The sequence below is a fragment of the Arenibacter certesii DSM 19833 genome (assembly GCF_000429545.1).
Taxonomy (GTDB): Bacteria; Bacteroidota; Bacteroidia; order Flavobacteriales; family Flavobacteriaceae; genus Arenibacter; species Arenibacter certesii.
Window position 1 is genome coordinate 1 of sequence record NZ_AUCB01000032.1, and the last position, 57671, is coordinate 57671.

General features: G+C 37.9%; 57 protein-coding genes, 4 tRNA genes and 1 pseudogene (1 of these 62 running past the window's edge). 34 read left to right on the forward strand and 28 right to left on the reverse strand.

The features are described 5' to 3' along the window. From G466_RS24615 to G466_RS0114405, 7 genes and pseudogenes are all read left to right on the forward strand, one after another. Window positions 1-665: pseudogene (locus G466_RS24615) on the forward strand (collagen-like protein); the annotation flags it as partial. A gap of 34 nt (window positions 666-699) precedes the next feature. Then, window positions 700-2109 carry a T9SS C-terminal target domain-containing protein gene (locus G466_RS0114380; RefSeq protein ID WP_026814294.1) on the forward strand — a complete coding sequence of 470 codons (1410 nt, stop codon included), beginning with the start codon at window positions 700-702 and terminating at the stop codon, window positions 2107-2109. Window positions 2110-2113: 4 nt separating this feature from the next. Beyond that, a complete protein-coding gene (locus tag G466_RS0114385; protein ID WP_051315689.1) occupies window positions 2114-3079 on the forward strand; it encodes a PorP/SprF family type IX secretion system membrane protein in 966 nt (321 codons plus the stop codon). Window positions 3080-3176: 97 nt separating this feature from the next. Next, window positions 3177-3710 carry an isopentenyl-diphosphate Delta-isomerase gene (gene idi, locus G466_RS0114390; RefSeq protein WP_026814296.1) on the forward strand — a complete coding sequence of 178 codons (534 nt, stop codon included), beginning with the start codon at window positions 3177-3179 and terminating at the stop codon, window positions 3708-3710. Beyond that, window positions 3707-4114 carry a 6-pyruvoyl trahydropterin synthase family protein gene (locus tag G466_RS0114395; protein WP_026814297.1) on the forward strand — a complete coding sequence of 136 codons (408 nt, stop codon included), beginning with the start codon at window positions 3707-3709 and terminating at the stop codon, window positions 4112-4114. Before idi ends, G466_RS0114395 begins: the two co-directional genes overlap by 4 nt. Window positions 4115-4216: 102 nt before the next feature. Next, entirely contained in the window at window positions 4217-5185 is a 969-nt protein-coding gene (locus G466_RS0114400; protein WP_026814298.1) for a type I phosphomannose isomerase catalytic subunit, read from the forward strand. Window positions 5186-5217: 32 nt separating this feature from the next. After that, window positions 5218-5487 (forward strand): hypothetical protein, encoded by a 270-nt coding sequence (locus tag G466_RS0114405; protein ID WP_026814299.1) that lies wholly within the window; start codon window positions 5218-5220, stop codon window positions 5485-5487. Window positions 5488-5619: 132 nt separating this feature from the next. Here the strand turns inward: G466_RS0114405 and G466_RS0114410 are convergent, their stop codons facing one another. The 6 genes from G466_RS0114410 to G466_RS0114435 form a co-directional block, all read right to left on the reverse strand. Beyond that, entirely contained in the window at window positions 5620-6333 is a 714-nt protein-coding gene (locus tag G466_RS0114410) for a DUF4369 domain-containing protein (RefSeq protein WP_026814300.1), read from the reverse strand. Window positions 6334-6487: 154 nt separating this feature from the next. Further along, on the reverse strand, window positions 6488-7747 hold the full coding sequence (locus G466_RS0114415; protein WP_026814301.1) for a DUF819 family protein: 1260 nt from the start codon (window positions 7745-7747) through the stop codon (window positions 6488-6490). 32 nt (window positions 7748-7779) lie between these two features. After that, a complete protein-coding gene (locus tag G466_RS0114420; protein ID WP_026814302.1) occupies window positions 7780-8583 on the reverse strand; it encodes a Cof-type HAD-IIB family hydrolase in 804 nt (267 codons plus the stop codon). Between the two features lie 125 nt (window positions 8584-8708). Next, a complete protein-coding gene (locus G466_RS23540; RefSeq protein WP_084418859.1) occupies window positions 8709-8873 on the reverse strand; it encodes an Arc family DNA-binding protein in 165 nt (54 codons plus the stop codon). Window positions 8874-9010: 137 nt separating this feature from the next. Continuing rightward, window positions 9011-9871: an SPFH domain-containing protein gene (locus G466_RS0114430; protein ID WP_026814303.1), complete on the reverse strand. Its 861-nt coding sequence runs from the start codon at window positions 9869-9871 to the stop codon at window positions 9011-9013. 181 nt (window positions 9872-10052) lie between these two features. Next, on the reverse strand, window positions 10053-12299 hold the full coding sequence (locus tag G466_RS0114435) for a transglycosylase domain-containing protein (protein ID WP_026814304.1): 2247 nt from the start codon (window positions 12297-12299) through the stop codon (window positions 10053-10055). Window positions 12300-12619: 320 nt separating this feature from the next. Here G466_RS0114435 and G466_RS0114440 point away from each other — a divergent pair, with 320 nt between their 5' ends. Continuing rightward, window positions 12620-13390: a S1/P1 nuclease gene (locus G466_RS0114440; RefSeq protein ID WP_026814305.1), complete on the forward strand. Its 771-nt coding sequence runs from the start codon at window positions 12620-12622 to the stop codon at window positions 13388-13390. A gap of 277 nt (window positions 13391-13667) precedes the next feature. Here G466_RS0114440 and G466_RS0114445 read toward each other — a convergent pair whose 3' ends face one another. From G466_RS0114445 to htpG, 4 genes are all read right to left on the reverse strand, one after another. Then, window positions 13668-14270 (reverse strand): alpha-ketoglutarate-dependent dioxygenase AlkB family protein, encoded by a 603-nt coding sequence (locus tag G466_RS0114445; RefSeq protein WP_034235780.1) that lies wholly within the window; start codon window positions 14268-14270, stop codon window positions 13668-13670. Window positions 14271-14584: 314 nt separating this feature from the next. Beyond that, entirely contained in the window at window positions 14585-15217 is a 633-nt protein-coding gene (locus G466_RS0114450) for an MOSC domain-containing protein (protein ID WP_026814307.1), read from the reverse strand. 46 nt (window positions 15218-15263) lie between these two features. Continuing rightward, window positions 15264-15626: a DoxX family protein gene (locus G466_RS0114455; protein ID WP_026814308.1), complete on the reverse strand. Its 363-nt coding sequence runs from the start codon at window positions 15624-15626 to the stop codon at window positions 15264-15266. Window positions 15627-15767: 141 nt separating this feature from the next. Further along, a complete protein-coding gene (gene htpG / locus G466_RS0114460; RefSeq protein ID WP_026814309.1) occupies window positions 15768-17654 on the reverse strand; it encodes a molecular chaperone HtpG in 1887 nt (628 codons plus the stop codon). 265 nt (window positions 17655-17919) lie between these two features. Between htpG and G466_RS0114465 the strand changes: the two genes are divergently transcribed. Then, complete coding sequence (locus G466_RS0114465; protein ID WP_026814310.1) at window positions 17920-18930, forward strand: 3-oxoacyl-ACP synthase III family protein; 1011 nt, start codon at window positions 17920-17922, stop codon at window positions 18928-18930. A 391-nt stretch (window positions 18931-19321) separates the two neighbouring features. Here the strand turns inward: G466_RS0114465 and G466_RS0114470 are convergent, their stop codons facing one another. Beyond that, window positions 19322-20797 carry a sodium:solute symporter gene (locus G466_RS0114470; RefSeq protein ID WP_026814311.1) on the reverse strand — a complete coding sequence of 492 codons (1476 nt, stop codon included), beginning with the start codon at window positions 20795-20797 and terminating at the stop codon, window positions 19322-19324. 151 nt (window positions 20798-20948) lie between these two features. Between G466_RS0114470 and recR the strand changes: the two genes are divergently transcribed. From recR to rimO, 11 genes are all read left to right on the forward strand, one after another. After that, window positions 20949-21566 carry a recombination mediator RecR gene (gene recR, locus G466_RS0114475; protein ID WP_026814312.1) on the forward strand — a complete coding sequence of 206 codons (618 nt, stop codon included), beginning with the start codon at window positions 20949-20951 and terminating at the stop codon, window positions 21564-21566. 97 nt (window positions 21567-21663) lie between these two features. Then, the gene (locus tag G466_RS0114480) at window positions 21664-23013 is read left to right on the forward strand and encodes a dihydrolipoamide acetyltransferase family protein (protein WP_026814313.1); all 1350 of its coding nucleotides are present in this window, start codon (window positions 21664-21666) and stop codon (window positions 23011-23013) included. A 203-nt stretch (window positions 23014-23216) separates the two neighbouring features. Then, complete coding sequence (locus tag G466_RS0114485; RefSeq protein WP_026814314.1) at window positions 23217-23993, forward strand: 3'-5' exonuclease; 777 nt, start codon at window positions 23217-23219, stop codon at window positions 23991-23993. Window positions 23994-24167: 174 nt separating this feature from the next. Next, the gene (locus G466_RS0114490) at window positions 24168-24779 is read left to right on the forward strand and encodes a fumarylacetoacetate hydrolase family protein (RefSeq protein ID WP_026814315.1); all 612 of its coding nucleotides are present in this window, start codon (window positions 24168-24170) and stop codon (window positions 24777-24779) included. After that, complete coding sequence (locus G466_RS0114495; RefSeq protein WP_026814316.1) at window positions 24780-25118, forward strand: Hpt domain-containing protein; 339 nt, start codon at window positions 24780-24782, stop codon at window positions 25116-25118. Further along, window positions 25118-26365, forward strand: coding sequence for a competence/damage-inducible protein A (locus G466_RS0114500; RefSeq protein ID WP_026814317.1), 1248 nt, complete (start codon window positions 25118-25120; stop codon window positions 26363-26365). Before G466_RS0114495 ends, G466_RS0114500 begins: the two co-directional genes overlap by 1 nt. Window positions 26366-26438: 73 nt before the next feature. Beyond that, window positions 26439-26675, forward strand: a complete 237-nt coding sequence (rpmB, locus tag G466_RS0114505; RefSeq protein ID WP_026810198.1) for a 50S ribosomal protein L28 — start codon at window positions 26439-26441, stop codon at window positions 26673-26675. Window positions 26676-26695: 20 nt separating this feature from the next. Continuing rightward, on the forward strand, window positions 26696-26878 hold the full coding sequence (gene rpmG, locus G466_RS0114510) for a 50S ribosomal protein L33 (RefSeq protein ID WP_026814318.1): 183 nt from the start codon (window positions 26696-26698) through the stop codon (window positions 26876-26878). A gap of 6 nt (window positions 26879-26884) precedes the next feature. Then, window positions 26885-27037 (forward strand): DUF4295 domain-containing protein, encoded by a 153-nt coding sequence (locus tag G466_RS23545; protein ID WP_084148768.1) that lies wholly within the window; start codon window positions 26885-26887, stop codon window positions 27035-27037. A gap of 91 nt (window positions 27038-27128) precedes the next feature. Continuing rightward, complete coding sequence (gene ftsY, locus G466_RS0114520) at window positions 27129-28091, forward strand: signal recognition particle-docking protein FtsY (RefSeq protein WP_026814319.1); 963 nt, start codon at window positions 27129-27131, stop codon at window positions 28089-28091. Between the two features lie 288 nt (window positions 28092-28379). Next, complete coding sequence (gene rimO, locus G466_RS0114525) at window positions 28380-29681, forward strand: 30S ribosomal protein S12 methylthiotransferase RimO (protein WP_026814320.1); 1302 nt, start codon at window positions 28380-28382, stop codon at window positions 29679-29681. 657 nt (window positions 29682-30338) lie between these two features. On the opposite strand, the gene G466_RS0114530 is transcribed toward rimO, so the two are convergent. Next, window positions 30339-31478 (reverse strand): serine hydrolase, encoded by a 1140-nt coding sequence (locus G466_RS0114530; RefSeq protein WP_026814321.1) that lies wholly within the window; start codon window positions 31476-31478, stop codon window positions 30339-30341. Window positions 31479-31500: 22 nt separating this feature from the next. Continuing rightward, window positions 31501-31749, reverse strand: coding sequence for a hypothetical protein (locus tag G466_RS0114535; protein ID WP_026814322.1), 249 nt, complete (start codon window positions 31747-31749; stop codon window positions 31501-31503). A 193-nt stretch (window positions 31750-31942) separates the two neighbouring features. On the opposite strand from G466_RS0114535, the gene G466_RS0114540 reads away from it, so the two are divergent. The 6 genes from G466_RS0114540 (at window position 31943) to G466_RS0114565 (ending at window position 38886) form a co-directional block, all read left to right on the forward strand. Continuing rightward, a complete protein-coding gene (locus tag G466_RS0114540) occupies window positions 31943-32827 on the forward strand; it encodes a hypothetical protein (RefSeq protein WP_026814323.1) in 885 nt (294 codons plus the stop codon). Beyond that, window positions 32820-34271, forward strand: a complete 1452-nt coding sequence (locus G466_RS0114545) for a peptidylprolyl isomerase (protein ID WP_026814324.1) — start codon at window positions 32820-32822, stop codon at window positions 34269-34271. Before G466_RS0114540 ends, G466_RS0114545 begins: the two co-directional genes overlap by 8 nt. Window positions 34272-34275: 4 nt before the next feature. Next, window positions 34276-35229 carry an AAA family ATPase gene (locus G466_RS0114550; protein ID WP_026814325.1) on the forward strand — a complete coding sequence of 318 codons (954 nt, stop codon included), beginning with the start codon at window positions 34276-34278 and terminating at the stop codon, window positions 35227-35229. Between the two features lie 185 nt (window positions 35230-35414). Continuing rightward, window positions 35415-37682 (forward strand): aconitate hydratase, encoded by a 2268-nt coding sequence (locus G466_RS0114555; RefSeq protein WP_026814326.1) that lies wholly within the window; start codon window positions 35415-35417, stop codon window positions 37680-37682. Between the two features lie 83 nt (window positions 37683-37765). After that, on the forward strand, window positions 37766-38320 hold the full coding sequence (locus G466_RS0114560; protein WP_034235796.1) for a TlpA family protein disulfide reductase: 555 nt from the start codon (window positions 37766-37768) through the stop codon (window positions 38318-38320). Continuing rightward, entirely contained in the window at window positions 38317-38886 is a 570-nt protein-coding gene (locus G466_RS0114565) for a TlpA family protein disulfide reductase (protein WP_229797227.1), read from the forward strand. Before G466_RS0114560 ends, G466_RS0114565 begins: the two co-directional genes overlap by 4 nt. A gap of 49 nt (window positions 38887-38935) precedes the next feature. Here G466_RS0114565 and G466_RS0114570 read toward each other — a convergent pair whose 3' ends face one another. The 8 genes from G466_RS0114570 to G466_RS0114605 form a co-directional block, all read right to left on the reverse strand. Then, window positions 38936-39388 (reverse strand): sterol desaturase family protein, encoded by a 453-nt coding sequence (locus G466_RS0114570; RefSeq protein WP_026814329.1) that lies wholly within the window; start codon window positions 39386-39388, stop codon window positions 38936-38938. A 1-nt stretch (window position 39389) separates the two neighbouring features. Further along, window positions 39390-40229 carry a phytoene/squalene synthase family protein gene (locus G466_RS0114575; protein WP_026814330.1) on the reverse strand — a complete coding sequence of 280 codons (840 nt, stop codon included), beginning with the start codon at window positions 40227-40229 and terminating at the stop codon, window positions 39390-39392. Next, complete coding sequence (locus G466_RS0114580) at window positions 40226-41698, reverse strand: phytoene desaturase family protein (protein ID WP_026814331.1); 1473 nt, start codon at window positions 41696-41698, stop codon at window positions 40226-40228. Before G466_RS0114580 ends, G466_RS0114575 begins: the two co-directional genes overlap by 4 nt. Window positions 41699-41709: 11 nt before the next feature. Then, a complete protein-coding gene (locus tag G466_RS0114585; RefSeq protein WP_308427546.1) occupies window positions 41710-42636 on the reverse strand; it encodes a MerR family transcriptional regulator in 927 nt (308 codons plus the stop codon). Between the two features lie 145 nt (window positions 42637-42781). After that, window positions 42782-42865: transfer RNA gene (locus tag G466_RS0114590), tRNA-Leu, on the reverse strand. 109 nt (window positions 42866-42974) lie between these two features. After that, window positions 42975-43047, reverse strand: a tRNA-Lys gene (locus tag G466_RS0114595). Between the two features lie 170 nt (window positions 43048-43217). Continuing rightward, window positions 43218-43304: transfer RNA gene (locus G466_RS0114600), tRNA-Leu, on the reverse strand. A 94-nt stretch (window positions 43305-43398) separates the two neighbouring features. After that, a tRNA-Lys gene (locus tag G466_RS0114605) sits at window positions 43399-43471 on the reverse strand. A 137-nt stretch (window positions 43472-43608) separates the two neighbouring features. On the opposite strand from G466_RS0114605, the gene G466_RS0114610 reads away from it, so the two are divergent. Continuing rightward, on the forward strand, window positions 43609-44124 hold the full coding sequence (locus G466_RS0114610) for a shikimate kinase (protein ID WP_026814333.1): 516 nt from the start codon (window positions 43609-43611) through the stop codon (window positions 44122-44124). Here the strand turns inward: G466_RS0114610 and G466_RS0114615 are convergent. From G466_RS0114615 to G466_RS0114625, 3 genes are read right to left on the reverse strand one after another with little or no spacing between them, the layout of a single operon-like run. After that, window positions 44113-44613 (reverse strand): phosphoribosyltransferase family protein, encoded by a 501-nt coding sequence (locus G466_RS0114615; RefSeq protein WP_026814334.1) that lies wholly within the window; start codon window positions 44611-44613, stop codon window positions 44113-44115. The genes G466_RS0114610 and G466_RS0114615 overlap by 12 nt on opposite strands. An 8-nt stretch (window positions 44614-44621) precedes the next feature. Continuing rightward, window positions 44622-45209 (reverse strand): methyltransferase domain-containing protein, encoded by a 588-nt coding sequence (locus G466_RS0114620; RefSeq protein WP_026814335.1) that lies wholly within the window; start codon window positions 45207-45209, stop codon window positions 44622-44624. Next, on the reverse strand, window positions 45193-45603 hold the full coding sequence (locus G466_RS0114625) for an RNA-binding S4 domain-containing protein (protein ID WP_026814336.1): 411 nt from the start codon (window positions 45601-45603) through the stop codon (window positions 45193-45195). Before G466_RS0114625 ends, G466_RS0114620 begins: the two co-directional genes overlap by 17 nt. A 79-nt stretch (window positions 45604-45682) precedes the next feature. Here G466_RS0114625 and G466_RS22160 point away from each other — a divergent pair, with 79 nt between their 5' ends. After that, on the forward strand, window positions 45683-46429 hold the full coding sequence (locus G466_RS22160; RefSeq protein ID WP_169720755.1) for an FKBP-type peptidyl-prolyl cis-trans isomerase: 747 nt from the start codon (window positions 45683-45685) through the stop codon (window positions 46427-46429). Window positions 46430-47473: 1044 nt separating this feature from the next. Here G466_RS22160 and G466_RS0114640 read toward each other — a convergent pair. The 3 genes from G466_RS0114640 to G466_RS0114650 form a co-directional block, all read right to left on the reverse strand. Further along, window positions 47474-48052, reverse strand: coding sequence for an outer membrane beta-barrel protein (locus G466_RS0114640; protein ID WP_026814338.1), 579 nt, complete (start codon window positions 48050-48052; stop codon window positions 47474-47476). 214 nt (window positions 48053-48266) lie between these two features. Further along, window positions 48267-49220: a transketolase family protein gene (locus G466_RS0114645; RefSeq protein WP_026814339.1), complete on the reverse strand. Its 954-nt coding sequence runs from the start codon at window positions 49218-49220 to the stop codon at window positions 48267-48269. A gap of 37 nt (window positions 49221-49257) precedes the next feature. Next, entirely contained in the window at window positions 49258-50103 is an 846-nt protein-coding gene (locus tag G466_RS0114650) for a transketolase (RefSeq protein WP_026814340.1), read from the reverse strand. Window positions 50104-50271: 168 nt separating this feature from the next. Between G466_RS0114650 and tgt the strand changes: the two genes are divergently transcribed. The 6 genes from tgt to G466_RS0114680 all read left to right on the forward strand — a co-directional run bounded on the left by tgt (window position 50272) and on the right by G466_RS0114680 (window position 57455). Next, the gene (gene tgt / locus G466_RS0114655; protein ID WP_026814341.1) at window positions 50272-51402 is read left to right on the forward strand and encodes a tRNA guanosine(34) transglycosylase Tgt; all 1131 of its coding nucleotides are present in this window, start codon (window positions 50272-50274) and stop codon (window positions 51400-51402) included. Continuing rightward, window positions 51403-52485 carry an LptF/LptG family permease gene (locus G466_RS0114660; protein WP_026814342.1) on the forward strand — a complete coding sequence of 361 codons (1083 nt, stop codon included), beginning with the start codon at window positions 51403-51405 and terminating at the stop codon, window positions 52483-52485. Continuing rightward, entirely contained in the window at window positions 52472-53362 is an 891-nt protein-coding gene (locus G466_RS0114665; RefSeq protein ID WP_026814343.1) for a DMT family transporter, read from the forward strand. The genes G466_RS0114660 and G466_RS0114665 overlap by 14 nt, the downstream gene beginning before the upstream one ends. A 68-nt stretch (window positions 53363-53430) precedes the next feature. Beyond that, window positions 53431-54384 carry an acetyl-CoA carboxylase carboxyltransferase subunit alpha gene (locus tag G466_RS0114670; RefSeq protein ID WP_026814344.1) on the forward strand — a complete coding sequence of 318 codons (954 nt, stop codon included), beginning with the start codon at window positions 53431-53433 and terminating at the stop codon, window positions 54382-54384. A gap of 155 nt (window positions 54385-54539) precedes the next feature. Beyond that, a complete protein-coding gene (gene dnaB, locus G466_RS0114675; protein ID WP_026814345.1) occupies window positions 54540-56087 on the forward strand; it encodes a replicative DNA helicase in 1548 nt (515 codons plus the stop codon). Window positions 56088-56267: 180 nt separating this feature from the next. Further along, on the forward strand, window positions 56268-57455 hold the full coding sequence (locus G466_RS0114680) for an asparagine synthetase B (protein ID WP_229797228.1): 1188 nt from the start codon (window positions 56268-56270) through the stop codon (window positions 57453-57455). A 162-nt stretch (window positions 57456-57617) separates the two neighbouring features. On the opposite strand, the gene G466_RS0114685 is transcribed toward G466_RS0114680, so the two are convergent. Next, window positions 57618-57671, reverse strand: partial view of a DUF1801 domain-containing protein gene (locus tag G466_RS0114685; RefSeq protein ID WP_026814347.1) — the 3' portion only. The gene runs 375 nt beyond the window's last position; 54 of the gene's 429 nt are visible here — the last part of the coding sequence; its start codon lies beyond the right edge, outside the window — the gene reads right to left on this strand; it ends in the stop codon at window positions 57618-57620.

A 57671-nucleotide genomic window follows, 5' to 3' on the forward strand; every position in this document is an offset into this window, starting at 1 on the left:
CTCAAGGCCCAGCAGGTCCCAAGGGAGATACTGGGGATACAGGAGCAACTGGTCCACAAGGTATTCAAGGAGAAATAGGTCCCCAAGGCCCAGTAGGTGCAACAGGCCCACGAGGTCCGCAAGGCACAACGGGTGCAGTAGGTCCACAAGGTGCAACAGGTCCAGCAGGTGATCCGGCAACAGATGATCAAACGCTGAGCATATCGGGTGACCAACTAACCATTACAGGAGGTAATTCAGTTACTATCCCAATCGCAGACGGTACAGAGACTAAAGTAACGGCAGGGACTGAAATCGGTGTAACAGGAACAGGTACTGCTGGTGATCCTTACGTGATAAGTAATACGCGTCCAAATATATTCTACCCCCCATCTATTGCGGTGGATGCATCAACAACTGGTACAGGTAGAACTTTAAACTTATATACTGAATATACAAACCAGTATACAACACCTATGGTAAAAAGTGATGATGGAGGAGCAAATGCAGCTCCTGCCGCCATCCCTACCTATGGCAATACAGAACTGTATTACTATGTTACTTATTATGATAATACTGTATTTGCCAATGTTACTATAAATGAATTAGGGGTTATGACCTATGATGTTATAGCAACCCCCGCAGATTACAACTCTTTTTTCAACGTAGTTTTTGTGGTAAAATAAATTGAAAGCCCAATAACCAATTACAACCAACAATTTGAGACCGAACAATCCATATAGATCCTTATTTCTCACGCTGGTAATTGCATTGCTAAATATTTCCATAGTAAGTGCGCAATTCTTGTTGCAGGCACCTAACAGTAGTGATGAGCATAACTATAAATGGTATGAGGCATCGGATAGAAATACCGTACTAGGAACCGATTTTTTTTATGAGGTATCTCAACCGGGAATCTATTTCGCCACCTATGATGGAACCCTATGTGGATCCAATGCCAGTGGTTACTTTATTGTAACCGATTGTTCTAGTCCAGATAATGAGGTCACTTTGGATGTTTCCAATAGGGTAAGTCCTACAGCAGATTTACACTGGTCACCACCAATTAGCGGGGACCAGTTCATGGCAACAGTGACCGGTACACAAAATGTTACAAAATATACCGCTACGGTAACCAAAGTAGGAAACAACTTTGACCTGCCCAATTTTACCGTAGTTTGTATTCAACAGGCTGCTATCGTTGAGGATGATTATATTACCCTTGATGAAGATACGTCAGTTATAGTACCAATATATGATAATGATAGTAATATCCCTACAGAAGGGTTATTAACCGCTCCAAATCCATTTAATGGTACTGTTTTTATTGACGATAACGGTACGCCAAATGACCCATCGGACGATCTAATGACGTTTACTCCAAATCCTAATTTTAACGGAAATACTTCTTTTACCTATACGGTCTGTAACGTCAAAGGAGATTGTAGTACCGCCACCATATATGTGGAGGTATTACCAATAGTAGACGCCTTTGATGATACCATAGAAATAGTGCAAAATGAAGTGGTAGAAATAGATGTTTTGGCCAATGATAATGATATCCCAGTCATAGGCACTTTACAGACTACTAGTCCGGCTAATGGTACTGTGGTGATTAATAATAATGGAACGTCCAATGACCTAACCGATGACACAATAACGTATACTCCCAATCCGAATTATGAGGGTACGGATAATTTTACTTATACCATTTGTGATGACCTCGGAAATTGTAGCACTGCAAGCGTAACAGTTTTGGTGAATACCGATGAAACAACAGATCCTGATCCAGATACGGATGAAGAACCAGATGATTGGGGCAAGGAAGTGGAAGTCTTCAATGTAATTACTCCAAATAATGATGGAATCCATGATGTGTTGACAATTAAGGATATAGATAGTTACCCTAATAACACCATCAAAATTTACAACCGTTGGGGGGTACTGGTATACGCTACCAGAAGCTATAACAATAACACCAATAATTTTGACGGAACGTCTAAGGGAAGGGTTACTGTCGCAGAAGATAATAAGCTTCCAACTGGGACTTATTTCTATATGTTAAACTTCACTAGTGTTGATCAAAATAAGAGTAAGACCCTAACGGGATATATTTATATAAATCGATAAAAGAATGTCGTATCCATTAAAAATATTTTTATCTAAGCAACAACCTATTCTGTTCCTGTTTTTCCTAATATCCATGGGGTCGGAAGTTATTGCGCAACAAGATGCCCAATATACCCAGTATATGTATAATACAGTTAGTGTTAACCCTGCTTATACCGGATCTAGAGGGCACTTAAGTATTGCGGCACTTCATAGGTCACAGTGGGTGGGTTTGGACGGTGCTCCTACTACTCAGACCTTAAATATACATTCCCCGATCGGCTATAGGGGAGTAGGCTTAGGTTTCTCCGTAGTAAATGATAAGATTGGACCTACTTCAGAAACTTATTTTGATGCTGATTTTTCATATACTGTCCATACCTCAAGAGAAGGTAGGTTAAGCTTTGGTCTTAAAGCTAGTGCACATCTACTTAACATTCGTTTTTCGGAATTAAATCAAGATTATACTAATTCTAATGGACCCGACCCTACCTTACAACACGATATAGACAATAAATTCTCCCCTAATATTGGGGCTGGAGTGTATTATCGAACCAATAAATTTTATGCAGGGCTCTCCGTTCCTCGATTTTTAGAAACTACTCATTTTGATGGGGCAGTACTTTCAACTGCGCAAGAAAGGATGAACTTTTACTTGATAACAGGTTACGTTTTTGATATGAATGCTTACGTAAAGTTTAAGCCCACTCTCTTAACGAAAATGGTAATGGGAGCCCCGCTACAGGTGGATGTTTCTGCCAATTTCATGTTGAACGAGAAATTTATATTGGGTGCGGGTTACCGTTGGGATGCGGCAGTGAGCGCTATGGCCGGATTCCAAGTATCTAGTGAGCTTTTAATAGGTATCGCATACGATAGGGAAACTACCGAATTGGGGCAGGCCATATTTAATGATGGTTCCTTTGAGATTATCCTGAGATACGATTTCATTAGTCGCATTAACAATTTAAAATCCCCTAGATTTTTCTAATAACTACGGACCATTACCCTACTCATCTTCCTTTGAGAATGTAGCTTTTTAAGAAAGCCTTAACCCTTATAATAGGGGAAAACCTTATTTTTACGTTATGGAAGAAGAAAAGGTAATTTTAGTAAATGAGTTGGATGAGCAAATTGGGACCATGCCCAAATTAGAGGCTCACGAGAAAGCTTTGTTGCACAGGGCTTTTTCGGTTTTTATCATGAATGATAAAGGCGAGACGATGATCCAACAAAGAGCAGCACATAAATATCACTCTCCTTTAATCTGGGCAAATACGTGCTGCAGTCACCAAAGGGTGGGAGAGTCCAATACGGAAGCAGGAAAAAGAAGGCTGATGGAAGAAATGGGGTTTGAGGTCCCTTTAAAGGAACTATTTTCCTTTATCTACAAAGCTCCTTTTGATAACGGACTTACAGAACACGAGTTAGATCATGTGATGATTGGTAAGTATAATGGGGAGCCCAATATAAATCCCGAGGAAGTAGCCGATTGGAAATGGATGAAACCAGAAGCTATTAAAAATGATATCGCGGCAGATCCCGATAAATACTCAGCTTGGTTTAAAATTATTTTCGAAAAATTTTATGACCATATTACAAAAGATATTAAAGTCGTATGAGAGTTAAAGTAAGCAGAAAGGCGCACTTTAATGCGGCGCATAGACTTTATAGACCGGATTGGGATAATGAAAAAAATGACAAGGTCTTTGGATTATGCAATAACCCAAATTTCCACGGTCATAATTATGAGTTGGTAGTTAGTGTAACCGGGGAAATAGACCAAGAAACAGGCTTCGTTATGGATATGAAAGTGCTCAAAGACCTTATTAAAGATAAGGTGGAAGATGTACTAGATCATAAAAACCTAAATGTGGAAGTAGATTGGTTTAAGACTAAAAATCCTACCGCTGAGAATATTGCCATTTTTATATGGAACAAACTAAGGCCATTTATAAAAACAGATCTCGAACTAGAAGTTACCCTATTTGAAACCCCTAGGAACTTTGTAACTTTTTCTGGATAAATTATAGAATTATGGAACTTGGTAAGCTCCAATACCTCCATGAAAAAAGATTGGTTAAATAAATTAACGTTCATTCCTCTAACCTTAAAAATATAATGGAATATGAGCCTATACCCATTAAAATTTGATCCAATTCTTAAAGAAAGACTCTGGGGAGGAACAAAACTTAAACAAGTGCTGGGAAAGGAAATAACCAGCGATATTACTGGTGAAAGTTGGGAGTTGTCTGGAGTAGCTGGTGATGTATCGATAGTGGCTAATGGCAAATTAAAGGGTTGCTCTTTGCAAGAGCTTATCACTAAGTACCCTGAAGAGGTATTAGGGAAAAGCGTTTTAGAGAGATTCGGAAGTGAATTTCCGGTCCTCATTAAGTTTATTGATGCTAAACAAGACCTGTCTATTCAATTACATCCTAATGATAAATTGGCCAAAAAGCGACATAATTCGTTTGGAAAGACAGAAATGTGGTACGTAATGGATGCTGATAAGGATGCAGAGCTTATCGTAGGATTTAACAAGACTGTCACCAAAGATGAATACGCTAAAAGTATTGAAGAAAATAGCTTGTTAGCTTTGTTAAACTATGAAAAAGTACAAGAAGGGGATACCTTTTTTATAAATACTGGTAAAATTCACGCTATTGGGTCGGGAGTACTTTTGGCAGAAATTCAACAGACCTCCGATGTGACTTACCGCGTTTTCGATTTTAACAGGAAGGATAAAGACGGGAATTATAGAGAGCTCCATACCGAATTGGCATTGGATGCCATAGACTATGAAAAAAAGGACGACTTTAAGGTTTCCTATAATCAAAATAAGGATGAGGTGAATTCAATGGTCGCTTGCCCTTATTTTACTACTAATTATTTAGATCTTACACAACCGATGGAATTGAATGTTGCCGACCGAAATTCCTTTACCATTTACATTTGCGTAGCGGGAAATGCTAGTATCGCAAACGACTTTGGACAGATTGATTTACAAAAAGGACAGACGATATTAATTCCCGCAGTATCCAAAACAATACATATTAATACAACGAAAGCAAAACTTTTAGAGGTTACTATCTGAAATTGATTACTTTTGCAGAAAATATATTACCAATGGCAAGTATAAGAGATTTAAAAAAAGACATCAATTACGTTTTAGGAGATATTATTGAAGCGGTATATTTAGTTGACGCTTCAGAAAATGGACAGAATTCTAAAGAAGGAAATGCGGTTATAGATGGCGCAATTGCTACTTTTGATGACCTAATTGAGAAGGTGAACCAAAAAGATGTTGAGAACAGATCAGCACACCTTAAAGGAGTGCGTCAGGAATTGGAGACAAAAGCTGCGGCTTTAATAGATGAGCTTAATAAACTAGGCTAATATCCAGAAGAAACTTCATTAAGTAAAAAAGCATCCAATAAAGGATGCTTTTTTATTTTATATGATACCGTAAATCCAAAAATCTCACAACTCCCTTTGGGTTTATTAATATGAGGAATTTTTTAGATTTTTTTATTTTTCTTGGCTAGACTTTTGATTCGTGATGAATTGATTTAATTCCTTTCCATATTTAGAATTTGCTACCTCAGGGCTAAGTGCGTTGTTGATAGAATCCAAATACTTAATATTAGCATCCGATACTTCTTTTAGAGCAATATAGGGAGCTATATAAGAATCTGTGTTGTTCATAGCAAAATTTAGTGCAAACAAATAGCCTCGTTTAACATTCCTATCGCTAAGGGCTTGAAGGGAATCCATCATTTCTTGATTGTTTTGAGCCTTAGGATTTAAACTAGACTTTATGTATTCTAAGTTTTGAGTATTAAATCTGGACATCACTTTCTGGTACTCACTTAGCTTGTCTTGACTCTTGGAACCCTCTATGCTGGCATTCAGATCAAAAGTATTCCAAGCAGTATTTATAGTTATCTCCCCAGGCTCACCAAAAAACATAATTCGATCGTTGATATCATTATTGTCTTTTTTGTTTAAGTAGAGATAAAAGATTTCAGGACTTTCAATTTCAGTACTAAAAGAAAAAGTGCCATCCCCTTTTACTACTAGCGAGTCAATGTTGATTAAACTAGTATCCACTATATGCTGAAGGTAAAGCGTTCCTTTTTTTAATCCTTTTACCTTTCCCGCAACCGTCATGGTGTTTTCGGTAGTTCCCGCACAAGAGGCGATAAAAGCAGCAATTAGCGCTGTGATAAATATTTTTCTCATAAGTAAATAATTGTTTTTTTTGTCGGTCAAATTTAAACTTGTCTAACGGCAGTCAGGTTAGCAATTCCTTATTCGTGATTAGGACCAATTTAGGGCCATGATCATTTCATCGTTTTTTTCTTGGTGCGCAAATATCACTAAAGTTTGTGGAATTTTAAACTTTTGATGCAATTTCCATTAGAATAGTACAGAGAATAGCGCCGCCTGTTCCCACTACATACCCAAAAACTGCCAATAGTACCCCTACTGAGGTGAGGGAAGGATGAAATTCGGCAGCAACGACGGGTGCTGATGCGGCGCCACCAACATTTGCCTGACTTCCTACAGCGAGAAAGAAATAAGGAGCTTTTATCAGTTTGGCAACAAGAATAAGAAGTCCAGCATGAATGCTGATCCATACAAAACCTATCACTATTAGTCCTGGATTTTCTAACACCTTAGTAAGGTCCATTTTCATTCCTATAGTGGCTACCAAGATATAAATGAATACACTGCCTATTTTACTAGCTCCCGCGCCTTCATAATTCTTTGCCTTGGTAAAGGATAGGATAATTCCCATAATCGTCGCAATTACGACCATCCAGAAGAAATTGGAACCTAAGAAGGAAAGGAAGCTTCCTTTATCGCTTACGCTTTCAAAGGAACGGAGATAATCACTTAGGTAGTCCCCAAAGAAATGGGATAGCCCAACAGCAGTAAATGCAAAAAAGAGCATCATCATATAGTCGGTTAACGTAGGGACCCTAGTAATTCGATCCGAAAATTCGGAAACGGTAATCTTTAATTTTTCAATCGCTGAGGTGTCGGCCTTAAGCCATTTATCTATTCGTTTGGTCTTCCCAACGCCTAGGAGAATTATAGCCATCCATACATTGGCAACTACTATATCTACCAGGACCATGCCGCCATATTTTTCAGGGTTATATTGGTATATCTCTAACATTGCCGCCTGGTTTGCTCCGCCGCCTATCCAACTGCCCGCGATAGTAGATAAGCCTCTCCAGATGGCATCAAAATCGTTCCCGCCTACTGTTTCCGGCGAAAAAATGGAAACAATTAAAATTGCCAAGGGCCCACCAATTATGATACCTATAGACCCCGTTAAAAACATAATTAAAGCTTTGGAGCCTAGGTTGGCTATCGCTTTCATATCAATGCTCAAGGTCATTAAGACCAAAGCTGCGGGCAAGAGATACCTACTTGCCATATAATAAAGATTTGAGGATTCATCCGAAACTAATCCGCTACTTGCCAAAATAGAAGGAAGTAGATAACACATTAAAACAGCAGGAACAATATTGTAGAATTTGCTCCAAAATCCAGTTTTTATAGAGGAGGTATAAAATATAAACCCGAGACATAGGGTGAGAAGTCCAAAAACAACAGTATCGTTGGTGATAAAAGGTTCGGTCATAATTATGTTAGTTCAGTTTGCGATAAATATAATTAAATATATAAGTGTTGTTTTATATAATGGGCAACTCCGTCCTCGGTATTCTTTAGCGTAATTGCTTGGGAGATTTCCTTTACTTCTTCTCTGGCATTAGCCACTGCAACCCCATGGCCGGCATGTTGCAGCATTTCCATATCATTGTAATTGTCACCAAAGGCAATTACATTTTCTAAACCTTCCCCAGACTGCAATAATAAAGAGATGGCCGTTAGCTTGGACACTGCTTTAGGCGCTACCTCAATTAATGTATCGTTAGAACGATATATATTTAAAGTGCTGGAAAAGGTGTTGGATAGGATGGGAAAGATAGTATCCATATTTTCTTTTTTGCCCATCATCATAATTTTGTGTCCACCTATTTCTCTAGTTTGCCAATCCAGTAGGGTTTCTTGGATGGCGCGATATGTGGGGGTAGCCTTGGTATATCTTATTTCCTTTTGGACCCTTTCTGAATCCGATTCTACATACCATTCATCTCCAGAATAAAGACCTAGCTTAATGTCTAGTCGGTTAGCTTCTTCATAAATGCCTTCAATTTGGTCTAATTCAATATAAGTAGAGCTCAATTGTTTTGCCCCATCAAGAACCAAGGCACCATTATAGCAAATAATGGGCTGATTTTCAATTCCAAGATTTTTCTGGATATAGATCATGGATTTAGGCATTCTTGCAGAAACCAGAATAACCCTCATATGGTTCCTTATCCTTTTTATTTCATTGATGGTATATTCGGATACGTTGTCCTTATAGGTCAAAAGAGTGCCATCCAAATCGGAGCATAAAATCTTATAGGTCATTAAAGCGAATTCTATTGGATTGGTATCCAAGGATTAATTGGTGCCAAATATAAACTTATGCTGAAATATATGGAACTGATTTCTGTGTAGTTCAGTAATTTCGTAGCAATGTTTAAAATAAGACGCTATTCGGCTTTGCGTTTTGGGTCCCTTTTCGCTTCCTTAAGTCCTTTCATTAATATCCATTCTATCTGACCATTCACACTCCGAAATTCGTCTGAAGCCCATTTTTCGATTGCCTTCAGCATCTCTTCGTTTAGTCTCAGGGCAAAAGCTTTCTTTTTACTCATTTTAAGTTTATATCTATTTTATCCCAATTCAAGAACTACTTGCTAAATAGTTTACAGACTATATTTAAGGCTTAAATGTTATTATTTCCTATCAATATCTTCTTTGATCTGTTATAACTCTGAATATTATCTTCAGCCTAGTGATTTAAGGTTCCCGAGTTTACTACTGGAGAAACGTCTTTATCAGAACATAGTACAACCATAAGGTTGCTAACCATTGCCGCTCTTCTTTCATCGTCCAGGTCAACAATATTTTTTTTACTAAGATGATCTAAAGCCATTTCCACCATACTTACCGCACCTTCAACAATCTTATGTCTAGCCGCCACAATTGCTGTTGCTTGTTGCCTTTTTAGCATGGCATTGGCTATTTCTTGGGCGTAAGCCAAATACCCGATCCTCGCTTCCAAAACTTCTATTCCAGCCATAGATAAACGTTCCTGTACTTCTTTTTCCAAGGCATCGCTTACCTCGTTAACACTAGAACGCAACGTAATATCTTCATCTACACCCTCATCAGCAAAATTATCGTACGGATACATGCTGGCCAGCTTACGTACCGCGGCATCGGTCTGTACGCGGACAAAATTTATATATTCGTCTACCTCAAAAGCAGCTTTGTAGGTATTGGTAACTCTCCATACTAGAATGGTGCTGATCATAATCGGATTTCCAAGCTTGTCGTTTACCTTTAATCGTTCACTATCAAAATTACTTGCCCTCAATGAAATTTTCTTTTTGGAATAAAACGGATTTACCCAAAATAGGCCATTGGTCTTAATTGTACCTATGTATTTTCCAAATAATAGTAGCACCCTAGAGCCATTGGGGTTTACCAATACAAAGCCAGGAAGAGTTAGTAGAATTATTATTCCTAGAGGAAAGGCGTAGCGAATCATTCCATTAATGATCAAAATAATGGCACCCACTATCATTAAGATTTGCAATCCTAGTATTAGATAACCGCTGGCAGGCGTAATGTTTTTTTCTTGTGTCATGGCTTAGTTATTTATTATGATATTAAAATGATATCATAAATATATTAAAATATCTATAAAGCCATGCGTTTTTGGTGAAAAAAAACTAAGCGTTTGTCTCACATATACTTAGCCTAATAAAGACGTGCTACAAATTATCAATTACAATGGTTGATACCCATAATTTACAGCTTCCAAGAGGCTAATTTTTCGCCTTGAAATCTTTGGTTTTTTTCTTATTTGGATTTTTAAACAGACGTTTAAAGAAACCGTCTCTTTTTACGGGGTCGCAATCCAATTTCGCCAGCACGGAGGAACTTGGAGCTTTAAACCTAGCCTTAGTAATATAATCAAAGGACTTATCCGCATTTAATTTCTGCGTCCATAGCGCAAAAATGGGTAATGCAGCGTTAGCACCCTGACCTAAACTGGTGCTTTTAAAACCAATTTCATGATTGTCTAAACCAACCCAAGTAATATTAAGCAATTTAGGTGTTAATGCTACAAACCATGCATCTTTATTGTTTTGTGTAGTGCCAGTTTTCCCTGCAATTTCATTTTTTAGTCCGTAGGTAGAACGGAGTCGTGCAGCCGTACCACTATTGACTGTGGCTTTCATCATTTGTATCATGATCTGACTATTTTCATCGGAAAAAGCAGGTTCTTCAGATATCTCCGGTTTAAACGTAATTAAGGTAGAATCTCTTTCGTTGTTTATATGCTGAATGAGAAAAGGGGTTACTGGCTTTCCATTGTTGAGGTAACTAGAGAAGGCTCCAGCTAGTTCGTTTATTTTTATCTCTGCAGTACCCAAAGCCAAGGAAGGCGTTTGAGGTAAATTGCTAGTTATACCCATTTTTTTTGCTTGTGACAATACGTTGGGAATGCCAGTTTGCTCTAGGACCTTAACCGCTACGGTATTAACGGAATTACTCAATGCCTCTTCCATGGAATAGTTGAGGTATGCCTCGTCTTTATTTCCCGAATTGCTGGGGGACCAACCTTCCATATTTTCGTATTCCACTTCTTGTGCAGAGAAGTAGTTGCAGGGGTCTATTCCACTTTCCAGAGCGGCCGTATAAACAATGGGTTTAAATGCAGATCCAACTTGCCTTTTACTTTGTGAAATATGATCGTATTTAAAATTTTTAAAATTAATTCCCCCTATCCAAGTTTTTACTGCTCCATTAGATGGATCCAAGGATAGTGATCCCGTATTCAAAAATTTGGCGTAATGTAATATACTGTCTATGGAACTGGCCAGTAGGGTAGTGTCTCCTTTCCAATTTGTTAGTGTCATTTGTTTTCTAACTCCCAAGGAATCCATAATTTGAGATTCGTTGAGTCCGGCAGTTTTTAACTTTCGATAGGCATCCGAACGTTGTATAATTTTAGCGATCAACTTTTTATTAGCTTTCCAGGGTGCATTTTGCCCATAACTTTTTTCAAAGCTATTTTGAAGGTTTTGCATATGCTCTTGCATGGCTTCTTCAGCCAAAAGCTGCATTTTATAGTCTAAAGTGGTATATATTTTTAATCCTGATGTATAAATATTGTATTCCTGTCCTTTCCCTTTTTGTTCCTCTGTCCAATTTAAAAGTTGCTTCCTTACTTCTTCTCTAAAATAGGGAGCAATCCCATCATTATGATCATAATCACGATAGTCTAGTTTTAGGGGGGTTAGAACAAGGCTGTCTGCCACCTTTGTTTCTAAATACTCATTTTTTTCCATAGCGCGGATTACTAAATTCCGTCTTTTAACACTGTTTTCCGGAAACACACGAGGATTATACCCGTAGGTAGCCTTTAACATTCCTACTAGCACAGCACTTTCCTCTAATTTTAAATCTTTTGCCCCTTTATTAAAAAACTTTAGCGCTGCGCTTTCTATTCCGAAAGTATTATCGCCAAAGGAAACGGTGTTTAGGTACAACATAATAATCTCCTCTTTGGAATAGAGCTTTTCTAACCTTTTCGCTATGATCATTTCCTTAAATTTAGTAGCCACTAGGTGTAAGGTTCCTGATTTTTCACGTGGATAAAGATTCTTAGCTAACTGCTGTGTAATAGTACTGCCACCTCCAGAAGATTTATCTTGCATTAAGATGGTCTTGACTCCAACTCTTCCAAGACTGGCGTAATCTATTCCCGAATGCTCGTAAAATCTTTCGTCCTCAATGGCTATCAAGGCAGAAATTAATTGCGGAGATAAATCTTCGTAAGTTATAGGTTGTCGGTCATATAAATAGTATTTTCCGATTAATACGCTATCGGCAGAGTACACTTCAGATGCTCTATCATAGTGGAAATTGGAGAGTGATTTCTTAGATGGGAGTTTGCCCCATGCACCTAAATATAAACTTAAGAGAAATAGAAGAAACAAGCACACTAATAACGATACTGCAACTATGGCGAATCTAAGGATCGGACTTTTTATCTTTTTCAACATTAGGTTGGTTTTAATGGGTGCAATATCAAATTTATTTACTTATCAGAGGTGTTCCTTAACATTACCTTTTAACTCAAACTGAAAATTTCTTAAACCTAAGATTTTGGATTGCCTTGAAAATGCCCTTTATAAGGAGCTGGCATACCTTATATTTAAGAAAGTTGAAAGGAGTTATAATAAAAATTTTCAAAATTTATTTTATTGATACATTTTTGAACTATTAGGCCTATTTTTGATTTTTATAAGGGGTTTACAGGCCTCTATAAGCTGTTAACCTGCACAAAAATAAGGTCTAAGCCTCCAACTAATCTGAATTTGAAATGAAAAAAATTATTCTCTCTTGTTTAATCATGGCGCAAATGACTTTTGCCAATGATATGGAATGGTCCAAAACTGGTCATAGAACTATTGGAGAAGTAGCACAACATCATTTGACCGGTAAAACAAAAAGAACCTTAAAAAAACTATTAAACGGAGAAAGTTTGGCTTTGGTCTCTAACCATGCGGATGAAATAAAAGCAGACCGTAGCTATTCAAAATTTGGTCCTTGGCACTATGTAAATTATCCCATGGATAAGAAGTATACCGAGGTAGAGCCTAGTAACGCGGGCGATATAGTGATGGGGATAGAAAAGAGCATTGAGATTATAAAGGATAAAAATAGTACAAAGGAAGACAAGGTATTTTACCTAAAAATGTTAGTGCATTTAATAGGAGACCTCCATCAGCCAATGCATGTGGGTAGATTGGAAGATAAAGGAGGAAATGATATTCAACTTCAATGGTTTGGTAGGGGAACTAATTTGCATAGGGTGTGGGATTCTAATATGATTGATGATTATGGCATGAGTTATTCGGAACTAGCTAATAATTTGCCAGAACTTTCCAAAAATCAAATTAAGGTTATACAAAAGGGAGATGTATATGATTGGGTTGAAGAATCCCACGAGTTATCTGCTGTTTTATATGATTCAGTTGAACCTGGTGAAAAATTGGGGTATGCCTATAGCTATAAATATTGGGTTACCGTGGAACAACAGTTGCAAAAAGGCGGACTCCGTTTGGCGAAGGTCCTAAACCAATTATTCTAGAGGTTGAAAAGTTAGGTTAGGTCTATAGATACATATAATATAAGTATTTTCCAAAGTTGGGGCAGTTATTTATCAATTGGAAATCGCGCCTTTTTACTTGTAATCGAAATTTAATGGAATTGGTCTATACCTAAGACAAATTCTTCATACCTACATGTTAGTAGGATTGAAGTGTGGCGTCAGGATATTGACATTACTCATGCCTGTATTGTTAAGGGAAGTGCCATACCGAACTTATAAAGGCATAAAAAAAATCGGTTGATAGAGCCGATTTTTTCTATTTAATCACCCTAAATGTCAGGTTAATTCTTTCTTCAATACGCCGCTTTGTCTTGGGGATTTGATGCAGCCAATGGTGTTGTGTTTCTCCCTTCATTACCAATAAGCTGCCATGTTGCAAAAGTATTTTATGTTTTAAATCGTTGTGCTCTTTGTGTTTTAGATGAAAATAGCGTTCTTGGCCTAAGGTAATGGATGCGATAATAGGGTTTATTCCCAACTCCTTCTCATCGTCCGCATGCCAACCATTACTATCGCTGCCATCCCTGTATAAATTAATCAAGCAACTGGTAAACGCTACTTCCGTTCTTTTTAGGAGGAGGTTTCTAATCTCCAATAATTCTTTGGAAAAACTATGGGGTTGCATGGTTATACCTGAATATTTATAGGTTTTTCCATTATCCCCATACAAAGCAGTTAGCCTGGGCTGTAGATAGGTCTTCCCAAATAAGGTAATGGTATCTTGTTGCCATGGTGTATTGTTCTTTAAATAATCAAAACAAATGGTGGCCTGTGAACTGGAAATGAAGTTAGGATAATAGATAATATCACTATTGGGAAGCTGAAGATCTATTGGTCCTAAAAATAACGGAGTACTCATTTAAAATCCGATTAATTGATTGTTTTTTATTGCACTATTATTCGAAATGTCCTGCTTTTACCCCTATAAATCAAAAGATAAAGATATGGAAATAAGCCACTTTATTCAGTGATATTAATTTTATGGCTACTTTAAATGTCAGTGGATTTTAATTTATAACAGATCTTATCGTTGCTGACAATTGGCCTATGGAATTTGAGTTCCGCCCAAATTTTCACGTCTATTGTTTACTTCAGGTTATTTCCTTTTTCAATTGTAATTAACTTGCAATGAAGATGAAGGTATAGCGATTTATTAAAGGCTGCGATCTTGTATTATAAATACTTTAAAAGGCGTAACCGTTTGTATTCTGGAACAGCAAGATTATTAATCGCTTTCTGTAATAAGAATGGATTTTTATGCTTAGAAAGGATAACAGTGAAGCATTCTGCAACAGTTAGCGTGTTTGTAGATTGCTGAACAAGCTCAATGGTATCTCCTTTAACAACACTTCCTTCCTCTAGAATTCTTACATAAGTCCCAGGTTTACCGTAGGCTAAATACTTTTCTATGATATGAGGGTCATTAAATCGCACTTTCAATTTATAACACGGTTCCCTAGGTGTGGAAATTTGCACTAAAGCGGTTCCAATCCTATAAACATCTCCAATTCTAGTAGTTGAATCATCCATGCCTTCGGTAGTTAAATTTTCTCCAAACATGCCCCAATCCCACTTGAGGTTCGGGTAGATTGCCTTCCAATACTCATAGTGTTCAGATGCAAATAAGAAGCAAGCCTTGTGAATACCGCCATGATGCTTACGATCCACGACAGTATCATTTTCTACATCAGTTTTCCCTAAGAATAAAGGTTGATTGGCGGGATATTTATAAATCCCGGTTTGCTCTTCCTTTCCATTCCACAGAAAAGTAGTTGCGGCACCTATGTTCGTACTAATAATTTTCATGCTATAAATTTTCGCTTTTTTCGTTTGCCTACTAGTAATGTATGGCTTAAATATCTCCCAAGTAATAGTAGGCCCAATAGATTAAGGCAAATTGCAACGGAATTCTAAGGATTAGCATCCATTTAGGAATTCTGGCTGCTTCTTTTTTTCCTTTTAACATATAAAAATGGACCGAAAGAAATACGGTCAACATGGCCATTATCCCATAGAGAGATAAATCTTTTGTTACCGAAAAACAAGCGCCAATTCCTAAAAGTATTTCGGCTAAACCGCTCAAGGCAACCAAAAGTTTTGGTTGTGGTAGATATTTGGGCATTATACGGAGATACACCTTGGGATTTATAAAATGCATGGTTCCTGCAAATATGTAGATAACCGACATGAGGTAAAGATGCCAAGGGTAAGTCATGCTAATTTTTTATTTGCGTGAATAATTACAGCTAGGAAGTGCAAGATAGCTAGAATAAAGTTGCGTTTACACAAATATAAAGGCCGCATCAAAAACTAAATTGATGCGGCCTTTTGTTTGTAGGTGTGTACTGATTAGTGTTTATTTCACCATTTCATAGCTACGCTTAATAAAATTGGTAAGCTCTTCTCCTTTAAGTAAACCCTTGGACAAACGCGCCAAATCTAGAGACTGATTTATAAGTCGCTCTTTCTTTTTAGTGGTCTTGGTGTTAAGGATTTCGGAAACCAACTCGTGATTGGTATTCACTACCAGATTGTACATTTCTGGCATATTTCCCATTCCAAACATTCCGCCTCCACCGGTTTGCTGCATCTCCTTCATTCTTCTCAAGAACTCTGGCTCGGTAATAATAAACGGAGAGGCATTGCTATCCATTGCTTCCATCTGAATGGTATAGCTTTTATTATTGATTGTTTTTTCGATGTCGGTTTTTAAGGTTTCTTTTTCCTCATCAGAAAGTTTGGAAATTTGGGTATCCTCTTTCTTGATTAGGTTATCCAAATGATCGGCATCTACCCTGGTGAAAGATATTTTCTCTTTACTAGTTTCTAGCTTTTGCATTAAATGTGGAACAATAGGAGAATCTAATAATAATACTTCATATCCTTTGTTCTTGGCAGCTTCTATATAGCTATGCTGCTCCTCTTTGTTGGAGGCGTATAGAATTACCAATTTATCCTCTTTATCGGTCTGATTCCCTTTTATTTTCTCCTGTAGCTCTTCAAAAGTATAGTACGTACCATCTACCGTAGGGTATAGAGCAAATTTATCTGCCTTTTCATAAAATTTGTCTTCCGATAGCATTCCGTACTCTATAACGATTTTTATATCGTTCCATTTGGCCTCAAAATCCTCTCTGTTATTTTTAAACAGTGATGCTAATTTATCGGCAACCTTACGAGTAATATAAGATGATATCTTTTTTACAGCGCCATCTGCCTGTAGATAAGATCTAGAAACGTTTAATGGGATGTCTGGAGAATCTATTACCCCGCGAAGCATGGTAAGGAATTCTGGTACAATTCCCTCAACGTTATCAGTTACAAATACCTGATTTTGATATAACTGTATCCTATCTTTTTGAGCGCTTAAGTCGTTGGTCAATTTTGGGAAATACAAAATCCCTGTTAAATTAAAAGGATAGTCAACATTCAGGTGAATGTTGAAAAGAGGCTCCTCAAATTGCATCGGGTAAAGTTCCCTATAAAATCCTTTGTAATCCTCTTCCTTAAGCTCTGTTGGTAGCTTGGTCCAGGCTGGGTTAGGATTGTTAATAATATTATCTACCTCTTGGGTTGGTGCAGGATCTTCTTCTTTGGCATCTTCTGGTTTAGGTAAGGTTTCAGTCCTTGTTCCAAATTTAATTGGAATAGGCATAAACTTATTGTACTTGCTCAGTAATTCCTCAATTCTGCTTTCCTCCAAAAATTCAGTAGAATCCTCAGCAACATGAAGTACAATCTCTGTTCCCCTAGTTTCTTTTTCAGCTTCTTCTAAGGTGAAATTTGGTGATCCATCACAAGTCCATCGTGCAGCAGGTGCATCGGTATAGCTCTTGGTGATGATTTCAACCTTTTCAGCAACCATAAAAGCAGAATAGAAACCTAATCCAAAATGACCGATGATACCTGAGTCTTTTGCGGAATCTTTGTATTTATCCAAGAATTCCTCAGCTCCAGAAAATGCAATGTCGTTTATATACTTTTCAACCTCTTCTTTAGTCATACCCACACCTTGGTCAATAATGTGGATTTTTTCACCTTCTTTATCTACTTTAATCTCAATAATAGGATTCCCATACTCCACGGATGCCTCTCCTATAGAGGTTAAATGTTTTAGCTTTAAAGTTGCATCGGTTGCATTGGAAACGAGCTCCCTAAGGAAAATCTCATGGTCGCTATATAAGAATTTTTTTATGAGCGGAAATATGTTCTCTACGGAAACATTAATCTTGCCTGTGGCCATACTTCTATAATTTTTATGTTTTACGGAATGTCAAAGTCAAATAAAGTACCATAATTGAAAATTGTGACAAACTGACACTATGTGTGTAAACAGAAATTATTTTATGTCACTTATGCAGGTCTACAGTGCAATCAGAGATGAAATACGGTAATTGTTAAGTTTGAAGGATTTTTTGAACTATTTTGGGGAATCCTAAATAATTTCTCCTACTTTAGATTTAATAAATAACTATTAGGCATAAGCCTAAACTTTTAAAACAAAGCAGATGTTCAACTCAAAAATTATTGGACTTGGTTTTTATGTGCCTGATAATGTAGTCACCAATGCGGATTTGTCCAAAGTGATGGATACGAATGACGAATGGATCCAAGAGCGTACCGGTATCAAGGAAAGAAGACATGTAATTAAAGGGGATGGGGATACCACCACTACTATGGGTGTTAAGGCGGCCAAAATTGCCATTGAACGTGCTGGGATAGATAAGGATGATATAGACTTTATTGTATTTGCCACCTTAAGTCCAGATTATTATTTTCCTGGGCCGGGGGTGTTGGTGCAACGAGATCTGGGAATTAAAACTGTAGGAGCGTTGGATGTAAGAAACCAGTGTTCTGGTTTTGTTTATGCTTTATCTGTGGCAGATCAATATATAAAAACGGGAATGTATAAAAATGTGTTGGTCATTGGCTCAGAGCTGCACTCCCATGGTTTGGATATGACTACTAGGGGAAGGGGAGTTTCTGTAATTTTTGGTGATGGCGCAGGCGCTGCGGTACTGAGTAGGGAGGAAGATGCTAAAAAGGGTATACTATCTACCCACTTGCACTCCGAAGGCCAACATGCAGAAGAATTGTCGCTAATTGCCCCTGGGATGGGTAAGCGTTGGGTAAACGATATTTTGGCGGATAACGACCCCAATGATGAGTCTTACTTTCCGTATATGAACGGTCAATTTGTATTTAAAAATGCAGTGGTCCGTTTTAGTGAAGTTATTGTCGAGGGATTAAAAGCTAATAATTTAGAAGCTAAAGATATTAATATGTTGGTGCCACATCAGGCGAACTTAAGAATCTCCCAGTTCATTCAGAAAAAGTTTGGTCTGCAAGATGATCAGGTATTCAATAATATTATGAATTATGGGAATACCACAGCTGCTTCTATTCCTATTGCACTAACCGAAGCTTGGGAGCAAGATAAAATAAAGTCAGGAGACTTGGTCGTGCTTGCTGCTTTTGGTAGTGGATTTACCTGGGGGAGTGTTATTATTAGATGGTAGTTAAACAATAATTTTATTTATAAATAAAACGAAACCCGGAACAGAAGCTCCGGGTTTCTTCATTGATAAACTATACTAAACACTAACCATTAACTATAAAAATACAGTCGTATCAATGATTGATATCATTATACTCCTAAAGTAAGGGGTTTTTGACCTCTTATAACGCTGTTTAACATTATTTAACTCACGTTTTAACATTGTAAAGGATTCATAATCTATGGATTACTGTTAATGTCATGCCCCTTAAATAGGCAGCTATTTTTCACCTTCATTAACTGGCTTGGCTACCAGTAGGATAACAGTAGGGATAATTAGATTGAAGCGATATTTGGATAACGGACGAGGGCTTTTTAAAGTGACGCTACTTTTGCTTTTAGTTTTAGCAAAATTAGGCGATACTTGGCTTTTCCTTTATTCTGATAAACCAAAGTCCAATAAATGTTATTAAACCGTTTATAGGCAGTAATTCATAACCTACCTGATAGCCCCCAATAACTTCTGATGGAATATTGGCAAGCAACACAATTAGTAGCACGGAAATCACTGAAACCAGTGCTGCATATTTATCCTTAATTTGATATTTGGTAATAATACCAAAGGAAAATAATCCTAATAGTGGGCCATAGGTATAAGTGGCAACGGTTAGGAGTCCATCTATGACATTCTTGTCCAGTATATGTTTAAAAATTATTATAACTATAATGAGTAGCATGCTCATTCCTATGTGTGTTCTTTTTCGGATGGATTTTTGTTTGGCCTCCGGTTGTTTGCTGATATTTAAAAAGTCTACACAGAAGGACGTTGTAAGTGCAGTAAGCGCACTATCTGCACTACTATAGGCTGCAGCGATCAATCCTAGCATAAAAGTTATGGCTACCGTAATCCCTAGTCCACTGTTAATGGCGATTTCAGGAAATAATAGGTCGGCCTTAGGGGAGCCATCCATTAAAGGAATGCCTATATTAAATTTGTTGGCATAGATAAATAATAGAGCTCCTAATAATAGAAATGCAAAGTTAACAACAATAAGTACCAAGCTAAAGGAGACTACATTTTTCTGGGCATCCTTTAGATTTTTGCAGGTGAGGTTTTTTTGCATCATATCCTGATCTAGGCCTGTCATACATATTGCAATAAACATCCCTCCAAGAAAGGATTTTACAAAATGTACCTTATTAAAAAAGTCATCGGTAAAGAAAACAGTATTGTATTTTTTTAATTCATCGGAGGCCAAGAATTCTGTAAAACTCCAACCTAATTCTTGATTAATTTGAAAAATAGACAAGCCAACAGCAATTAGCATAAATAACGTCTGTAAGGTATCGGTCCAAACAATGGTCTTTATTCCGCCTCTAAAGGTGTATATCCATATCAGTAGGATAGACAGGGTCACAGTGATCTCAAAGGGAACGTTCCAAGCATCAAAGACAAACTGCTGCAATACTATCGCTACCAGAAAGAGTCTAAAAGAAGCTCCTAAAACTCTGGATATAAAAAAGAAAAATGCCCCTGTCTTATAGCTGACCACCCCAAACCGCCCCTCAAGATACTCGTAAATGGAGGTCACATTTAATCTGTAATAAATAGGCAATAGCACGTAGGCAATTACCAAATACCCTGCCAAGTATCCAAATACTACCTGCATATAACTGAATTCTGAACCTTCTACCCACCCTGGTACAGATATAAAAGTAACTCCAGATAGTGAGGCCCCTATCATGCCAAAGGCCACTAAAAACCAAGGGGACTGTTTACCTGCCTTAAAAAAATCTACATTGGAATCATTTTTTCCAGTGAAATAAGAAATTAATAAAAGCAATAGGAAATAACAGCCTATCAACACTAAAATAAGAGTAGGGGTCATATTCAATAATTAAGCTGGCAAAGTACAAAAAACAAACAAATTACAATCAATGGATCTAAAGCAGCAAAATAAGCGGTCAGAGGCTATTCTAAATTATTTCTTTTCATTGGATGATTCCTATTAAATACTTTAAAATTGTAATTTTGTATTTATGGAATTTTCTTCTAAACTATTGGAAAACGCAGTCTATGAAGTATCCCAATTACCTGGGATTGGGAAGCGTACGGCATTGAGGTTGGTGCTCCATCTATTAAAGCAGCCCAATGAGCAGACCACAAGATTGACTAGCGCTTTGGTGAATTTAAAGAGCAATATCAAATTTTGCAAAAACTGTCACAACATTTCAGATGTGATACTGTGTGAAATCTGTGCCAATCCAAAAAGGGATCAGACCACAGTTTGTGTGGTAGAGGATATCCGTGATGTTATGGCAATAGAGAATACCGATCAATTTAAGGGACTCTACCATGTTCTTGGGGGAAAAATATCACCTATGGAAGGGGTAGGACCTCAAGATTTAACGATAGCTTCATTGATAGGAAAAGTGAAGCAAGGAGAAATAAAAGAACTTATTTTTGCATTAAGTTCTACCATGGAGGGGGATACCACTAACTTTTATATCTTTAAGCAGTTGGAGGGAACTGAAATTAAAACCTCTACAATTGCTAGGGGAATTGCTATAGGGGACGAATTGGAATATGCCGATGAGGTAACCTTGGGAAGGAGTATTTTAAATAGGATTCCTTTTGAGAATTCCTTAAAGGCGTAATTGAAATAAAATAAGTGATAAATAAAAGTGAATATTGTGGTCGCTAATTTATTATTTTTGCAAAATATTAATCATTATAAGTCTATTAAATACGAATATGTCAAAGTTTGAACTAAAATTACCGCAGATGGGTGAGAGTGTAGCGGAAGCTACCCTAACCACATGGCTTAAGGAAGTAGGGGATGTTATAGAAATGGATGAAGCTGTTTTTGAAATTGCGACCGATAAGGTAGATTCTGAAGTTCCCAGTGAGGTAGATGGAGTTCTGGTGGAGAAATTATTCGAAATAGATGATGTGATAAAAGTGGGGCAGACCGTAGCGATCATTGAAATAAATGGCGCTGGGGATCACACTTCGGAAACTGTTGAGTTAGAAGCCACTGCCGATGTTCCTGTAGCCCAAGTAAAAGCCGTTGAGAAAACGGTAGAGATAGCAAAACAAGATGCCTCTCCTGCAATTATAGATTTTAAGGAGTCAGATAGATTTTATTCTCCCTTAGTTAAAAATATCGCCAAACAGGAAGGGATTTCAGTAGCGGAGTTAGATGCTATTTCCGGAACAGGTAGTGAAGGTAGGGTGACTAAAAATGATATCTTGGAGTACATTGCCGATCGAAAATATGCAAAAGATCAGGTTTCTAATGTAGCTCAAGGTGTTAGTGAGACATCGGTTCAAAAACCAACACCGGTGAAATCACCAGAAGTCAAGCCAAATGTTGGTGTAGCACAAACAGTTAATGGGGATGAGCATATTCCATTGACACGTATGGGCAAATTAATAGCCCATCATATGACCGCAAGTTTAGCGACTTCTGCCCACGTACAAAGTTTTGTAGAGGTAGACGTAACTAAGGTGGTAAATTGGCGAAATAAGGTGAAAGATAGTTTTGAAAAAAGAGAAGGAGAGAAATTAACTTTTACTCCAATCTTTATGGAAGCAGTAGCCCTAGCCTTAAAAAAATACCCTATGATAAATATCTCCTTGGAAGGGGATACCGTAATTAAGAAGAAAAACATAAATATAGGTATGGCGGCGGCCTTGCCAGATGGGAATTTGATTGTTCCGGTAATAAAAAACGCGGATCAATTAAACTTGGTTGGGATGGCAAAAGCGGTGAACGATTTGGCAAAAAGAGCTAGGACCAATGCATTAAAGCCCGATGAGGTCAAAGAAGGGACCTATACGGTTACCAATGTGGGTACCTTTGGAAGTATTTTTGGGACTCCCATTATAAATCAGCCCCAAGTGGGGATTCTAGCCTTAGGAGCTATTAGAAAAATACCTGCAGTAGTGGAGACTAAAGAGGGTGATTTTATTGCTATCAGAAGCAAAATGTATCTTTCTCATAGCTATGACCATAGGGTTGTTAACGGTGCTTTGGGTGGAATGTTTGTAAAAGCGGTGGCCGATTACCTAGAAGCTTGGGACGTAAACAGGGAGGTTTAAAACCTTTGGTTTGCGTAGTGTTGGATTCTAGAGTGCTTTTAGTGTAGATTACGTGCTGATAGCGTTAGTCAGACGAAGCGCTTGTTTTCATTATTCCGGTTTTTTATACTTTTATTTAGATATGTTGTTCCTCTAAAATCCATTAATCTGTATTTTAGACCGTATCTTTATGAATAATTATTATTGCAAAAACATATTTTAACATGCAGCTAAAGCTTACAAAGCCAATTTGTTTTTTTGACTTAGAGACAACGGGAACCAATGTAGCAAAAGATAGGATCGTAGAAATTGCTATTTTAAAGGTACACCCAAACGGGAATAAGGAAAGTAAAACGTGGTTGGTAAATCCAGAAATGCATATTCCGGATGAAGTTGTTGCCATTCACGGTATTTCCAATGAAAAGGTGGCGAATGAACCTACCTTTAAACAGCTTTCTAGAGAAATTTATCAAATGATCAAGGATTGTGATCTTGGTGGTTATAATTCGGACCGTTTTGATATTCCACTACTGGCGGAGGAAATGTTACGGGCAGAAATAGATTTTGATATGAAAAGTACAGTTTCGGTAGATGTGCAGACTATTTTCCATAAAATGGAAAAACGTACCTTGGAAGCCGCCTATAAATTTTATTGCGATAAGGATCTAAAAAATGCGCACAGTGCAGAAGCTGATACTTTGGCCACCTATGAGGTGCTTTTGTCTCAATTGGAGCGCTACCCAGAACTTGAAAATAACGTTAAGAAGTTGTCTGAATTTACCACGCGAAAGCAATCGGTAGATTTTGCCGGATTTATTGCGTTGGACAAGGACGGAGAAGAGATTTTTTCCTTTGGAAAGCACAAGGGTAAAAAAGTTCATGACGTGCTAGAGAAGGAGCCAGGGTATTTTGGATGGATACTTAACGCCGATTTTCCACTGTACACAAAAAAAGTGTTGACTCAGATAAAGTTGAGCAAGCTAAATAATAAGTTAAGTTAATTGAGCGATTTCTTTTCTTAATTGGTACTTGTTAAATTCTTCTATTTTTCCATAGAATCAATTTGAGCGATTAATTAGTCTAAAAAAAGTAAGAAACTTCGCAACTATATCTTTATGTTTGATCTTTGAGTTTAAATTGATGTTTTACATAACCTTAATCAACCTGCATTTCTAATGAAGATTATTTGTATTGGTCGCAATTATGTAGATCATATAACGGAACTAAATAACGAGAAGCCAAATGAGCCGGTTGTTTTTATAAAGCCAGATTCCGCTGTTTTGCCAAAAGAACAGGATTTTTATATTCCTGAATTCTCCCAAGATGTCCATCATGAGGTTGAAGTTTTGGTAAAGATTAAAAAAGTGGGAAAGCATATAGACGTGAACTTTGCCCATAATTATTATGACGAAATAGGATTGGGTATAGATTTCACGGCTAGAGATCTACAATCTCAATTAAAGGAAAAAGGACTACCCTGGGAAAAGGCAAAAGGTTTTGACGGTGCTGCGGTTGTGGGAACTTGGTTGCCAAAATCTGATTTTAAGGATTTAAATAATTTAAATTTCCAACTTAAAAGAAATAATGAAGTGGTTCAGGAAGGAAATACAAGTCACATGATTTGGAAAATTGATGAGCTCATTTCCTACGTCTCTCGTTTTTTTATGTTAAAAAAAGGGGATATTATCTTTACTGGTACTCCAGCGGGTGTAGGAAAAGTAAATGCAGATGACTACCTTGTTGGTTCTCTTGAAAATACAGAATTGTTCTCTTTAAATATTAAATAAATGATTTATAATCTGGATAAAATAAATGAAATGGCAGATGGGGATGAGGAATTTGTCCGATCTGTTGTTGCTGTATTTTTAGAAGAAGTGCCCCAGGACCTAGATGAGCTGGCGAAGGTGTTAGAACATAAAGACTATACGAGTGTCTATAAATTGGCGCACAAAATTAAGCCTAATGTGGAATTGTTGGGTATGGAGCAGTCACGAGCCATGGCGTTGGAGATAGAAACCCTTGGTAGAAATATGGAGAATATCCCTGAAATAGATCGATTGGTCCCATTGCTTAAGAAAGATGTTTATCAAGTGATTACGGAGCTTAAAAATGATTTTAATCTTTAATGTTTGCTGAGATAATTACCATAGGGGATGAAATCTTAATTGGCCAGATCATAGATACCAATTCTGCTTTCATTGCTCAAGAATTAAATAAAATTGGTGTTTCTGTTTACCAGATCAGTTCGGTGCAGGATGATAGGGAGCACATTTTGCAGGCTATTAAGGAAGCCGAGTCTAGGTCCGATGTCATTATTGTGACCGGCGGACTTGGCCCTACCAAAGACGATATCACCAAGCATACCTTGTGCGAATATTTTGGCGACACCTTAGTAGAGAATAAAGCAGTGCTTTTGCACATAGAGGAAATTTTTAAAAAGTTTATCTCTACGCCTATTTCCGATATGAACAGAAAGCAGGCGTGGGTTCTAAGTAGGGCAGAAGTACTCCATAATGAGTATGGAACTGCGCCCGGTATGTGGATCCACAGAAATGGAAAAGTGGTCGTTTCCTTACCGGGAGTGCCCTTTGAAATGAAGAACTTGATCACGAGTGGGGTAATCCCGAAAATCATAGCTGAGTTTAAGCGTCCCTTTATCGTCCATAAGACCATAATCACTTATGGGATGGGGGAAAGTGCCATTGCGGAGATCCTCGATCCAGTAGAGGTGGAGCTGCCCGCTGAGGTGAAGCTTGCTTACCTGCCCAGTTTGGGGTCGGTTCGGTTAAGGCTTACTGGAAAGGGGCCCGATAAACAGAGGTTAATCAATTTAATAGAGGTGGAGGCCAATAAGATTAAGGTCTTATTGAAAGATTATATCTTTGGGGAAGATGGTGGGGAGCCTTTAGAAGTTATTGTTGCCAATTTATTAACGCGGCTGAAAATGACCCTAGGTACGGCAGAAAGCTTTACTGGAGGTAGAATAGCTCAAAAAATAACCAGTATTCCAGGGGCTTCGGTCTATTTTAAAGGTAGTGTGGTATGTTATGCCACCCAAGTTAAAATAGAGGTTCTTAAGGTGCCTCAGGCCTTGGTGGAGCAGTATTCTGTGGTAAGTGCCCAAGTGGCAAAGGCTATGGCCATGAACCTTAAGGAATTGTTGAAAACCGATTTTGCCATTGCTACAACTGGTAATGCGGGACCCACAAAAGGGGATTCGGATGCCGAAGTAGGAACGGTGTTTATCGCTATAGCGACTCCAAAAGAGGTTGTAGTAGAAAAATTCTTAATGGGTAGTCAAAGAGATAGGGTAGTGCAAAAGTCTGTAAATAAGGCGTTTGAGTTGTTGCAAAAAGAAATTTCAAAATTGTGACAAAGAATTTTGTACGTACCATATAAATAGCTTAAATTTGCACCCTGTTTATAACAAAATTAAAAGTAGCGAGATGTCAAAAGTTTGTGATGTTACTGGAAAGAGAGCCATGTTTGGAAATAATGTGTCCTTCTCGATTAATAAAACCAGAAGAAGATTTGATGTAAATCTTTCCAAAAAACGTTTCTATATTCCAGAAGAAGACCGTTGGGTAACCTTAAAGGTGTCCGCTAAGGCTTTAAAGAGTATTAACAAGAAGGGAATTTCCGTTGTTTTGAAAGAAGCAAAAGGGAAAGGATTGATTAAATAATCCTGAAATACTAAGATAAAATGGCAAAGAAAGGTAATAGAATCCAGGTTATTTTGGAATGTACTGAGCATAAGGAGTCTGGCATGCCAGGAACTTCTAGGTACATTACAACCAAAAGCAAAAAGAATACTCCAGATAGGATGGAAATCAAAAAATTCAATCCTATACTTAAGAGAGTGACAGTTCATAAAGAAATAAAATAATACGTCATGGCAAAGAAATCAGTAGCAACTTTACAAACTAGTTCAAAGAGACTAACTAAGGCTATTAAAATGGTAAAGTCACCAAAATCAGGTGCTTACGTATTTGTAGAGTCGGTTATGCAACCAGAATTGGTTAACGACTGGTTGAACAAGAAATAGAAATCCTTTTTAATGGATTATATAAGCTACTTTCATATGAGAGTAGCTTTTTTATTTTCATATCTTTGGGCAAAAGGAATACGCCACGATTATGAGTTTATTTAAGAAATTATTTTCGACACCCAAAAAAGAATCCCTAGATAAAGGTCTAGAGAAAACTAAGTCTACCTTTTTATCCAAATTAGGAAAGGCTGTAGTGGGGAAATCTAAAGTAGATGATGATGTTTTGGATAGCCTTGAGGAAATCTTGGTCTCCTCCGATGTAGGAGTAGATACTACCTTGAGGATAATAGACCGGATAGAAGCTAGAGTCTCTAAGGATAAATACGTAGGTACAGGCGAGCTTAACCGTATTTTAAGGGAAGAGATTGCTGGGCTCCTGTCCGAGACCAATTTTGGAAATGAGGTAGAATATTCCATCCCTAAAGATAAAAAGCCATATGTTATAATGGTGGTTGGTGTAAATGGTGTTGGGAAAACAACCACGATAGGGAAATTGGCCTATCAGTTTAAAAAACAAGGGTTAAAAGTAGTGTTAGGTGCTGCAGATACTTTTAGGGCCGCTGCTATAGAACAGCTTCAAGTATGGGCAGAAAGAGTAGATGTGCCTATCGTAAAGCAGCGTATGGGGAGCGATCCCGCCTCTGTTGCATTCGATACGCTTAGCTCTGCAGTCAATCAAAATGCCGATGTGGTAATCATTGATACTGCTGGTAGGTTGCACAATAAGGTGAATCTTATGAACGAGCTTACCAAGGTGAAAAGGGTAATGCAGAAAGTGGTTCCCGATACCCCGCATGAAGTGCTTTTGGTTTTGGATGGTTCTACAGGTCAGAATGCATTTGAACAGGCCAAACAATTTACCAAAGCTACAGAGGTGACGGCTTTAGCAGTTACTAAATTGGATGGTACTGCAAAAGGTGGAGTCGTGATAGGGATTTCCGATCAATTTAAAATTCCTGTTAGATATATAGGCGTTGGGGAAGGTATGGAAGATCTACAGGTTTTTAATAAAATAGAATTTGTAGATTCATTTTTTAGTTCAAAATCTTAAATCTGTGGGGTATGTACTTCTATGAATAAGGGTTTAATTGCTCTTTATGGTTGTTTTTAGCTGTTATTTAGGCTTTAAACCAAAGGATGCTAGCTTTATTTCCGCAACTCATATTTTTTATTTTTTAAACTTTCCTAAGCCGGGACTAGCTTAGCTGCATATTTTAATCATAAATAGTACCAATGCTCATTGGTCCTAAAGGCGTTTTGTTTTAGAAACGTTAAATATTAAGTATAAACCAACTTCAATCTTTTTGCATATCGTACTTTTGCACCTCATTAAGAAATTATGCGTACAAAATCACTTAAAAAGAATAAGATCAACGTAGTTACCTTGGGATGTTCCAAGAACGTTTACGACTCGGAAGTTTTAATGGGTCAGTTGAGGGCCAATAATAAAGACGTGGTCCATGAAGAGGAGGGTAACGTAGTCGTGATCAATACCTGTGGGTTTATTGCAAATGCCAAAGAGGAGAGCGTAAATACCATTTTGGAATACGTTCAAATGAAAGAGGCGGGTACGGTAGACAAAGTGTTTGTTACCGGCTGTTTAAGTGAGCGCTATAAGCCAGATCTTCAGAAGGAAATACCAAACGTGGACGAGTATTTTGGAACCAGTGAGTTGCCAAATTTACTTAAGGCGTTGGGTGCCGATTATAAACATGAGCTAATTGGGGAGCGATTAACTACTACCCCTAAGAATTATGCCTACCTTAAAATTGCCGAAGGCTGCGATAGGCCATGTTCCTTCTGTGCTATACCTATTATGCGAGGAAAGCATAGAAGCACACCAATAGAGGAGCTGGTTACAGAAGCCAATAAATTGGCTGCCAATGGGGTAAAAGAATTAATTCTTATTGCTCAAGATCTTACCTATTACGGTCTAGATCTTTACAAGAAACGTAATCTGGCCCAATTGCTAGAGGAATTGGTGAAGGTAGAGGGAATTGAGTGGATTAGACTGCATTATGCTTTTCCAACAGGATTCCCAATGGATGTGCTTGATGTGATGAAGCGTGAATCAAAAATATGTAACTACTTAGATATACCGCTGCAGCATATTTCCGATTCTATATTAAAAAGTATGCGTAGAGGGACCACCCAAGAGAAAACCACGAAGTTGTTAAAGGATTTTAGGGCAGCGGTACCTGGAATGACCATCAGGACTACCTTGATCGTTGGCTATCCAGGAGAAACTGAGGATGATTTTAATACTTTAAAGGAATGGGTGAGAGAAATGCGCTTTGAAAGGTTAGGGTGCTTCACCTATAGTCATGAGGAGAATACCCATGCGTACAAGTTGGTTGATGATGTTCCTGAGGAGGTAAAACAAGAACGTGCATCAGAAATAATGGAACTACAGTCTCAGATTTCTTGGGAGTTAAATCAAGAAAAAGTAGGACAGACCCTACGATGTATCATAGATAGAAAAGAAGGTAAATACTTCGTTGGTCGTTCCGAGTTCGATTCACCAGATGTAGATAATGAGGTTTTGGTAGATGCATCAAAGCACTATTTAAAAGTGGGTGAATTTGTAAATCTATCCATTTTTGAGGCGGCAGATTTTGATCTATACGGAGAGCCAGTTTAATGGAGTATTAAGTAGTGAGTATTGAGAGTGATGTGCCTTGTAAATTTTTCCGAGTATTTGCGTCGTTTTCGTATGCTCCGTATATTTTCTCTCTTAGCTTTCCACGTGTAGGTGTCAACCTATATCAGAGGCAGTCAACTTTTCCAAAATCTAAAAAAGAATTGAATAGCCCCGTGATTTATCACGGGGATTAATAGCAATTCAGAAAAACGGCTTTAGCCAAACTTTGAAAGCTCCATTAGTTGTCCAATGAACACCATTGGTAAATTAACTCCTGCATAGGATGAGAATTCTCAATCGGCAAAAAATGAGGATTATAGCAAAAGAAATTGCACGCAATTATAACAGACTTTGACTACGTTCAATCTCCAATGATCGGTAGCTGATCCTGCTTGTAGATGGGCATAGGTGGCTTCAGCCACCTTCTTGGCTAAGCGTAAACTATTTGCAATAAACAAGTAGAAAAGAAACCAGGGTTCAGTGAATAGTACTAGGTGAACAGTTTTGAAGAAATCATTATCATTGATAATGAAATTAATGTCTAAAACCGGTGTACTTTAATTAGGGAAGTTCACAATTATGGAGCAATTAAATGTGGGTATTAAGGAGTCAGTTGACTGTTGGTGGTAATTTGAATCTTCAACTTTTTACAATCTCTTACTTTCTTTGAAGTTCTAGCTTATAAATTTCCCTGCCTAGTTGCCCTAAAAATGGAAGTCCGATCGTCTCGTATTCGTATTGATCATCATTAAAAATACCATTTTTGTTTACCAGGATCGTTGCAGTAAGTATAAATTCTATATCATTTTTGGTGTCTACAATATAGGCGCAATCGGTTAAGGTACCATAAGCACTACCCGCTTTGTTGAATGTTTTTAAATTTTCAGGAATTTTATTTCGATTATCTCCATGCATTACAAAATTGCCATATCCGTCATAGTAGTCGTTTACGTCATATCCCAGTTCCTTGGGAAGTGTGCTCATTGCCTTAAGTAGAAATTCCCTGTCTTTAACTCCTAGGTTAAACTGTTCTTCTTTTTTGTAAAGTTCTGGAAAAACGATCCGTTTTAAAACTTGCAGCTGTGTGCTAAGTGGAAAGTAATTTTTCAAGCTAAAATCGAACGGTTCTTGTAAAAGATGGTCATCCTCATAGTAGGAGTTTCCTTTTGTGATTTTATTTAGGATTAATGGAACTGGTGGTTGATTAATAGTCGGACCTATTGGGGTGATGGTGGTGTCATTCAGATAGACTATTAAAGGGGTGGTAGTTATTTCAAATGCATTGGGTGTAGACAGTCGGTGAGAAATGCGCACCGGGGAAATGTGCTTATCCTTTAATTTTTTGTTGATGTAATCCTGACCTAAAAATTCAAACAAGCGGTTGTTTGCTTCGTTATCGCTTACAGCAAAAATCCGTAAGATGTCATGGGCGAAAGTAGTTTCAATGGAGTCGCCTTCCACATAAAATCGGGTGTAAAGGTCTATACCTTGCGTGTTCTGTAGTTTTTCTAAAGTCAATGCTGCAGTGATCAACTTCACTGTGCTTGCGGGATAAAAATAATTACTATCGTTGGCCTTGTAGGGATAGTCGATTAGGATTACACTATCCTGTTCCCTATTTATCTGGGTATAGATAAGCTGTAGCTCGTAGTTGCTAACGCTGTCCATTACTTTTTTTATTCTGGGATCGGATGAGGAAAGGGCAATCTCCAATATGTTATCCTGCTTCACTGGCGCGGTGCAGCCGCTGATCAATAAGGTTAGTAATGTTATTAATACTACAGGTTGTAAAGGCACGGCGGTATATTTATATTTTAAATTATTGTTTGGCAGTGTAAACCTCTCCTCTATGGGGTCTAAGTGCGTCTCTCATCGCAATCATTTTAGATTCGTTAACTACTAAAAATGCAATGGAATGCATTTCATTGATGTCTTGACTTCCAATTATGCAGTTTTCAAGCTGCTCGGATGCGCTATATTCTTCTAAATGAAGCTTGTGGTGTAAGGCGGTTTTATGGGCTGCTTCGCCCCTAAAATCCCAAATGAGTTTAATTTTTCTTTCCTCCATCCCGTAAAATTAATCAAAAAACAGTAGAGGGAGTTGCTATCGCATGATTGTTATATGAAATATGGTTTAACGCTATTAAAAGGGTAGGAGCTATTTATTTAGCGACTTTGCTGCAAAGATTATGTTAAACGAGATAGATTTATTTAAAAAAATGAGAACTTGCATAACGCTTTGTAATTGTTAAATTTGCTGCATGCATTACCATAGATTAAAATTAAAAAGGGTGCGGGGATTCATATTATGGGCCATTCTGCTATGCGCCTTTATTTCCTGTGATTCGCTTTTTAAAAAAGAATCAAATCGTGTCGCAATTGCCAGGGTAGGGGAAGCGTATTTGTACAAGGAAGATCTGGCTGTTTTAAAATTCAGCAACTTGTCCAAAGAGGACAGTCTTTCGGTAATCAATAATTTTATTAATAACTGGGCCTATAAGCAGTTGCTACTTTCAAAGGCGAAAATTAATTTGCCGGAAGAAAAAGTTAGGGTTTTTGAGGAATTGGTATCAGACTACCGAACAGATCTATACACTGGGGCTTATAAAGAGGCTTTGGTGCTCAAATCCCAAGATACTACTATCAGTGATATTCAGCTATCTGAGTTTTATGATCGTGAGAAGGAGAATTTTAAATTAAAGGAGCGAATAGTGCAACTTAGATTCGTAGAATTGCCGGTGAAGTATTTGGATAAGGAGCTGGTATCTAGTAAATTGAGGAGTTTTAAGGAAGCAGACCGTACCTATTTGGATTCAGTTAGTATCCAATTTAAAAAAATGAATTTTAACGATTCCCTTTGGGTTGGGCTCAGCAGAGTGATGGAAGAAATAAGGCCATTAACCGCTGATAATCAAGGGAGGTACTTAAAAAAATCACAATTTTTTGAATTGCAGGACTCTTTAGGGGTATATTTGGCAAAGATTAATGATATCCTGGAAATCAACGACATTGCTCCACTTTCATATATTAAACCCACTATTAAACAGCTTCTTTTAAATAGAAGAAAGTTGAATTATATGAAAACATTGGAAATGGATATTTTAGATGAAGCTATTAAAGATAAAGAATTTGAAGTGTATGAATAAGGTATGTAAAAGAAGTTTTCCCCTATCTATTTTGTTGTTTGCGGGAATGCTCAGTGCTCAAGAAACTGAAAAGTTACCCGATACACAGGTAGAACCCAATACAATTAATATTGAGGAAACTTCAATTTCCAAGAACGATACGATCAATAATTTTACCAAGGTTAAATTGGATGGTATTGCCGCTGTGGTAGGAGATTATGTGATATTGGAATCGGATATTGAAAAAACCTTGATCGATTTAAAAAATCAAGGGGCTTCCACTGCAGATATTACAAGATGTGGACTACTAGGCAAATTGATGGAAGATAGATTGTATGCCCATCAAGCAGTGCAGGATAGTATTTTGGTTTCGGATGATGAGGTAAATGCTACAGGAGATCACCAGTTACAACAATTGGTGGCTCAGATCGGGTCTATGGAAAAGGTGCTTAGCTATTATAAAAAAGAAGATGAAGCCAGTTTTCGCGAAGATCTTTATAAGATCAATAAATTGAGAATGCTTTCCGAAAAAATGCAAAATAAGATTGTTTCGGAAATAGAAATTACCCCAGAGGAAGTAAGGCAGTTTTTTAATAGAATTCCAGAAGATGAAAGGCCCCTATTTGGTGCGGAATTAGAAATTGCCCAAATTGTAAAGGAACCAAAAGCTTCAGAATCGGAAAAGCAAAAAGTAATAGATCAGTTAAATGAAATTAGGGCAGATGTTTTAGAAAATGATGCCAGTTTTAATGTAAAGGCTATTTTATATTCCCAAGATCCAGGTTCTAAATCCAAGGGAGGTTTTTATAGTATGACTAGAGAAACGCCATTTGTTAAAGAATTTAAGGACGTGGCATTTAGCTTAAGGGAAGGTGAGATTTCTGAGCCTTTTGAAACTGATTTTGGATTCCATATCATTTTAGTGGAGAAAATAAGAGGTAGAGAATTAGATTTACGACACATTCTTATTAGCCCAGAGATTTCCCAAGCGGAGTTAGATAAGGCAAAAAAGGAATTGGATAGCATAAGGAAAGGCGTAATGGATGGTAAATTTACCTTTGCCGAAGCGGCCCTGAACTTCTCTGATGAAAAAGAAACGAAGTTTGATGGTGGTTTGTTACGTAACCCGTCCGATTTTAGTTCTCGATTTGAATTGACAAAAATGGAACCTTCTCTATACAATCAGGTGAGGGATATAAAAGATAATGAGATTTCACATCCTATTTTGGAAAACGACCCTAGGGGAGGTGGACCTAAGTATAAGATCATGAAAATTACCAACCGATTTGAGGAGCATGTTGCTAATTTCTCCCAGGATTATATTAAAATCCAGGAATTGGCGTTAAGGGAAAAGCAATTCAAAGCTATAAAGAAATGGATGGAAAATCACATTAAAGATACCTATGTAAGTGTTAACGCAGCAAATAAAAACTGTGACTTTGCCAATAATTGGATAAAGGATTAATGGGATGTCAGATGTATCGGCGATTAAGAATTTAGTAGTAAAAAACCAGGCACTTAAAAAGGAGGTAGCTAAGGTCATCATCGGCCAGGAAGAAGTGGTAGACCAATTGCTGCTTTCTATATATACTGGGGGTCATTCCTTATTGATCGGGGTTCCTGGTCTAGCTAAGACGTTAATGGTGAATACCCTGTCTTTGGCCCTAGGCCTTAATTTTAAACGAATTCAGTTTACCCCAGATCTTATGCCAAGTGATATTCTTGGAAGTGAAGTGCTGGATCAAAACAGAAACTTTAAATTTATTAAGGGGCCTATATTTGCCAATATTATCCTTGCGGACGAGATTAACCGAACCCCGCCAAAAACACAAGCGGCCCTATTGGAGGCCATGCAGGAGCGAGCGGTAACCATAGCTGGGAATTCTTATAAATTAGACTTGCCATACTTTGTCCTGGCGACCCAAAACCCTATAGAGCAAGAAGGAACATATCCTTTGCCAGAAGCTCAACTGGATAGATTTATGTTTGCTATTGAGCTTAAGTATCCCTCCGTAGCGGAAGAGATACGGGTGGTGAAAGAAACCACCTCTGATATTGAGCAAAAAATACAACCCCTGTTTACAGCAGCTGAAATTTTGGAAATACAACATTTGGTAAGAAGGATTCCTGTGCCGGATATGGTGGTAGAATATGCTGTGAAATTGGTAAATAGTACCAGACCGAATATAGATGGAGCATCAGAATTTGTAAAGCAATATATAGATTGGGGAGCAGGGCCTAGAGCTTCCCAAAATTTAATTCTAGCTGCAAAGGCCAATGCGGCGGTAAACGGAAAATTTTCTCCGGATATCGAAGACGTTAAAGCCGTGGCAATGGGAATATTAAGACATAGGATCATTAAGAATTATAAGGCGGAAGCAGAGGGGATATCGGAAACGGATATTGTGCACAAGCTTTTGTAGTTGGTATTAACATTTACGGGGATTTAGTTGACATTAATCGCCCCTAATAATTACATTTAGGGTTGGTTTATCACATTCTTTTTTGCAATCGTGTAAAATTGGACTATTCTTTGTTTAAAAGTTTTATTAACCTATTGTATTTTCTTAATTTTGAAAAATTACGTTAACTCATAATATTATATATAATGGCATTCGATATTGATATGATTAAGAAGGTGTATGCTAACATGGCAGAGCGTGTTGATAAGGCTCGTGAGGTTGTTGGCAAACCTTTGACACTTTCGGAAAAAATTCTATACTCCCACTTATGGGACGGGAATCCAACCGTAGCATTCAAAAGAGGGAAGGACTATGTAGATTTTGCACCGGATAGGGTTGCATTACAAGATGCTACCGCTCAGATGGCATTACTTCAGTTTATGCAAGCTGGAAAAGCTAAGGTGGCTGTTCCTACGACTACGCATTGTGATCATTTGATTCAAGCAAAACAGGGAGCTGTGCCAGATTTATTGCGTGCTAATGAAGTTAGTCATGAGGTATTTGATTTCCTTGAGTCTGTTTCCAATAAATACGGACTAGGATTTTGGAGACCAGGCGCGGGAATTATCCATCAAGTGGTATTGGAAAATTATGCGTTCCCAGGTGGAATGATGATCGGTACTGATTCGCATACCGTAAACGCTGGTGGATTAGGGATGGTTGCTATTGGAGTAGGAGGAGCTGATGCTGTTGATGTTATGGCCGGAATGGCTTGGGAACTTCGCTTTCCAAAGCTTATAGGTGTTAAATTAACTGGGGAGCTTAATGGCTGGACCGCTTCTAAGGACGTTATCTTAAAAGTAGCCGAAATCCTTACTGTTAAAGGAGGAACTGGAGCTATTGTAGAATATTTTGGACCTGGTGCAAAAAATCTTTCTTGTACAGGAAAAGGAACTATTTGTAACATGGGTGCCGAAATCGGAGCCACTACATCAACTTTCGGCTATGATGATTCCATGGAACGTTTCCTACGTGCCACTGAAAGAGAGGAAGTTGCCGACGAAGCAAATAAAATTAGGGAATATTTAACCGGAGATGAGGAAGTATATGAGAATCCGGAGCAGTATTTTGATCAAGTGATCGAGATTGATCTTACAGCCTTAAGGCCTTTATTGAATGGACCGTTTACGCCAGACCTTGCAACTCCAGTTGGTGAGTTGGGAGAGAAAGCACGTGCAAACGATTGGCCATTAAAAGTAGAGTGGGGATTAATCGGATCTTGTACTAACTCGTCTTATGAAGATTTGACTCGTGCCGCTTCTATCGCCCAACAGGCTATCGATAAGAAATTAAAGCCAAAAAGTGATTTTGGAATTAATCCTGGATCAGAGCAAATTCGCTTTACTGCCCAGCGGGATGGACTTTTGCAAACCTTTGAGAAAATTGGTGCTACCATCTTTACTAATGCCTGTGGACCATGTATAGGACAGTGGGACCGTAGTGATATGTTGGGAGATCAAAAGAACACTATTGTGCATTCTTTTAACAGAAACTTCTCTAAACGTGCAGACGGAAATCCAAATACCCATGCCTTTGTAGGTTCTCCAGAAATGGTTGCTGCAATCGCAATTTCAGGACGCTTGGATTTTGATCCTATGAACGATACCTTGATCAATGAAGATGGGGAAGAAGTGATGTTAGACATTCCAAGAGGAATAGAGTTACCGCCATTAGGCTTTGAGGTGGATGATAATGGATACTTAGCACCAAAAGAAGATGGAAGCTCAGTTGAAGTAATTGTTGCTCCAGATAGTGAAAGACTTCAGCTGTTGGAGCCTTTTGAGCCAATAAAGTCATCGGAGTTACAAGGAGTTAAACTTCTTATTAAAGTTGAAGGCAAGTGTACTACGGACCATATTTCTATGGCCGGACCTTGGTTAAGATACCGTGGGCACTTAGACAATATTGCGAACAACACCCTAATAGGGGCAGTTAACTTTTTTAATGGGAAAACCAATTTTGTTAAGAATCAATTGACTGGGGAATACGCAGGAGTACCAGATGCTCAGCGTGCCTATAAAGCTGCAGGTGTAAAAACTATAGTTGTAGGGGATCATAATTACGGGGAAGGCTCTTCTAGAGAGCATGCTGCAATGCAACCAAGACATTTGGGTGTGGCTGCAGTATTGGTAAAATCCTTTGCTCGTATCCACGAAACTAACCTTAAGAAACAAGGTATGCTAGGGCTTACTTTTGCAAATGAAAAGGATTATGATCTTATTCAGGAAGATGATACCTTCAATTTTGTAGATATTTATGAGTTTGCCCCAGATAAGCAGATTACCTTAGAATTGGTACATGCAGACGGTTCAAAGGATACTATTAAATTGAATCATACCTATAACCAAGCTCAGATAGAATGGTTTAAGGAAGGCTCTGCCCTTAATGTGATTAAAAAGGAAAATGCCCGTTAAGGCATTGTAGTAAATACTTTTAAAAAACTCCTGATCTTCATCAGGAGTTTTTTAGTTTTGACAAGCCTATAAATTGAATTAAAATGCGTAAGAAAACCGTCTTGAATATTGCCATTATGGCCTTGATATTATCCTTTTTTGTAACGCCACTGGGCGATTATAGTAAGGTATTGCTGAACAAGATCTTTTCTTTTTCTCCCAAAGTGACCAAAGAAGATAATAGGGAGCAGATAACTGACTATGATTGGAAGCTAAAGGATGGTAATTGGGATTTTTTTAATTTTAAAAAATCTAAAGGAAAAGTGGTCTTTATAAATTTTTGGAGATCTTGGATACTTCCCAGTGAGGCAGAATTAGAAAGTATCCAAAAGCTCTATGATGTTTATAAGGATGAGGTAGATTTTTATATCATCACTAATGAGGAAAGGGAACCTGTAGAGGAATTTATGAAAGAAAAGGGATTTACCTTTCCTGTAACCTATTCCATTGTTGGCGATCCAATGCCCGTAGATGGTAGTGAGCCGCCACAGTCTTATTTGCTGGATAGGGAGGGGAGGATTGTAATTCAAAAATCAGGAGTTGCAGATTGGGATAATGATAAGGTGAAAGTGATTATAGATAAGCTATTGATGAAATGACACTCATCAAACTAAAAAAGAATTGGTTCGTAAATCTAATTATTTTAGTAGGAGTTTTACTGCTCTTATTTACTCCCGTTGGTTTTAAAATAAAGACATTTGCCAGTAGACTTCTAGCTACAAGTGCTTCAAAAGTAAAAGAGGGAACGCAGGTCTCTTTGGATACCTATAAGTGGGAATTGGTGAATCTAGATGGGAAACCATTTCTGTTTGAATCTCTAAAGGAAAAAGTGATACTGGTAAATTTCTGGGCTACTTGGTGTCCGCCCTGCGTGGCAGAAATGCCAAGCCTGCAAAAACTTTATAATGATTATGGAGATAAGGTAGCCTTTGTGTTTGTCACCAATGACCATCGCGAAAAGGTAGACGCTTTTCTTGATAAACGGAACCATCAACTTCCCATTTACTATGCTACCTCTCCAGAACCTCAAGTGCTAAGTTCTAAATTACTGCCTACAACCTATATAATTAGTAAGGAGGGAAAGATTGTAGTGGCTCAAACAGGTGCTGCTGATTGGCATAGTGATAAGACTAGAAAGCTTTTGGATGAGTTGCTTTCGGAGTAATTTAAACTTTTGTGTTCCTCAAAAAGAGGTATAAAGTAAAAACACCTATTTATTTTTTTTGAAAATATTTAAAAGGAACAAGTAACATTCCAAAACATTCGCCTTCCTCTTTCCCTAGATGCTTGTGGTGCATTTTATGAGCTCTTCGTACCCCTCTTGCATACCAATTGTTGGCGTTTCTCAATACTTTAAAGCGCTGATGGATAAAGATGTCATGGACTATAAAGTAAGTGGCCCCATAAGCCATAATTCCAAATCCTATTGGCCATCCGGCCCAAAAGCTAGTCTCAGAACCTAAGTAGAAGAAGGTCATGCTAACAAAAGCATAGAAAATAAAGAAAGCATCGTTTCTTTCAAATTTGGAGTCATGATCTTTTTTATGATGGTCCTTATGTAGGCTCCATAGAAAACCATGCATAATATATTTATGGGTAAACCAAGCCATAAACTCCATAAAACAAAAGGTGGATAGGAAAATCAATATCCAATACAGTACATTCATCTTATACCAGTTTAAGTTTATAATTCACATAAGAGCTAGCCAATAGGCCAAATTTTTGATAATTGGTAACTCGTATTCTTTTATTTTTTATTTCCAGCGGCGGGGTATTTTTTAGTTTTTGCAACAATTTGGAATAATATCTATAGGCGGTATAAACACCAAACTTTGCCTGTGCTGGTAATTTAGCAATTCCTGCATATCCCATTTTAAAATCGGCTTCAATTTCTGTTATAATCCGATGTTTGTTCTCTTGGTCCAAAGCATTTAAATCTACATGGGGAAAATAACTTCGGTTTAGTTCTTCAAAATCAGCCTTTAAGTCGCGTAAAAAATTTACTTTTTGAAAGGCGGAGCCCAAAGCCATGGCAGAATCCTGCAGTTTGTGATAGGCATCCAGATTCCCATTGACGAATACTTTTAAACACATTAAGCCAACAACATCTGCTGAGCCATAAATATAATCCTTGTATTCGCTTTGGGTTAGCTGAACTTTTTTACCTATATCCATTCGCATACTTTTTAGAAATGATTCTACTAAATGTAGTGGAATGTCATATTTAAAAAAGGTATGCTGAAAGGAATTTAAGATGGGGTTAAGACTAATTTTGCGTTCTAATGCATCCCAAAGATCTTCTTCAAATTTATTAAATAAATATAATTTATCATATTCATGGAAGCTATCTACTATCTCATCGGCAAAGCGAACAAATCCGTAAATATTATGAATGTCGGACCTAATAGATTTTCCTAGCATTTTAGTAGCCAAGGAAAAGGATGTACTATAATGTTCCGTAACCAGCTTACTGCAACTATAAGATACGGTATCGAATATTGTTTTCATTTCTTTTGGTTTAGATGGTTACTAATGAGTTGAGATACTAGTTTTCCCGAGATAAGTGCTGGTGGTACACCTGGTCCTGGTACGGTTAGTTGGCCAGTGAAAAAGAGGTTGTCCACTTTTTTACTCTTTAGCTTGGGTCTTAAAAAAGCGGTCTGAGTTAGGGTGTTCGCCAATCCGTAGGCATTGCCCTTATAGGAGTTGTATTGCTCCTTAAAGTCGCGCACGCAGAAGTCCTCTCGGAAAAGTATGCTGTTACCCAGGTCTTGACCTGTAAGCTCTTGAAATCGCTCCATAATCATTTTATAGTACCGTTCCCTTACCTCTGGGCCATCTTCTAAGTTTGGTGCTATCGGAATAAGGAAAAAAGCACTTTCACATCCCTCTGGAGCCATAGTTGGATCTGTTATTGAGGGGAAATTTGCATAAAAGAGAGGGGCTTTAGGCCATTGGGGATCGTCGTAAATTTCTCTGGCATGCTGATTAAAATCGGTATCGAAAAATAGGTTATGGTGCGAAACATTTTTTAGTTTGGTGTCCAATCCCATATAAAATAATAGGGACGAAGGAGCAAAGGTTTTTTTGTCCCAATAGGATTCTGAGTATTGTCTAAGGTTTTGGGGCAATAGTGTCTCTGTATGGTGGTAGTCTGCACCGCTTAAAACAAGGTCCGCAGTTACCGTTTGTTGCGCTAGTTGAATCCCGATGGCTTTACCCTGGCTATCCACTTTTATACCGGTTACCGATTGGTTTGTGAATAGGCTAACTCCTAAATCCTTGGCTAATTTTTCCATGGCTTGGATCACCTGATGCATTCCCCCTCTAGGGTGCCATGTTCCTAAACCAAAATCTGCATAATTCATAAAACTATAAAAGGAAGGAGTATTGCTTGGTTTGGCCCCTAAGAAAAGTACTGGAAACTCTAAGGTGGCTATGAGCTTAGGATTTTTAAACCGCTTCCTTACCTCTTTACTGATGGTGGTAAAAAATTGATCTAAATTGCCCACCGTTTCTTTTGTAACTAATTCTAATGGAGAGTTTCCTGGTCGTAATACTATTTTGTGAATGGCAATTTTGTAATTGTTTTGAGCTTTTTTGATGAAATTCCTAAGGGGAACTGAGCTTCCCTTCTCTATCCTTTCAAATTCGGCGCAGATAAGATCCATGCTATCACCTATCGTTATTACATCTTCATTAAAAAATATTTTATAGGCCGGGTTTAGTTTATCTAAAGTGTAAAAGTCAGAAGCCGACTTCCCGAAGTCATTGAAAAATCGTTCAAATACATCGGGCATCCAATACCAGCTAGGACCCATGTCAAAGGTGAAGCCGTCTCGCATAAATTGCCTTGCTCTACCACCTATAGTTGTGTTTTTTTCGTAGATAGCCACTTTATAGCCCTGTTGTGCCAGGTAACAGGAGGCTGACAGGGATGAAAAACCAGATCCAATAATGACAATTTTCGGTTTCATGAATTATAATACTATTTGTGTTCTTGCACCAATTGAGGTAGTGCATTTATAGTTGCCTTAATGGTATTAAATGTTTTTACGCCAGTGGGTATGTTATTGGATTCCATATGACGTACTTGTTGTCCCAAGATCCATAATTCGTGTTTGTTCTCCGAATTGATCAGGTGTTGAAAGTTTTCAATATACTCTTTTATTCTATCAGGAGGAGGGGAAACCGTAAAGTAAGAGATGAAAATTATGTTGTTAAAATACAGAATAAGATCTTCCATTGCTTCTAAAGGGGTGGCTTGTCCTAAATAGATAGTTGTAAGCCCCATAAGTCTCATCTCATAATTGAGGTAAAGCAATCCTAGTTCGTGAATCTCATTATCTGGCAAAAAGAGTACATAGGTTTTATCTTTGTGTTCTTGCACCTGATCTTTTACGCTATAGGTATTGGCAAAAATGAGTTGTTTTATTAGATGGGAAATAAAGTGCTCCTGTGAAGGACAGATTAGATCGGTCTGCCACAGCAGACCGATCTCGTCTAAAAAGGGAAGAAGTACTTCATGCCAAATTTCCCTAAAACTCAATTTATCAGCTATATGATGGTACGTGTCGTAGAAGGCTTTCTCGTCAAAATTGATCATGGCCAATTTTAGGTTTGCAATAGTAAGGTTGTTTTTGTTCTTGCTTTCAGCAAGTTCTCTTACCATTTGCTGTACCTCGTCTTGGGGCAATTTTGCAATTTTGGATATCTTGTTTCCCGCATTGTATAGTAAAGTAATATTTAACAGTTGTTGTAGACTACTTAAGCTATAGGTTCTAATGTTAGTTGAAGTTCTTTCTGGAGCGAGTAGATTGTACCTTTTTTCCCAGATGCGAATCGTGTGGGCTTTAATCCCCGATAGGTTCGCTAGGTCTCGTATGCTGAATTCTCTTTTAACTTTGTTCATCATTTAAATAGAAAGATTAAACAAAAATACAATTAAATATGATTGATGCTTCAAATGGAAGTAGAAAGTTTAAAATAATTAGATAGTGAAGGAAGGGTTTAACAAAAAAAAACCGCTAGACAAGTAAAACTTGTACTAACGGTTCCGGTGCCCACGACTAGATTCGAACTAGCACGTCCTTGCGAACACTACCCCCTCAAGGTAGCATGTCTACCAATTTCACCACGTGGGCATTTTGGATTTTAATTCTAATCGTGAAAAATTTATCCCAGTTGTAAAATTAAGGAATTACAAATAAATATAAACAAAAAAAGCTAAGTGCTAGACTTAACTTTTTTTTGTGACCGGGCTGGGGCTCGAACCCAGGACCCTCTCCTTAAAAGGGAGATGCTCTACCAACTGAGCTACCAGGTCATTTTGTTTTGCAGACAATTTCTGTTTGCGGGTGCAAATATAAGCGCATTTGTTTGTTTTGCAAGGCCTTTTTAAATTAATTTTAAAGAATAGGAGTAGCGTTCAGATAATAAGTGTGTTACAAAAATATTAAACCGTTAGTCCAAATAAAATATTGGTGCTAACAATCCTGGTGCCCACGACTAGATTCGAACTAGCACGTCCTTGCGAACACTACCCCCTCAAGGTAGCGTGTCTACCAATTTCACCACGTGGGCTTTTAAATCAAATGTTAGTTGCTTCTAGGTGTGTTTTTAAGTAATTACAAATTACTATAAACAAAAAAAGTTAAGCGCTAACTTAACTTTTTTGTGACCGGGCTGGGGCTCGAACCCAGGACCCTCTCCTTAAAAGGGAGATGCTCTACCAACTGAGCTACCAGGTCATTATGTATTGCAAATACGTGTTGTTTGCGGGTGCAAATATAAAATCATTTGTTTGTATAACAAGGACTTTTTAGATTTTTTTTAAAAATTTTTTATTTGCCATCAATTTGTAGCACTTTTACCTAAAATAAGCACTGTGAAAATAGTATTGATAGGGTATATGGGTAGTGGAAAGACTACCATTGGGAAAATTATAGCTAAGGAATTGAAATGTAGTTTCTTAGATTTAGATGAGGTTTTGGAGAATGAACTGGGAACTTCCATTCCTGAGGTTTTTAAAACTAAAGGAGAAGTGTTTTTTAGGAAAAAAGAGCATCAATTTTTAAATGAAATTGTATCGAAGGATGCTAGTTTTATTTTATCTACTGGGGGTGGAACACCATGTTATTCCGGAAATATGGATACTATGTTGAAGGAAGCAGACGCCGTTGTTTACCTAAAAGTTGCTATTGCTGGTTTGGTACAACGATTAATGCCGGAAAAAGAACACCGACCGCTCATTAAGAATATAGCTAATGAAGACTTGCCAGAATTTATTGGCAAGCATCTATTTGAGCGGAACAATTACTATTTAAAGGCAGACCATATAGTGAATTGTGACAATAAGGAGCCCCAGCGAATTGCAGAAGAGATTATTGCATTACTCGGATAGGTACACGCAATCATTATTGTTTTTAAACTCCACATTTATATGTTCCTGTAAAGAAGTAGATAGAGAAATTCCTTTATAATCTGCCTTTACAGGATACTTCTTGTGGTTCCTATTCACCAATACCGCCGTTTTAAGCTGTTTTAAAGGAACTTTTAAAAAATGGTGTACTCCATAAATTAGAGTGGTGCCAGAATTTAATACGTCGTCTACCAATACCACGGAGCAATCCGTGTATTCAGATTCTGGTATGCTGGTGCTAACCCCGCTTTCTAAGGGGTTCTTTTTATTCATGTGTACCGTGCACAAGATAATATTGGCATCGGTAATCTCTTGTAGTACAGTTTGAATCTTTTTTGCAAAACTCAACCCGCCACCTACTATGCCTGCAATAATAATTTCCTCTTCATTTACATTGGCTTCATAGATCTGATAGGCCATACGCTTAACCTTATGCTGAATTTGCTCGTGAGATAATATCTTATTGGACATAGTGGTTCTTATTTGGGTTCAAATATAAAAAACAGTTCTTTATCTTCCCTTGGTTTTATAGAATTGTAGGCTACTTCCAGCACCTTAAATTTAAAATGATCTTTAAAAAGCGCCTTGTACTCCTCAAGACTGCCTCCATATGGAGGTCCGTCTTTGGTTAAGGGAAACGTGAATAACAATCCCACCAATTTACCGGTCGGTTTTAAGAGTTGTTTCATCTTATGCACATATTTAGGTCTAAAATTAGGGTCTAGAGCACAAAAAAAAGTCTGTTCTAAAATCAGGTCGAAACCTGTTAAATCCAAATCAAAAAAATCCCCTTCTATAAGTTGCTCTACGGGGTAATTCGGAAGTTGGACTCTAATGCGATCTAAGGGGGCTTTGGCTATATCTACAACATATACGTTATCAAAGCCGTTTTCAACAAGGTAAATAAGCTCATAGGCATTGCCAGCTCCCGGAATTAGAATTTTAATGTCCTTATTGGGCAACTGATCTATATAAGTGGTTAGGGGAGGGGAAGCATACCCTATATCCCAGCCTGTGTCCCCACTCTGGTATCTATTTTCCCACAATTCCTTAGATTGTTTCATCATCTTTATTTTTGGTTAACGGATCTTCTGTGCCTTCTTCTAAATATTCCGTGATGTCTCTTCTATCTTTTTTGGTAGGTCTGCCCATTCCTTTCTTTCTATAGTAATCCTTGGAATACTTTAGGAGTTCATTGTGTTCAAAAGCTTCCTTGGGAGTAGTGTCCTTTCTATAAATATCTACCAATTTGGCACCTACCCTGTTTGGGGGGATATCTAAGACTGTGAATTGGTAATTGATCTGGTTTTTACGGACTACGACTTTGTCCATAGGGTATACCTCCCTAGAGGGTTTTACAACTTGTTCGTTTATTCTAACATGGCTCTTTTTACATGCCTCGGTCGCTATATTCCGGGTCTTATAATAACGGATGCTCCATAGGTATTTGTCAATTCGCATAAACTATTCAAATTCTTTGTTAAGGTCTCCTACAAAAATAGGGGAAAATTGTATCTTGCCGCCTTTAAATAAGAAATCAATGATGATTAGGAGAATTCTATTGCCTGCTTTTATTTTTGTAGCTATTTGGTCCTGTAAGAAGGATGATAGTCCATCTGTAGAGGTGGTGCCCCCAAGATTGCTTAGCGAAGTAAGTGTGGAAAACGATGCGACTATAAAAGAATTTTTGGAAAACCACTTCTACAATTATGAGGAGTTTGCCAATCCGGGCCCGGATTTTAACTATAGGATCGTAATTGATTCCATAGCGGGTGATAATGCAGATAAAACGCCGTTGAGCGAGCAGGTCCTTACTGAAGTGGTTAAAGTTTCTTCCACGGACTTAGGATTGCCATCAGAAGAAGTGGATGTTGAGCATACGCTATATTATTTAATTGCAAGAGAAGGGATTGGTAATCAGGCTACTGCTAAGGATTCTGTATATCTCAAGTACAAAGGGAGTAGATTGAACGGTACTGTTTTCGATAGCAGGTTTGGGAGTCCAACTTGGTTTGATCTACCAGGATCTATTTCAATGCAATCTGCTCCATCAGTTACTGGATTTAGAGAGGGGGTAGCCAAATTTAAGGCTGGAGGAGAAATTACCGAGAACGGTGATGGAACCTTTGATGTTAAAGGTAGTGGTGTCGGCCTAATTATTATGCCTTCTGGTTTGGCGTATTTTCAGAGCTCTTCAGTGGGAGAAGCGTATGCCCCACTGTTGTTTGAGATAAACCTTTTAGTTGCTAAAACAAAAGAAGACGAGGACGATAATATTGTGAAGTAATTAGAATTGGGGATAACCCAAATTAAAATACACTAAAACCGACTTTTGAATGGATTCATTAATCGGTTTTTTTTATTCCTTTTAGTGATGTTTTTCTGGATTTTACCTTCCGTAGTCAACCTATATTAGGGGTGTATAACCTGATTAGAGTTGACCGGTTTTAGACATGAATTTCAATTATAAAAAGAGCGATTCCGTATCTACTTAACACGTTTTAGGGTTCAACGGACACTGACTTTATTATTAATTATTTATGTTTTCCTAGTAAATTGGCTGTAATTAGGGTAATTCATTGTGCTATAATCCGCATTTTTAGTCGATTGACAATTCTCATCCCCTGGAGGAACTAATTTGCGAATGGTGTTTATTGCACTACAAAAAAGGTTTCAAACTTTGGCTAAAGCCGTTTTTCTCATTGGCCATGAATCTATTCAATATCTTTTATTAGGTCTTGGGAAAGTTGACCGTATCTGGGAAGCAAGATTAATGCCTAGTATGAGTTCGCTAGCCAGGTTAAGGTTATTGATAATAAGTCTTTAAAGGGAATCTTTAACTTAGTAATTTGCAAAGTTTCATTATTTAGAGAATACCGACATTTTTGTGTAAACATAAAGTCTCCCTACTCACTACTTTGTACTATGTACTAACGAAAGCTCCGCTGTAGCTTTCTATCTCTCCCACTGGCACTTTCAGGCAAACCACCTCCCTTAAACAGTGCTGGAGTATACCTGTCGTAGGTTGACGAAGCCGAAGCATAAGGGAATAGCTTTTACTTTTTTTATGTAGCATATTTTTACGTGTAAAATCGCTTAACTTCCCCGATTAGAGTAGACCGATTATTGAATTCTATATTTCACTTATAACAGTGCTAACTGTATTTGGATCACTGTTCACCGATTACTATCCACTGAAACCCTCTCAATATTCACTACTCACTACTCTGTACTTAATACTATAATAAAAAAACCGTCCATCAATTTTATTTGATGGACGGTCATAAAGCTTTTTTCGTAAGGATACACCTCTTATATCCACTGAATGCCTTTACAGGCTAATTGCCAAACTTAGAATCAATTGATCTGGTCTTGTGTCTATTCGGTCACCAGATAAAACTCCGTCTACAATATCCACCTCATTTTTACTGAATCCTCTTTCGTAACGAAGATCTATTCCTAAATTACCGAAGGAGATACCTGCTCCTATGTTTAAGCCCACAGAAAACTCGTTTTTTACATCTCCAAATTCAACATCTTTAAAGTCGGTATCCAAAATGTATTGTAAAGCCGGACCTGCAAATACTTGAAGTGGTCCTACAACGTTAATTCCAACCAGTAATGGAGCGTCTAATTTACTCATATCAAAGTTGTCATTGTTGTACTCAGATTTCATCTTGGTGTACACCAATTCTGGTCGAAAATAAATCTTGTCTCCAAATTTTCCAAAAACACCTAAGTGGTAGCCTACGTTACTTTTGGGGCTCTCATAGGCGTTCTCTGCCGATTCAAAATAATTACCATTGGCACCATAATTAAGTCCGCCTTTAATTCCGAAACCGGAACCTTTTTGTGCAAATGCAGTGATGCTTACCAAAGCAAAGACTGCCATTAAAATTCTCTTTTTCATCATTACGTGTTCTTTAAAATTAAAAACATTGTACAATTATAAGTACAATTTTTATTATGTATTGTCTTAAAAGAAAATATACTTGACACAAAAACTTACTTCTATTAAAAATGCCCCGCGATAGATCTTTTGTTGAAAGCATCCAATTTGGGGCATTTTAAGTTATAATAGGTATCTTAAATCAAGTGTTATCGTCTGCTTTTGAGCATTGGATTTACTTTCTTTTCAACACCTTTAAAACGGCTTTTTCTATAGCCTGGTTATCCAAGCCATATTTTGCCATTAATTGTTCTGGGGTGCCACTTTCACCAAATGTATCTTTGGTTCCAACAAATTCTTGTGGTGTAGGTAGCGTGGTAGAAAGGTATCCGGCTACGGTTTCCCCTAAACCACCCATATAGTTGTGCTCTTCCGCACTAACGATACAGCCGGTTTTTTTAACAGACTTTAATATTGCTTCCCCATCAAAAGGTTTAATGGTGTGTATGTTAATTACTTCTGCAGAAATGCCTTGTTTCTCCAAGCTTTCTGCAGCAATTAATGCTTCCCATACCAAATGGCCAGTTGCTACTATTGTTACATCGGTACCTTCACTTAACATAAGAGCCTTTCCAATTTCAAACTTCTGGTCTACGGGAGTAAAATTAGCTACTTTTGGTCGGCCAAATCTCAGGTAAACTGGACCTTCGTGTTCTGCAATGGCAATAGTGGCTGCTTTGGTCTGATTATAATCACAAGGATTGATTACAGTCATCCCTGGTAACATTTTCATCATCCCTATATCTTCCAGTATCTGGTGCGTAGCACCATCTTCCCCAAGGGTAACCCCAGCATGAGAAGCACAAATCTTTACGTTTTTATTAGAATAGGCAATGGATTGTCGAATTTGATCGTATACCCGTCCTGTAGAGAAATTAGCGAAAGTTCCCGTAAAAGGAATTTTTCCACCTATAGTAAGTCCAGCTGCAATTCCCATCATATTGGCCTCGGCAATTCCGATCTGAAAAAATCGTTCCGGATTTTCCTCAATAAACTTTTCCATTTTCAATGAACCTACCAAGTCAGCACAAAGGGCCACCACATTAGGGTTACTTCTACCTAGTTCTGCCAGTCCGGCGCCAAATCCACTTCTTGTATCGTTCTTACCTTGATCTATATATTTTTTCATCTTGTATTTTCTTAATCGTTATTTGGAAATGATTGGATTAATAATCTCCGATGGTTTCTGGGTTCTGCGACAGGGCATTCTCCAATTGCTCATCGTTAGGTGCTTTTCCATGCCATGCGTGGGTATACATCATAAAATCTACCCCATTCCCCATCACAGTGTGTAGTAGCACGCAGACAGGTTTTCCTTTGCCAGTTCTGCTTTTGGCCTCTTTCATTCCTTTTATAACGGCTTCAATATTGTTGCCTTCTTCAATGTCTACTACATCCCATCCAAATGCTTCAAATTTCTCTTTTAGGTTGCCTAAAGGTAACACATCCTCGGTAGCCCCATCTATCTGCTGTCCATTGTAGTCAATGGTAGAGATAAGGTTATCCACTTTATTCCCAGCGGCATACATAATGGCCTCCCAGTTTTGACCCTCCTGTAATTCTCCATCACCGTGAAGGGTATAGACCAATTTGGAATCTTTATTTAATTTTTTGGCCTGTGCTGCACCTAATGCTACGGACATGCCCTGGCCTAAGGAACCGGAAGCGATACGTACACCTGGTAGTCCCTCATGAGTAGTTGGGTGTCCCTGTAAGCGGGAGTCAATCAATCTAAAAGTATTTAATTCCTCTATAGGAAAATATCCTTTTCTTGCCAAAACACTATAGAAAACCGGGGAGATATGGCCGTTGGATAAAAAGAATAGGTCTTCGTCCTTTCCATCCATATCAAAACCTTCCTTAAGTTCCATTAATTCATTATATAGCGCTACCATAAATTCGGTGCAACCTAATGATCCTCCTGGATGTCCGGAGTTAACTTTGTGAACCATTCTTAATATGTCTCTGCGCACCTGAACGGTCAAATCTTGTAATTCTTGAAGTTTTGGCATTTTATCTAATTTTTTAAACTTCCCAAAAGTAATGGCTATCTTTTGTGAAAACAAGCAGGAGTTATATTATTTTATCAACTTTGCCTATTAAAACCCCAACTTTATTTTTTTGTTGGGAACTTAATGACAAGGAGTTGACTATATTTGCGCCTTTAAATCATATTTTTTTTGAAATTCACTTTACAACATTCAGACAGTAGAACCAAAGCGAGGGCCGCAGAACTTATCACGGACCACGGAAAAATAGAAACACCCATTTTTATGCCGGTAGGTACTGTGGCATCAGTAAAAGGGGTTCATCAAAAAGAACTTAGGGAAGAGGTAAATCCAGATATTATTCTGGGGAATACTTACCATCTATACCTAAGACCAAAAACCGATATTTTAAAAAAAGCAGGCGGACTCCATAAATTTATGGGCTGGGACCGAAACATCTTAACGGATAGCGGCGGATTTCAAGTGTATTCATTATCTGGGAGTAGAAAAATTAAGGAAGAAGGGGTGAAATTTAAATCGCATATAGATGGATCTTATCACGTATTTACTCCAGAAAATGTAATGGAAATCCAAAGGGTAATTGGCGGCGATATTATTATGGCTTTTGATGAGTGTACTCCCTATCCTTGTGATTATAATTATGCCAAAAGATCCATGCAAAGAACCCATAGGTGGTTGGACCGTTGTATAAATCATTTGGAGAAAACGCCTTTTACCTACGATTATGCACAAACCTTCTTTCCTATTGTGCAAGGCTCCACATATAAAGACCTTAGGAGGCAGTCTGCGGAGTATATTGCCGGAGTAGGTGCTGAAGGTAATGCCATAGGTGGACTCTCGGTAGGGGAGCCCGCAGAGGAAATGTACGCGATGACTGAAGTGGTATGTGATATCTTACCAGAGGATAAGCCTAGATACCTAATGGGAGTAGGAACACCTATAAATATTTTGGAAAACATTGCGCTAGGTATAGATATGTTCGATTGTGTAATGCCAACTAGAAATGCAAGGAACGGAATGCTATTTACCGCTCATGGTACCATTAATATTAAAAATAGAAAGTGGGAAGATGATTTTTCTCCCTTGGACGAAATGGGGACCACTTTTGTAGATAGGGAATATTCCAAAGCTTATCTAAGACATCTTTTTGCTGCCAACGAATATTTGGGGAAGCAAATTGCTACCATTCATAATCTTGGTTTCTATATGTGGCTGGTGAGAGAAGCAAGAAAGCATATATTAGCAGGAGATTTTTACGAGTGGAAAACCATGATGGTAAAACAAATGGATAAAAGATTATAGGTGCTTACTATAATAGACAAATACATATTAAAACGCTATCTGGCAACCTTTTTTGTGATGTTGATGCTATTTGTGCCTATAGGCATTATGGCGAATTTGGCAGAACAAATTGGAAAAATGATAGACAATGAAGTTCCACTAGCGGAAATTGTCCTATATTACTGGAACTTTACCCTGGTTATTGGAAATTTGTTGTTTCCCATATTTCTTTTTCTATCGGTTATTTTCTTTACTTCTAAGCTGGCCAATAATACAGAAATAGTCGCCATTTTAAGCTCGGGTGTTTCTTATGGTCGCTTTTTAAGACCCTATATGATTGGGGCTACGATAATTGCGGTAATTATGTTTTTAATGAATATGTTTATTGTTCCACCAGCAAGTGTAGGGTACAATGAATTTAAGTTCAAGTATCTAAAGAAAGGGAAACAGGACAGGGTCACAACAAATATCTTCAATCAATTAAATGAAACCGACTATATCTATGTAAGCCGTTTTGATCCAGCCAGACAAATAGGTTATAATTTTTCCATGGAGCGCTTTAACGAGGATAATACGCTCAATTTTAAAATGGCTGCAGCAAATATTAGATGGGTAGAGAGTGATAGTGTCTATAGGCTTACCTCTTATTCTAAAAGAAAGCTAGTAAATGGAACTGAAGTTATAGAGACCAAAAAAAGGTTGGATACCATATTTAATTTTAAAATAGACGATCTTACCCCTGTATCTTACATTGCAGAAACCAAAAATATGTTTGAACTCAATAAATTTATTGAGGATCAGAAAAGAAAAGGAGCTTCTAATATTAATAGTTATGTATTGGTTAAATATAAACGCTGGTCATTACCTATTGCGGCCTTTATTCTTACAATCATTGCAGTAGCAGTTTCTTCTGTAAAAAGACGGGGAGGCATGGGAGTTAACCTCGCCTTTGGAATCGGGGTGGCCTTTATTTATATCTTTTTTGATAAGGTTTTTGGAACCCTGGCGGAACAGTCGGGCTTTTCTCCCTTATTGGCGGTCGTTATCCCCAATGTTCTGTTTGGTATTATTGGTTTTTACCTGATGAAAAATGCTAAGCGCTAAACTCAAAAACTACCTCCACCTCCATTTTATCGTTTTTATTTGGGGCTTTACAGCGATCTTAGGTAAACTTATTACTATAGATGCACTTCCATTGGTCTGGTATAGAATGGGAATTGCCTTCCTATTGATTTTGATTTATGTAAAGTTTCGGAAGTTAAATTTAAAAGTCCCCCCAAGAGCATTGGTGATGCTGATCGTTGCAGGTATAGTAATTGCCTTGCATTGGGTAACATTTTTTATGGCCATAAAGGTGTCCAATGTTTCTGTTGCACTGGCCACCATGTCTACGGGTGCATTTTTTGCGGCGTTGATGGAGCCCATTTGGTATGGTCGTAAAATGATAGGATACGAAGTTATTTTTGGTTTGGTGGTAATGCTTGGGCTTTATGTAATGTTCAATGTACAAGGCAACTATCTTTATGGAATTGTATTGGCCCTGGTCTCTGCATTTTTATCCGCCGTATTTTCCTTGATTAACGGTAAACTGGCCCAAGAACATAAACCTTCAATTATTTCCTTATATGAATTAGGGAGTGGTGTGTTATTGCTCACTATTTACCTCGCCTTTAAAGGAAGGTACAATGCTGATTTTTTTACTTTAACAGCAATGGATTGGGGTTTTATTTTTTTACTGGCTTCTGCCTGTACCGCTTACGCTTTTATTGCCTCAGTAAAAGTGATGAGGTTTATTAGCCCTTATACCGTTATGCTGACCACCAATTTAGAACCGGTATATGGAATTATTCTGGCTTACCTTATTTTTGGGGACAGTGAGAAGATGAATCCAGGCTTTTATGGTGGAGGGTTAATCATACTAACCACAGTAGTGGCCAACGGGATATTAAAGAATAGAAAGAAATTAAAAAAAATAGACTAAGGAGGTGGCTTCCCTTTAAAGTTTTATATTTGCCTATTGATATTGAAAAGAACAAAACCAGTTAACCTATGGAGTATTTAGATTTTGAACTTCCCATTAAGGAGCTTGAAGAGCAGTTGGATAAGTGCATGATTATTGGTGAGGAAAGTGATGTTGATGTTTCGGAAACCTGTAAGCAGATAGAGAAGAAATTGGCGGATACCCGCAAAGATATTTATAAAAACCTTACTGCTTGGCAACGTGTTCAACTGTCCAGACATCCCAATAGACCTTATACGTTAGATTATATAAAGGCTATATGTGGAGACACTTTTCTGGAACTTCATGGGGATCGTAATGTAAAGGACGATAAGGCCATGATTGGTGGTCTTGGAAAAATTGGTGATCAGACCTATATGTTTGTAGGGCAACAAAAAGGATATAATACCAAAACTAGGCAATACCGTAACTTTGGTATGGCTAACCCAGAAGGCTACAGGAAAGCTTTGAGACTTATGAAATCTGCAGAGAAATTTGGTGTTCCTGTGGTATGTTTAATAGACACTCCAGGTGCTTATCCCGGAATTGAGGCCGAAGAAAGGGGGCAAGGAGAAGCTATTGCAAGGAATATCTTGGAAATGACTCGTCTTAAAGTTCCAATTATTGTTGTGATAATAGGAGAGGGTGCTTCAGGTGGCGCCTTGGGTATTGGTGTAGGGGATAGGGTATTGATGTTGGAAAACACATGGTATTCGGTAATTTCCCCAGAATCTTGTTCTTCCATTCTTTGGAGAAGTTGGGAATATAAAGAGCAAGCTGCAGAGGCACTTAAACTTACAGCGATAGATATGAAGAAGATGAAATTGATCGATGAGATCGTGAAAGAACCTGTAGGTGGTGCACATGCTAACCGAGAAAAAACCTTCGAAATCGTGAAAAATAAAATTTCAGTGCATTTTGAGGAATTGAAAAAGTTATCACCAAAAGATCTAGTGAAAAATCGGATGGATAAATATGCCAACATGGGAGTTTTTAATGGTTAACATCCCATTTTCACAAGCGGAAAAAAACTGGAGCAGTATTTCTCCAGTTTTTTTTTGCTTATGAACAAATTTCGTAACTTATCAACAGGGTGATTGTTAATGAACTGTTGATATCCCCAACCCCCATTTAATTCTTATTTGTTAATTTAGCACTCATGGAAAAAACGAACCCAGTTATTGGTCATCGGATAGATAAATCTACCATTATTAACCTCGAGAAAGGAAAAATTCCTCCTCAAGCAGTTGATTTAGAGGAGGTTGTGATTGGTGCGATGATGATTGATAAAAAAGGAGTGGATGAAGTAATAGATATCCTACATCCCGATGTTTTTTATAAGGAAGCCCATAAATTTATCTATGAAGCTATCTTTAAACTGTTCGAAAATTCCGAACCGGTAGATTTATTAACTGTTTCAGCACAATTAAAAAAAGATGGCCGCTTGGAAAAAGCGGGTGGCGATTTTTATCTTATAAAACTCACCCAAAAGGTAGCTTCTTCGGCGCATATCGAGTTTCATGCGCGAATAATCCTCCAAAAATTCATTCAAAGGAGCCTTATTAAGATCTCTAATGAAATTATTGAGGAGGCCTATGAGGATTCTACAGACGTGTTCGATCTGTTGGATGCAGCAGAATCCAAACTATATGATGTTACCCAAGGTAACCTAAAGCGGTCTGCAGAAACCGCACAGAACTTGGTGATCCAGGCAAAGAAAAGAATTGAGGAAATTGCCGGAAAGGAAGGACTAAGTGGAATTCCTTCTGGTTTTGATAAGTTAGATAAGCTAACCTCTGGTTGGCAACCTAGTGACTTGATTATTGTTGCGGCACGTCCTGGTATGGGGAAAACAGCGCTAACACTGTCCATGGCTAGAAACGTAGCTGTTAATTCTAATATAGGTGTAGCATTCTTTTCTCTGGAGATGTCCTCGGTTCAGTTGATTACAAGGTTAATTTCTTCGGAAACAGGATTGTCTTCAGAGAAATTAAGAACTGGTAAACTGGAAAAACACGAGTGGGAACAGCTGAATGTAAAGGTGAAGGCATTGGAGTCTGCTCCATTGTTTATCGATGATACCCCTTCGCTTTCTATTTTTGACCTAAGGGCGAAGGCAAGAAGACTTGCTTCTCAACACAACATAAAGATGATCATGATAGATTACCTTCAGTTGATGACCGCTGGAGGTACCCAGAAGGGAGGTAACCGTGAACAGGAAATCTCTACTATTTCTAGAAACCTGAAAGCTTTGGCAAAGGAATTAAACGTACCCGTAATAGCGCTATCACAGTTATCACGGGCCGTTGAAACCAGGGGAGGAAGTAAGCGTCCTGTTCTATCGGATTTGAGGGAATCAGGAGCTATTGAGCAAGATGCGGATATTGTTTCCTTTATCTATAGGCCGGAATATTATAAGATTGATGAATGGGATGATGAAGAGCGTTCCCCAACAGCAGGGCAGGCAGAGTTTATTGTTGCAAAACACAGAAACGGAGGCCTAGAAAATATTAGATTGAAATTCCTTGGACATTTAGGTAAGTTCGATAACTTGGATGATTTTGATTCCCCGTTCGAATTCCAATCCAAAATGAATGCGGATGACGATAATCCGTTTATAACCAAAGGATTGCCAGATGCTAGTGAAGCTTTTGGAAGTGCAATGAACAATGATCATATGCCTGATGATAACGATGTACCGTTTTAACGGTGCAGTGAGAGGATAGTTACTAAATTATCTCCCATCCTATATTGGGAAAGACAATTATTAAAACACCTTTTAATGAAAAATAATATTTGGCCCCCGAGATCTTTTGGAGGCCTTTTTTTTGCTATATTTTGTTTTTTATGGGGTAGTGGTCTCTACGCCTCTACAATCCTGATTCCTATGGATGCGGAAGGGCAAAAAAATCATCTTAAAGCTTATGGTATAACTTACTGGGTACTGAGCAAACAACAAAAGGTGCAATGGTTGTTAAACTATAGGGGAGGGTCATTTTTACTTCCAGATGGAGAAAATATTCGTAGGGAATGTCAGATTAGAGGTGTCTCTTATGAGATTTTATCTGATGTACAGACCCAAAATATTTTAGACGGAATAAGTAGTCCATCCCAAAACCAAGAATCGGTGATATTGGAAAAGGCGCCTAAAATTGCTGTTTACACCCCTAAAAACAATCCACCTTGGGATGATGCCGTAACCATGGTGCTATCCTACGCAGAGATTCCCTATGAGAAAGTGTATGACGAAGAGGTATTGCAAGACCAATTGGTGATGTATGATTGGCTGCACCTTCACCATGAGGATTTTACTGGACAATATGGAAGGTTTTATGGAACGTATAGAACTGCTCCATGGTATATTGAAGGAAAACAGAATGCAGAGGCCATGGCTCAAAAGCTTGGGTTTGCTAAGGTTTCAGAGCAGAAGAGTGCAGTAGTCCAGAAAATTAGAAATTATGTAATGGGGGGCGGGTTTATGTTTGCTATGTGCTCGGCTACCGATAGCTTCGATATTGCCTTAGCTGCAGAAGGCGTGGACATTTGTGAGCCTATGTTTGATGGAGATCCATCGGATGCCAACTACCAGTCCAAACTAAATTACGGTAATACCTTTGCGTTTACTAATTTTATTTTAGAACGGAATCCGTTGGTGTACGAGTTTAGTTCTATTGATACCACGCGTAAAAGAGGTGAAATTTATAAGGAGTCCGATTATTTTTCTTTGATGGAATTTTCAGCAAAATGGGACCCTATTCCCACTATGTTGTGCCAGAACCATACGGCGCTGGTGAAGGGATTTATGGGACAGACAACGGCCTTTACTCGGGAAGAGATAAAGCCTACCGTATTAGTATTGGGGGAAAACAAAATAAATGGTGAAGCGCGCTATATTCATGGGGTTAAAGGGAGAGGGTTCTTCACATTTTATGGGGGACACGATCCTGAAGATTATCAACATAGGGTCGGAGATCCAAAAACAGAACTAGAATTGCATCCTAGTTCTCCCGGTTACCGACTCATCTTAAACAATGTTTTGTTTCCCGCAGCTAAGAAAAGGAATCAGAAGACCTAAAAAGTAAATTTTTTGGATCAGGTTGGGAGGTAGGAGTTTAGTGTAGATCCTGTGCATATACTTGGATATCTTTATTCTGAAAGGGTAATTACGTATAACTTATTGGAAGATTAGTTGCTACATAGGGTTATGATGTGATTGATCATTGTAAAAAACTAACTGTTACAATCCTAGAAAAGGCAATTGCTTTACCTTATGATAAGTTAAGGCGGTATT

What these genes read in the sequence shown, in the direction of transcription:
- G466_RS0114625 (WP_026814336.1), bottom strand. Translation starts at nt 45,603, where the DNA reads ATGCGAATTGACAAATACCTATGGAGCATCCGTTATTATAAGACCCGG.
- G466_RS0114650 (WP_026814340.1), bottom strand. Translation starts at nt 50,103, where the DNA reads ATGCCAAAACTTCAAGAATTACAAGATTTGACCGTTCAGGTGCGCAGA.
- htpG (WP_026814309.1), bottom strand. Translation starts at nt 17,654, where the DNA reads ATGGCCACAGGCAAGATTAATGTTTCCGTAGAGAACATATTTCCGCTC.
- G466_RS0114560 (WP_034235796.1), top strand. Translation starts at nt 37,766, where the DNA reads ATGCGTAAGAAAACCGTCTTGAATATTGCCATTATGGCCTTGATATTA.
- dnaB (WP_026814345.1), top strand. Translation starts at nt 54,540, where the DNA reads ATGGAAAAAACGAACCCAGTTATTGGTCATCGGATAGATAAATCTACC.
- rimO (WP_026814320.1), top strand. Translation starts at nt 28,380, where the DNA reads ATGCGTACAAAATCACTTAAAAAGAATAAGATCAACGTAGTTACCTTG.
- G466_RS0114575 (WP_026814330.1), bottom strand. Translation starts at nt 40,229, where the DNA reads ATGAAAACAATATTCGATACCGTATCTTATAGTTGCAGTAAGCTGGTT.
- G466_RS0114465 (WP_026814310.1), top strand. Translation starts at nt 17,920, where the DNA reads ATGTTCAACTCAAAAATTATTGGACTTGGTTTTTATGTGCCTGATAAT.
- G466_RS0114410 (WP_026814300.1), bottom strand. Translation starts at nt 6,333, where the DNA reads ATGAGAAAAATATTTATCACAGCGCTAATTGCTGCTTTTATCGCCTCT.
- G466_RS0114570 (WP_026814329.1), bottom strand. Translation starts at nt 39,388, where the DNA reads ATGAATGTACTGTATTGGATATTGATTTTCCTATCCACCTTTTGTTTT.
- G466_RS0114400 (WP_026814298.1), top strand. Translation starts at nt 4,217, where the DNA reads ATGAGCCTATACCCATTAAAATTTGATCCAATTCTTAAAGAAAGACTC.
- G466_RS0114665 (WP_026814343.1), top strand. Translation starts at nt 52,472, where the DNA reads ATGCTAAGCGCTAAACTCAAAAACTACCTCCACCTCCATTTTATCGTT.
- G466_RS0114455 (WP_026814308.1), bottom strand. Translation starts at nt 15,626, where the DNA reads ATGACTTACCCTTGGCATCTTTACCTCATGTCGGTTATCTACATATTT.
- G466_RS0114395 (WP_026814297.1), top strand. Translation starts at nt 3,707, where the DNA reads ATGAGAGTTAAAGTAAGCAGAAAGGCGCACTTTAATGCGGCGCATAGA.
- G466_RS0114490 (WP_026814315.1), top strand. Translation starts at nt 24,168, where the DNA reads ATGAAGATTATTTGTATTGGTCGCAATTATGTAGATCATATAACGGAA.
- rpmB (WP_026810198.1), top strand. Translation starts at nt 26,439, where the DNA reads ATGTCAAAAGTTTGTGATGTTACTGGAAAGAGAGCCATGTTTGGAAAT.
- G466_RS0114620 (WP_026814335.1), bottom strand. Translation starts at nt 45,209, where the DNA reads ATGATGAAACAATCTAAGGAATTGTGGGAAAATAGATACCAGAGTGGG.
- G466_RS0114645 (WP_026814339.1), bottom strand. Translation starts at nt 49,220, where the DNA reads ATGAAAAAATATATAGATCAAGGTAAGAACGATACAAGAAGTGGATTT.
- G466_RS0114540 (WP_026814323.1), top strand. Translation starts at nt 31,943, where the DNA reads ATGCATTACCATAGATTAAAATTAAAAAGGGTGCGGGGATTCATATTA.
- G466_RS0114585 (WP_308427546.1), bottom strand. Translation starts at nt 42,636, where the DNA reads ATGATGAACAAAGTTAAAAGAGAATTCAGCATACGAGACCTAGCGAAC.
- G466_RS0114615 (WP_026814334.1), bottom strand. Translation starts at nt 44,613, where the DNA reads ATGTCCAATAAGATATTATCTCACGAGCAAATTCAGCATAAGGTTAAG.
- G466_RS0114680 (WP_229797228.1), top strand. Translation starts at nt 56,268, where the DNA reads ATGGATGCGGAAGGGCAAAAAAATCATCTTAAAGCTTATGGTATAACT.
- G466_RS0114445 (WP_034235780.1), bottom strand. Translation starts at nt 14,270, where the DNA reads ATGAGTACTCCGTTATTTTTAGGACCAATAGATCTTCAGCTTCCCAAT.
- G466_RS0114535 (WP_026814322.1), bottom strand. Translation starts at nt 31,749, where the DNA reads ATGGAGGAAAGAAAAATTAAACTCATTTGGGATTTTAGGGGCGAAGCA.
- G466_RS0114430 (WP_026814303.1), bottom strand. Translation starts at nt 9,871, where the DNA reads ATGACACAAGAAAAAAACATTACGCCTGCCAGCGGTTATCTAATACTA.
- G466_RS0114640 (WP_026814338.1), bottom strand. Translation starts at nt 48,052, where the DNA reads ATGAAAAAGAGAATTTTAATGGCAGTCTTTGCTTTGGTAAGCATCACT.
- G466_RS0114405 (WP_026814299.1), top strand. Translation starts at nt 5,218, where the DNA reads ATGGCAAGTATAAGAGATTTAAAAAAAGACATCAATTACGTTTTAGGA.
- G466_RS0114480 (WP_026814313.1), top strand. Translation starts at nt 21,664, where the DNA reads ATGTCAAAGTTTGAACTAAAATTACCGCAGATGGGTGAGAGTGTAGCG.
- G466_RS22160 (WP_169720755.1), top strand. Translation starts at nt 45,683, where the DNA reads ATGATGATTAGGAGAATTCTATTGCCTGCTTTTATTTTTGTAGCTATT.
- G466_RS0114495 (WP_026814316.1), top strand. Translation starts at nt 24,780, where the DNA reads ATGATTTATAATCTGGATAAAATAAATGAAATGGCAGATGGGGATGAG.
- recR (WP_026814312.1), top strand. Translation starts at nt 20,949, where the DNA reads ATGGAATTTTCTTCTAAACTATTGGAAAACGCAGTCTATGAAGTATCC.
- G466_RS0114385 (WP_051315689.1), top strand. Translation starts at nt 2,114, where the DNA reads ATGTCGTATCCATTAAAAATATTTTTATCTAAGCAACAACCTATTCTG.
- rpmG (WP_026814318.1), top strand. Translation starts at nt 26,696, where the DNA reads ATGGCAAAGAAAGGTAATAGAATCCAGGTTATTTTGGAATGTACTGAG.
- G466_RS0114485 (WP_026814314.1), top strand. Translation starts at nt 23,217, where the DNA reads ATGCAGCTAAAGCTTACAAAGCCAATTTGTTTTTTTGACTTAGAGACA.
- G466_RS0114670 (WP_026814344.1), top strand. Translation starts at nt 53,431, where the DNA reads ATGGAGTATTTAGATTTTGAACTTCCCATTAAGGAGCTTGAAGAGCAG.
- G466_RS23545 (WP_084148768.1), top strand. Translation starts at nt 26,885, where the DNA reads ATGGCAAAGAAATCAGTAGCAACTTTACAAACTAGTTCAAAGAGACTA.
- G466_RS0114565 (WP_229797227.1), top strand. Translation starts at nt 38,317, where the DNA reads ATGACACTCATCAAACTAAAAAAGAATTGGTTCGTAAATCTAATTATT.
- G466_RS0114450 (WP_026814307.1), bottom strand. Translation starts at nt 15,217, where the DNA reads ATGAAAATTATTAGTACGAACATAGGTGCCGCAACTACTTTTCTGTGG.
- G466_RS23540 (WP_084418859.1), bottom strand. Translation starts at nt 8,873, where the DNA reads ATGAGTAAAAAGAAAGCTTTTGCCCTGAGACTAAACGAAGAGATGCTG.
- G466_RS0114420 (WP_026814302.1), bottom strand. Translation starts at nt 8,583, where the DNA reads ATGACCTATAAGATTTTATGCTCCGATTTGGATGGCACTCTTTTGACC.
- ftsY (WP_026814319.1), top strand. Translation starts at nt 27,129, where the DNA reads ATGAGTTTATTTAAGAAATTATTTTCGACACCCAAAAAAGAATCCCTA.
- G466_RS0114545 (WP_026814324.1), top strand. Translation starts at nt 32,820, where the DNA reads ATGAATAAGGTATGTAAAAGAAGTTTTCCCCTATCTATTTTGTTGTTT.
- G466_RS0114435 (WP_026814304.1), bottom strand. Translation starts at nt 12,299, where the DNA reads ATGTTGAAAAAGATAAAAAGTCCGATCCTTAGATTCGCCATAGTTGCA.
- G466_RS0114440 (WP_026814305.1), top strand. Translation starts at nt 12,620, where the DNA reads ATGAAAAAAATTATTCTCTCTTGTTTAATCATGGCGCAAATGACTTTT.
- G466_RS0114550 (WP_026814325.1), top strand. Translation starts at nt 34,276, where the DNA reads ATGTCAGATGTATCGGCGATTAAGAATTTAGTAGTAAAAAACCAGGCA.
- idi (WP_026814296.1), top strand. Translation starts at nt 3,177, where the DNA reads ATGGAAGAAGAAAAGGTAATTTTAGTAAATGAGTTGGATGAGCAAATT.
- G466_RS0114580 (WP_026814331.1), bottom strand. Translation starts at nt 41,698, where the DNA reads ATGAAACCGAAAATTGTCATTATTGGATCTGGTTTTTCATCCCTGTCA.
- G466_RS0114555 (WP_026814326.1), top strand. Translation starts at nt 35,415, where the DNA reads ATGGCATTCGATATTGATATGATTAAGAAGGTGTATGCTAACATGGCA.
- G466_RS0114470 (WP_026814311.1), bottom strand. Translation starts at nt 20,797, where the DNA reads ATGACCCCTACTCTTATTTTAGTGTTGATAGGCTGTTATTTCCTATTG.
- G466_RS0114415 (WP_026814301.1), bottom strand. Translation starts at nt 7,747, where the DNA reads ATGACCGAACCTTTTATCACCAACGATACTGTTGTTTTTGGACTTCTC.
- G466_RS0114500 (WP_026814317.1), top strand. Translation starts at nt 25,118, where the DNA reads ATGTTTGCTGAGATAATTACCATAGGGGATGAAATCTTAATTGGCCAG.